52 protein-coding genes and 1 pseudogene (1 of these 53 only partly in view) are annotated in these 57450 nt (G+C 70.8%); 30 read left to right on the forward strand and 23 right to left on the reverse strand.

Going from position 1 to position 57450, the window contains the following annotated elements; genetic code table 11:
- The first annotated feature begins 210 nt into the window (after positions 1-210).
- From ACMTAK_RS05110 to ACMTAK_RS05130, 5 genes are all read left to right on the forward strand, one after another.
- Positions 211-414 carry a hypothetical protein gene (locus tag ACMTAK_RS05110; protein WP_413805026.1) on the forward strand — a complete coding sequence of 68 codons (204 nt, stop codon included), beginning with the start codon at positions 211-213 and terminating at the stop codon, positions 412-414.
- On the forward strand, positions 408-677 hold the full coding sequence (locus tag ACMTAK_RS05115) for a peptidoglycan-binding domain-containing protein (protein ID WP_413805027.1): 270 nt from the start codon (positions 408-410) through the stop codon (positions 675-677). The genes ACMTAK_RS05110 and ACMTAK_RS05115 overlap by 7 nt, the downstream gene beginning before the upstream one ends.
- Complete coding sequence (locus ACMTAK_RS05120; protein ID WP_413805028.1) at positions 674-1318, forward strand: DUF2690 domain-containing protein; 645 nt, start codon at positions 674-676, stop codon at positions 1316-1318. The genes ACMTAK_RS05115 and ACMTAK_RS05120 overlap by 4 nt, the downstream gene beginning before the upstream one ends.
- Before the next feature lie 141 nt (positions 1319-1459).
- Positions 1460-2077: an MPN domain-containing protein gene (locus tag ACMTAK_RS05125; RefSeq protein WP_413805029.1), complete on the forward strand. Its 618-nt coding sequence runs from the start codon at positions 1460-1462 to the stop codon at positions 2075-2077.
- 84 nt (positions 2078-2161) lie between these two features.
- Positions 2162-2572, forward strand: coding sequence for a VOC family protein (locus ACMTAK_RS05130; RefSeq protein ID WP_413805030.1), 411 nt, complete (start codon positions 2162-2164; stop codon positions 2570-2572).
- Between the two features lie 46 nt (positions 2573-2618).
- On the opposite strand, the gene ACMTAK_RS05135 is transcribed toward ACMTAK_RS05130, so the two are convergent.
- The gene (locus tag ACMTAK_RS05135) at positions 2619-3158 is read right to left on the reverse strand and encodes a GNAT family N-acetyltransferase (protein WP_413805031.1); all 540 of its coding nucleotides are present in this window, start codon (positions 3156-3158) and stop codon (positions 2619-2621) included.
- Positions 3159-3538: 380 nt separating this feature from the next.
- Here ACMTAK_RS05135 and ACMTAK_RS05140 point away from each other — a divergent pair, with 380 nt between their 5' ends.
- The 4 genes from ACMTAK_RS05140 to ACMTAK_RS05155 all read left to right on the forward strand — a co-directional run bounded on the left by ACMTAK_RS05140 (position 3539) and on the right by ACMTAK_RS05155 (position 8959).
- A complete protein-coding gene (locus ACMTAK_RS05140; protein ID WP_413805032.1) occupies positions 3539-6490 on the forward strand; it encodes an AfsR/SARP family transcriptional regulator in 2952 nt (983 codons plus the stop codon).
- Complete coding sequence (locus ACMTAK_RS05145; RefSeq protein ID WP_413805033.1) at positions 6478-6747, forward strand: BBE domain-containing protein; 270 nt, start codon at positions 6478-6480, stop codon at positions 6745-6747. The genes ACMTAK_RS05140 and ACMTAK_RS05145 overlap by 13 nt, the downstream gene beginning before the upstream one ends.
- A gap of 114 nt (positions 6748-6861) precedes the next feature.
- Positions 6862-7884: an MFS transporter gene (locus ACMTAK_RS05150; RefSeq protein WP_413805034.1), complete on the forward strand. Its 1023-nt coding sequence runs from the start codon at positions 6862-6864 to the stop codon at positions 7882-7884.
- A 64-nt stretch (positions 7885-7948) separates the two neighbouring features.
- On the forward strand, positions 7949-8959 hold the full coding sequence (locus ACMTAK_RS05155; protein ID WP_413805035.1) for a Glu/Leu/Phe/Val dehydrogenase family protein: 1011 nt from the start codon (positions 7949-7951) through the stop codon (positions 8957-8959).
- Between the two features lie 35 nt (positions 8960-8994).
- Here ACMTAK_RS05155 and ACMTAK_RS05160 read toward each other — a convergent pair whose 3' ends face one another.
- Together ACMTAK_RS05160 and ACMTAK_RS05165 are read right to left on the reverse strand one after the other, a co-directional pair.
- Positions 8995-9435 carry a DUF7919 family protein gene (locus tag ACMTAK_RS05160; protein WP_413805036.1) on the reverse strand — a complete coding sequence of 147 codons (441 nt, stop codon included), beginning with the start codon at positions 9433-9435 and terminating at the stop codon, positions 8995-8997.
- 88 nt (positions 9436-9523) lie between these two features.
- Positions 9524-9715 carry a hypothetical protein gene (locus ACMTAK_RS05165; protein ID WP_413805037.1) on the reverse strand — a complete coding sequence of 64 codons (192 nt, stop codon included), beginning with the start codon at positions 9713-9715 and terminating at the stop codon, positions 9524-9526.
- Between ACMTAK_RS05165 and ACMTAK_RS05170 the strand changes: the two genes are divergently transcribed.
- The 7 genes from ACMTAK_RS05170 to ACMTAK_RS05200 all read left to right on the forward strand — a co-directional run bounded on the left by ACMTAK_RS05170 (position 9714) and on the right by ACMTAK_RS05200 (position 16554).
- A complete protein-coding gene (locus ACMTAK_RS05170; protein ID WP_413805038.1) occupies positions 9714-10118 on the forward strand; it encodes a DUF6924 domain-containing protein in 405 nt (134 codons plus the stop codon). The two genes, ACMTAK_RS05165 and ACMTAK_RS05170, sit on opposite strands and share 2 nt — an antisense overlap.
- Before the next feature lie 356 nt (positions 10119-10474).
- Entirely contained in the window at positions 10475-11200 is a 726-nt protein-coding gene (locus ACMTAK_RS05175) for a GntR family transcriptional regulator (RefSeq protein WP_413805039.1), read from the forward strand.
- 171 nt (positions 11201-11371) lie between these two features.
- Positions 11372-12412, forward strand: a complete 1041-nt coding sequence (locus ACMTAK_RS05180) for an ABC transporter substrate-binding protein (protein WP_413805040.1) — start codon at positions 11372-11374, stop codon at positions 12410-12412.
- Positions 12409-13602, forward strand: coding sequence for an ABC transporter ATP-binding protein (locus tag ACMTAK_RS05185; RefSeq protein ID WP_413805041.1), 1194 nt, complete (start codon positions 12409-12411; stop codon positions 13600-13602). The genes ACMTAK_RS05180 and ACMTAK_RS05185 overlap by 4 nt, the downstream gene beginning before the upstream one ends.
- Positions 13563-14486 carry an ABC transporter permease gene (locus tag ACMTAK_RS05190; protein ID WP_413805042.1) on the forward strand — a complete coding sequence of 308 codons (924 nt, stop codon included), beginning with the start codon at positions 13563-13565 and terminating at the stop codon, positions 14484-14486. The genes ACMTAK_RS05185 and ACMTAK_RS05190 overlap by 40 nt, the downstream gene beginning before the upstream one ends.
- Entirely contained in the window at positions 14483-15373 is an 891-nt protein-coding gene (locus ACMTAK_RS05195; protein WP_413805043.1) for an ABC transporter permease, read from the forward strand. Before ACMTAK_RS05190 ends, ACMTAK_RS05195 begins: the two co-directional genes overlap by 4 nt.
- 23 nt (positions 15374-15396) lie before the next feature.
- Positions 15397-16554 carry an NAD(P)/FAD-dependent oxidoreductase gene (locus ACMTAK_RS05200; protein ID WP_413805044.1) on the forward strand — a complete coding sequence of 386 codons (1158 nt, stop codon included), beginning with the start codon at positions 15397-15399 and terminating at the stop codon, positions 16552-16554.
- Positions 16555-16641: 87 nt separating this feature from the next.
- Here the strand turns inward: ACMTAK_RS05200 and ACMTAK_RS05205 are convergent, their stop codons facing one another.
- The 4 genes from ACMTAK_RS05205 to ACMTAK_RS05220 form a co-directional block, all read right to left on the reverse strand.
- Positions 16642-17844: an SGNH/GDSL hydrolase family protein gene (locus ACMTAK_RS05205; RefSeq protein ID WP_413805045.1), complete on the reverse strand. Its 1203-nt coding sequence runs from the start codon at positions 17842-17844 to the stop codon at positions 16642-16644.
- A complete protein-coding gene (locus tag ACMTAK_RS05210; protein WP_413805046.1) occupies positions 17841-20264 on the reverse strand; it encodes a glycosyl hydrolase family 95 catalytic domain-containing protein in 2424 nt (807 codons plus the stop codon). Before ACMTAK_RS05210 ends, ACMTAK_RS05205 begins: the two co-directional genes overlap by 4 nt.
- Before the next feature lie 69 nt (positions 20265-20333).
- Positions 20334-22181 (reverse strand): alpha-galactosidase D, encoded by a 1848-nt coding sequence (locus tag ACMTAK_RS05215; RefSeq protein ID WP_413805047.1) that lies wholly within the window; start codon positions 22179-22181, stop codon positions 20334-20336.
- 132 nt (positions 22182-22313) lie between these two features.
- Entirely contained in the window at positions 22314-23489 is a 1176-nt protein-coding gene (locus ACMTAK_RS05220; RefSeq protein ID WP_413805048.1) for an ROK family transcriptional regulator, read from the reverse strand.
- Between the two features lie 246 nt (positions 23490-23735).
- Between ACMTAK_RS05220 and ACMTAK_RS05225 the strand changes: the two genes are divergently transcribed.
- On the forward strand, positions 23736-25871 hold the full coding sequence (locus tag ACMTAK_RS05225; protein ID WP_413805049.1) for an alpha-galactosidase: 2136 nt from the start codon (positions 23736-23738) through the stop codon (positions 25869-25871).
- On the opposite strand, the gene ACMTAK_RS05230 is transcribed toward ACMTAK_RS05225, so the two are convergent.
- Positions 25846-26730, reverse strand: a complete 885-nt coding sequence (locus tag ACMTAK_RS05230) for a LysR family transcriptional regulator (RefSeq protein WP_413805050.1) — start codon at positions 26728-26730, stop codon at positions 25846-25848. The genes ACMTAK_RS05225 and ACMTAK_RS05230 overlap by 26 nt on opposite strands.
- 172 nt (positions 26731-26902) lie before the next feature.
- Between ACMTAK_RS05230 and ACMTAK_RS05235 the strand changes: the two genes are divergently transcribed.
- The 3 genes from ACMTAK_RS05235 (at position 26903) to ACMTAK_RS05245 (ending at position 28942) form a co-directional block, all read left to right on the forward strand.
- Positions 26903-27265, forward strand: a complete 363-nt coding sequence (locus tag ACMTAK_RS05235) for a DoxX family protein (protein WP_413812806.1) — start codon at positions 26903-26905, stop codon at positions 27263-27265.
- An 87-nt stretch (positions 27266-27352) separates the two neighbouring features.
- Entirely contained in the window at positions 27353-28351 is a 999-nt protein-coding gene (locus ACMTAK_RS05240; RefSeq protein ID WP_413805051.1) for a hypothetical protein, read from the forward strand.
- A gap of 96 nt (positions 28352-28447) precedes the next feature.
- The gene (locus ACMTAK_RS05245) at positions 28448-28942 is read left to right on the forward strand and encodes a DUF5709 domain-containing protein (RefSeq protein WP_413805052.1); all 495 of its coding nucleotides are present in this window, start codon (positions 28448-28450) and stop codon (positions 28940-28942) included.
- A gap of 168 nt (positions 28943-29110) precedes the next feature.
- Here the strand turns inward: ACMTAK_RS05245 and ACMTAK_RS05250 are convergent, their stop codons facing one another.
- Entirely contained in the window at positions 29111-30478 is a 1368-nt protein-coding gene (locus ACMTAK_RS05250) for an MFS transporter (RefSeq protein WP_413805053.1), read from the reverse strand.
- Between the two features lie 103 nt (positions 30479-30581).
- On the opposite strand from ACMTAK_RS05250, the pseudogene ACMTAK_RS05255 reads away from it, so the two are divergent.
- The 5 genes and pseudogenes from ACMTAK_RS05255 to ACMTAK_RS05275 all read left to right on the forward strand — a co-directional run.
- Positions 30582-30896, forward strand: a pseudogene (locus ACMTAK_RS05255) (hypothetical protein); the annotation flags it as partial.
- Positions 30897-30899: 3 nt separating this feature from the next.
- The gene (locus ACMTAK_RS05260; RefSeq protein WP_413805054.1) at positions 30900-31709 is read left to right on the forward strand and encodes an IclR family transcriptional regulator; all 810 of its coding nucleotides are present in this window, start codon (positions 30900-30902) and stop codon (positions 31707-31709) included.
- A 197-nt stretch (positions 31710-31906) separates the two neighbouring features.
- Positions 31907-32905: an agmatinase gene (gene speB, locus ACMTAK_RS05265; protein WP_413805055.1), complete on the forward strand. Its 999-nt coding sequence runs from the start codon at positions 31907-31909 to the stop codon at positions 32903-32905.
- Between the two features lie 251 nt (positions 32906-33156).
- On the forward strand, positions 33157-33804 hold the full coding sequence (locus ACMTAK_RS05270; protein ID WP_413805056.1) for an HD domain-containing protein: 648 nt from the start codon (positions 33157-33159) through the stop codon (positions 33802-33804).
- 62 nt (positions 33805-33866) lie between these two features.
- Positions 33867-34820, forward strand: coding sequence for a GlxA family transcriptional regulator (locus ACMTAK_RS05275; protein WP_413812807.1), 954 nt, complete (start codon positions 33867-33869; stop codon positions 34818-34820).
- A gap of 481 nt (positions 34821-35301) precedes the next feature.
- On the opposite strand, the gene ACMTAK_RS05280 is transcribed toward ACMTAK_RS05275, so the two are convergent.
- From ACMTAK_RS05280 to ACMTAK_RS05290, 3 genes are all read right to left on the reverse strand, one after another.
- Positions 35302-36666 carry an MFS transporter gene (locus ACMTAK_RS05280; RefSeq protein WP_413805057.1) on the reverse strand — a complete coding sequence of 455 codons (1365 nt, stop codon included), beginning with the start codon at positions 36664-36666 and terminating at the stop codon, positions 35302-35304.
- 122 nt (positions 36667-36788) lie between these two features.
- The gene (locus ACMTAK_RS05285) at positions 36789-38267 is read right to left on the reverse strand and encodes an NAD-dependent succinate-semialdehyde dehydrogenase (protein ID WP_413805058.1); all 1479 of its coding nucleotides are present in this window, start codon (positions 38265-38267) and stop codon (positions 36789-36791) included.
- A 173-nt stretch (positions 38268-38440) separates the two neighbouring features.
- On the reverse strand, positions 38441-39313 hold the full coding sequence (locus ACMTAK_RS05290) for an IclR family transcriptional regulator (protein WP_413805059.1): 873 nt from the start codon (positions 39311-39313) through the stop codon (positions 38441-38443).
- A 210-nt stretch (positions 39314-39523) separates the two neighbouring features.
- Here ACMTAK_RS05290 and fae point away from each other — a divergent pair, with 210 nt between their 5' ends.
- From fae to ACMTAK_RS05315, 5 genes are all read left to right on the forward strand, one after another.
- Complete coding sequence (fae, locus tag ACMTAK_RS05295; RefSeq protein ID WP_413805060.1) at positions 39524-40063, forward strand: formaldehyde-activating enzyme; 540 nt, start codon at positions 39524-39526, stop codon at positions 40061-40063.
- Entirely contained in the window at positions 40060-41172 is a 1113-nt protein-coding gene (locus ACMTAK_RS05300) for a mandelate racemase/muconate lactonizing enzyme family protein (RefSeq protein WP_413805061.1), read from the forward strand. Before fae ends, ACMTAK_RS05300 begins: the two co-directional genes overlap by 4 nt.
- Positions 41169-42689, forward strand: coding sequence for an aldehyde dehydrogenase (locus tag ACMTAK_RS05305; protein ID WP_413805062.1), 1521 nt, complete (start codon positions 41169-41171; stop codon positions 42687-42689). Before ACMTAK_RS05300 ends, ACMTAK_RS05305 begins: the two co-directional genes overlap by 4 nt.
- A 76-nt stretch (positions 42690-42765) precedes the next feature.
- Positions 42766-43701 (forward strand): NAD(P)-dependent oxidoreductase, encoded by a 936-nt coding sequence (locus ACMTAK_RS05310; protein WP_413805063.1) that lies wholly within the window; start codon positions 42766-42768, stop codon positions 43699-43701.
- Between the two features lie 46 nt (positions 43702-43747).
- The gene (locus tag ACMTAK_RS05315) at positions 43748-44917 is read left to right on the forward strand and encodes an iron-containing alcohol dehydrogenase family protein (RefSeq protein WP_413805064.1); all 1170 of its coding nucleotides are present in this window, start codon (positions 43748-43750) and stop codon (positions 44915-44917) included.
- Between the two features lie 305 nt (positions 44918-45222).
- Here the strand turns inward: ACMTAK_RS05315 and ACMTAK_RS05320 are convergent, their stop codons facing one another.
- The 11 genes from ACMTAK_RS05320 to ACMTAK_RS05370 form a co-directional block, all read right to left on the reverse strand.
- Positions 45223-45681 (reverse strand): MarR family winged helix-turn-helix transcriptional regulator, encoded by a 459-nt coding sequence (locus tag ACMTAK_RS05320; RefSeq protein WP_413805065.1) that lies wholly within the window; start codon positions 45679-45681, stop codon positions 45223-45225.
- 102 nt (positions 45682-45783) lie between these two features.
- Positions 45784-46647 carry an SAM-dependent methyltransferase gene (locus ACMTAK_RS05325; protein ID WP_413805066.1) on the reverse strand — a complete coding sequence of 288 codons (864 nt, stop codon included), beginning with the start codon at positions 46645-46647 and terminating at the stop codon, positions 45784-45786.
- 88 nt (positions 46648-46735) lie between these two features.
- Positions 46736-48013 carry an amidohydrolase family protein gene (locus ACMTAK_RS05330; RefSeq protein WP_413805067.1) on the reverse strand — a complete coding sequence of 426 codons (1278 nt, stop codon included), beginning with the start codon at positions 48011-48013 and terminating at the stop codon, positions 46736-46738.
- A 5-nt stretch (positions 48014-48018) separates the two neighbouring features.
- Positions 48019-48927 carry a UbiA family prenyltransferase gene (locus ACMTAK_RS05335; protein WP_413805068.1) on the reverse strand — a complete coding sequence of 303 codons (909 nt, stop codon included), beginning with the start codon at positions 48925-48927 and terminating at the stop codon, positions 48019-48021.
- A 52-nt stretch (positions 48928-48979) separates the two neighbouring features.
- Complete coding sequence (locus ACMTAK_RS05340; RefSeq protein ID WP_413805069.1) at positions 48980-49969, reverse strand: ScbA/BarX family gamma-butyrolactone biosynthesis protein; 990 nt, start codon at positions 49967-49969, stop codon at positions 48980-48982.
- 15 nt (positions 49970-49984) lie between these two features.
- Entirely contained in the window at positions 49985-50989 is a 1005-nt protein-coding gene (locus ACMTAK_RS05345) for a nucleoside-diphosphate kinase (RefSeq protein ID WP_413805070.1), read from the reverse strand.
- Positions 50986-52140, reverse strand: coding sequence for an SDR family oxidoreductase (locus tag ACMTAK_RS05350; protein ID WP_413805071.1), 1155 nt, complete (start codon positions 52138-52140; stop codon positions 50986-50988). The genes ACMTAK_RS05345 and ACMTAK_RS05350 overlap by 4 nt, the downstream gene beginning before the upstream one ends.
- On the reverse strand, positions 52137-52460 hold the full coding sequence (locus tag ACMTAK_RS05355) for an acyl carrier protein (RefSeq protein ID WP_413805072.1): 324 nt from the start codon (positions 52458-52460) through the stop codon (positions 52137-52139). The genes ACMTAK_RS05350 and ACMTAK_RS05355 overlap by 4 nt, the downstream gene beginning before the upstream one ends.
- Before the next feature lie 16 nt (positions 52461-52476).
- Positions 52477-54132 carry a hypothetical protein gene (locus tag ACMTAK_RS05360; RefSeq protein WP_413805073.1) on the reverse strand — a complete coding sequence of 552 codons (1656 nt, stop codon included), beginning with the start codon at positions 54130-54132 and terminating at the stop codon, positions 52477-52479.
- Entirely contained in the window at positions 54129-55832 is a 1704-nt protein-coding gene (locus ACMTAK_RS05365) for an AMP-binding protein (RefSeq protein WP_413805074.1), read from the reverse strand. The genes ACMTAK_RS05360 and ACMTAK_RS05365 overlap by 4 nt, the downstream gene beginning before the upstream one ends.
- Positions 55825-57450: the 3' portion of a phosphoenolpyruvate synthase gene (locus tag ACMTAK_RS05370; protein ID WP_413805075.1), read on the reverse strand. Its footprint extends 1134 nt past the window's final position; only the last 1626 of its 2760 coding nucleotides appear in the window; its start codon lies off the right edge, out of view — the gene reads right to left on this strand; the stop codon is at positions 55825-55827. The genes ACMTAK_RS05365 and ACMTAK_RS05370 overlap by 8 nt, the downstream gene beginning before the upstream one ends.

The raw sequence follows: 57450 nt of genomic DNA on the forward strand, positions 1-57450 counted from the left end.
CGCCGTGGTGTGGTGCGGGCGGGTGGTGAGGGCGGCGCGGGGTGGACCGCGCCGCCCGACGTGCGGTACCGAGACTGCCGCCCCACCCCAGCCACTTGCCAGGGCTCGCGGCGCATTGCGGAGTTCGGGGGACGTCCCACGCGCTGACCTGCGCGGATACCGCCCGCAAGGACGCACCGCTGGGACGTGATGGGCCGGGGTCCGGGGTGCGTGCTGAGCGAAAGGCGCGCGGTGGCGCTGCCGCCACGGCAGGCGGTGGAGGAACTGGCCCGGGTGGGCGGCGTCGAGCCGACCCGCCTGCTGGTGCTCCACGAGGTGGCCGAGGCCGCGTGGCGGGAGAGAACGGCGGTGTGGGACGAGCGACCCATGCGGGCGGAGCACCGGAACCAGGGAGCGTACGCCCTCGGGTGCTGATCGGCGTCTGCGCGGCCGTGGCGCTCGGAGCGCTGCTCGTGGGACTGCTGATCGCGGCGCCCTGGGAGGACGGAGGGGACAGCGGGACGAACGCGGCCGAGACGAAGCGCGGCGCGGCGGCCGGGCCCGGCCCCTCCCATGGCACCTTCGCCTACCGGCCGGGCAAGACCTACCCCTGCGCCGTCAAACGACTGCAGAAGAAGTCCGGGCTGCCACCCGACGGCATCGTCGGCCCGCACACCTGGCAGGTGCTGCGACGATGAAGGACACCACTCCGCCCGCCACCGCATCCGCGTGCACACGCCTGGCCACCGGGCTGCGAACGGCGCCACCGGAGCCCGATGCCATGGGCGACCATGGCCGGTCGCCGCGTCCAGCCGAGCCGGAGCAACGACACGGCAGGCGCGCCGGGTTGCGCGGATGGGCCGCTGTCGGCGTGGCCGCGTGGGTGGTCGGGGCCACCGTGGCGGCGGCGTGGGTGGCAGTCCTGGCGATCACGGGATCGAGGGACTCCGCGGCGCACGAGCCCTCGTCCACCGCGCCACCGTCCCCCGCCTGCCGCGCCCACGGCTGTGTCGGCAAGGACCCGGGGCTGATGGGCTGCGGCACACCCTCACGGGTCCGAGCGCTCGGCTCGCCGGTCCGCACCTCCACCGGCGCACGGCTGGAGTTCAGATACAGCGCGGCGTGCTCCGCCGCATGGGCGCGGATCTGGCACTCGCACATCGGGAACGTCATCGAGGTGTCCGCCGACGGCGGCAGACCGCAGCGGGCCGAGGTCACCGACACGTACGACGCGGAGGACTACGTCTTCACACCCATGGTCGACGGCACGGATCCCAGCAGGCTACGGGTCTGTTTCGAACCGAGACTTCACAGCACCCGGGAGTGCTTCACCCGCTGACCATGCGGGCCCATGCGCGCAGGGCCCGGCCGGGGGAGAAGTCCATGGATGCCGTTTGAGCCCAAAAGAATACCGGGGTACAGTACGACGGCTCCGCTCCCCCACCGCATTCGACGTCCACACCCCCATAGGTGGTTTGACATGCGCGCGTCGCACTTAGGTGAATGTTGTACGGTCCTGGTAGAGGATCAGGCGCTCGATGAATTCCTCGAGGTGGCCGTCGGTGAGTACCGGCGCATCACCTCCGAGACACCACTGCCGTGCTTCGCTCTCCTCGTGGGTTCGGCGGACCAGGCGACCTTGACCGTCGAGCGCGTCGCGTTCGGCCGCAATGCCCGTGCCACCGACCCGGCCGCGCGCCGTGAGTTCACCGAGTCGATCGTGCCGCTCTTCGGCCCGGCGTACGAGAACGAGACACGTGGCTGGTGGATCGACTCCCACGACCTGCTGAGGGCCTCGCGCGAGGCCGAAGCCGACGGTCTGGAGATCCTGGGGTCCGTGCATATGCACCCGGACTGGCATCGCATCGGCCCACCGGAGGAGCGGCAGCTCATCCTCAGCGAGCGCCCGACCCCGATGGACCAGCACGTCTTCGGCAACACCGGCTGGCCCGTCAATCTCATCTGCTATCTGGAGCGTCGCGGCGACGTCATGTACCACGCCCTCGCCGCCTGGGCGCCGCCCCCACCCGAGAGCCCTCACCTTCCGTGCCCCGAACTCCCGCTGCGGATACGGACCCGGGCCGTGGCCGGGGTGTGAGGTCGGTGATCACCGCGTTCCCCACCATGATTCCCACTCCCGACCGGCCACCCCGCCGGTTTCCGACCGCTGGAGGAATTGCCCATGTCTGACGCGTCCACCCCGGACCGGCCCAAACTGCGGCATCTGGCCATTGTCGCCCGTGACCCCGAGAAGCTGGCCGAGTTCTACAGCGGAATCTTCGACATGGAGCTCTTCCACCGGGATCCCGATGGCAGTTGCTTCCTCTCCGACGGGTATCTCACCCTCGCACTGATCAAGCATCAGCTCGACGGCGAAACCCCGTTGGGCATGAACCACTTCGGTTTCCATGTCGCCGACACATCCGAGATATCCGCCGCTCTGGTCGCCTCGGGCGCCGATGAGCCCGCCGAGCGCTTCACCAACCGCCCGTTCGCCGAGTACCGGGCCATCGACCCGGAGGGCAACTGGTTCGACCTCTCCGCCCACGGCTTCGGCGGCCCCCGCCCGGCCGCCGAAACCGACGACGCGTAACGGAGCACGGGGCGCCGACCGCAGGGAGCGGCGCCCCGCACACACGTCAGTCGACCCGCCGCGCCAACACCTGCCCCGGCCACTCCCCGGACAGGAAGCGCTCGGTGGGAGTGAAACCGTTCCGCTCGTAGAACGCGACCAGTTCGCCCCCGCCCCCCGCCCAGCAGTCCACCCGCAGCAGCTCCACCCCGGCCCGCCGGGTCTCCTCCGCCGCATGGGCCAGCAGCGCCGCCCCGATACCCAGGCCGATGTGCCGTCGGTCGGAGACCAGCAGCCGGACGTATCGCTCGGGTTCGTCGGCCGGGGCGATCGGCATCTGCGAGCTGGGCCCGGAGTCCAGCACCAGGGCCCCGACAGGTGTCCCGCCGAACTCCGCCAACTCCGCGATGAACGGGGTGTTCTCGGTCAGATACCGCTCGACCCGCGCCACCCCTCCGGGCCGCCGCGAGTACGGCATCGTGCCCCACTGCTCGGTGTTGCCGCGATCGTTCATCCAGACCACCGCGGCGTCGAGCATGTCCAGCACCGCTGGCGCGTCGGCCGGATCGCCCGGTCTGATCCGTATGGTGTGCGTGGTGTCGTTCACGGCGGAAGTCTAGACAGAAAAATGCACGGAACGACCGGTCGATCGAATAGGCGTTCAAGCGGATTACGAAATTCCCCGGCTGAGCGGGAGTTTCGCATCAGACTTTCGGCTGGTTGTGTGCTGCGAGTGATTCGGCCTGGGACTACGGTGTTTCCGAGGGTCTGGCAGAACGAAATCGGCGGCACCGGGGCATGGCGGCATTGGGGAAAACCGTATTCGGGCGACAGTGCGAAGAGCGTCAGTGGAGTCACCCCGCGGTGTTTCTGGCGGTCTACGCCAATGTCGCCGCCCGTCTGGGAGAGCCGGAGCAGGTATCGGCCCGGCAATTCCACCGATGGCGTGAGCCTGATCCACCGTACCCGGGACCATCGAGCCAACGCGTGCTGGAGGACATGTTCGGCGCATCGCTGGAACACCTCGGTTTCCCCCTCCCCCAGCGGCACCGCGGCACATCGCCATCCGGTGACGCGGGCTCGGCGCTGCGGTTCGCCGTGCTGGGGCCCGTTCGCATCTGGCGTGGTGAGCAGGGGCTCCCGGTCCTCAGGCCGCTGGAGCGCGCCGTGTTGTGTGTGCTCCTGCTGCGCGGACGGACCGCCACCGCGAGCGAGCTGGTCGACGGGGTGTGGGGAGACACCCCGCCACCTCAGGCGATCGCCAGCTTACGCACCCACGCCTTCCGCCTTCGCCGAGCGCTGGGGCCCGGTGTACTGGTGTCGGAGGCGGGAGGGTACGCGCTGCGAATACGGCCCGGGGCGCTGGACCTCGCGGTGTGCGAGGACTACGAGGCACGAGCGAAACGTGCCCGGACGGAAGGGGAGTTGACCGGCGCGCGAAAGCTGCTGCACATGGCGGTGGAGCTGTGGGAGGGGCGGCCGTTGGCCGGAGTTCCCGGTCCGTACGCCGAGGCCCAGTGCGCCCGTCTGGAGCAGTGGCGGCTGTCCCTGCTGGAGGCGCGCCTCGAGCTCGACCTGGAACTGGGCCCGCACACCGACGCGGTCTCGGAGCTGACCGCGCTGACCGCGGAGCACCCGCTGCGGGAGCGGTTGCGCACGCTGCTGATGACGGCGCTCTACCGGAGCGGCCGGCAGGCGGAGGCGCTGGGTGTGTACACCGACACCCGCCGCGTCCTGTCCGAGGAACTCGGCGTGGCGCCCAGCGCGGAACTCGCCCGGCTCCATCAGCGCATCCTGCGCGCCGACCCCACACTCGCCGGGCCACGAAGGCTCCCGGCCGGGACCAAAGCCGCCCTCACCGCCACACCCGCGCCACGTCCGGCACAACTCCCGGCGAAAATCGCCGATTTCACCGGACGCACCGCCGTCATGGACACCTTGCGGAAGCGGCTGCGGCCCGCCCAGGGGACGGTGATGACGATCTCCGTGGTGCAGGGGCTCGGCGGGGTGGGCAAGACGGCCCTGGCCGTATGCGTCGCGCAGGCGGTCCGGGAGCGGTTCCCCGACGGGCAGCTGTTCGTCGATCTCATCGGCCACAACGCCCAGCCCGCCGACCCCGCGGCCGTACTGGGCACCTTCCTCCGTGCGCTGGGCACCCCGCCCGCGGAGATCCCTGAGGGGCTGCCCGAGCGGGCGGCGCTGTACCGCTCGGTCCTGGCCGACCGCCGGGTGCTGGTCCTGCTGGACAACGCCCACGACACGGCACAGGTGCGCCCGCTGCTGCCCGGCTCTCCGAACTGCGCCGCGCTGATCACCAGCCGCACCCCGATGGCCGGGCTCGACGGCGCCCGTGTGGTCGACCTCAGCATCATGGACCGGCCCGAGGCGCTGGCCCTGTTCACCCGCATCATCGGCGACGAGCGGGCCGCGGCCGAGCCCCACGCCTGCCGCAAGGCCGTGGCTGCCTGCGGCTATCTGCCCCTGGCCATCAGGATCGCCGCCGCCCGGCTGACGACCCGCCCCGCCTGGACCGTGCGCAACCTGACCGACCGCCTGGCCGACGCCCACCGCCGCCTGCACGAACTGCGGGCCGGGGACCTGGCCGTCAAGACGAGCTTCGAGTTCGGATACACGCAGTTGGGACCCCCGCAGGCACGGGCCTTCCGGCTGCTCGCGCTCACCTACGGACCGGACATCTCCCTGGCCGCGGCCGCGGCCATCCTCGGCGTCACCACGCAAGAGGCCGAGCGATTACTCGAGTCACTCGTCGACACCAGCCTGCTGCATTCGCCCGAGCCCGGCCGCTACCGCCACCACGACCTCGTGCGCATCTACGCGCGCGACCGCGCCGAACGGGATGAACCACCGGCAGGCCGCGCGGTCGCGATAGCGCGCATGCAGGACTTCTACGTGGCCTCGGCGGCACGCGTGTACGCCATGGGACGACCGGGAGACCGCCTCGTCGACCAGCTGATATCCACGGACCACCCCGGGCAGGACTTCCCCGACGCCCGCACCGCGCTGGACTGGCTCCTCAGCGAAGCGGACTGCCTCCTCACCTGCGCCCAGCAGGGCGCCAAGTCCCTGGAGAGAGGCGCCGTCCGCCGCGCGGCGGACCTCCTCCTGGTCACCCGGGACCTGGTCGAGTCCGGTACGCACTATCTCCAGTACGAGGCGGCGGCCCGTTCGGTGGGCAATGCCGCCCACATCGCCGGGGACACGGCCGCGGAGGGCCGGGCCCGCCTGGCGCTGGCGGGGATGTTCCCCGTCACCAGGGGCCAGCAGCAGGCCGACGACGAGGCCCGCCGCGCGGGCCTGCTCGCGACTGCCGCGGGAGATCCGACCGCCGCCTGCCACGCGTTGAACGTACGTGGCGTCGTGGCGATCTACCAGCAGCGCTACGAGGACGCGGAAGCACATCTCCGCGAGGCACTGCGTGGCTTCCGGGCCGACGACAACCTCGCCTGTGTGGCCAGTGTGTTGTCCAATCTCTCCCGGGTACACGCCGCCACGGGCCGGGCCGACAGCGCCGTCGACCTCGCCGCGCGGGGAGTCGACCTCCGGCGGAGCCTGGGCAGCACCTGGCGCATCGCCAATGGCCAACTCTCCCTGGGAGTCGCTCTGCACCGGGCAGGACGGCATGCCGCGGCAGTGGGCGAACTGCTGGAGGCGCTCAGCACCTTCCGCGACCACCGGCAACGGCTCTGGGAGGGATCCACCCACGCCCGGCTGGCCGAGGTGTACCTCGCGTCGAACCACCCGGCCGAGGCGGCCACACATGCCGAGCAGGCACTGGCTCTCGGCTCCATCGGCAACAAGTGGCGCCGCGGGTCGATCCTGAGCGTGCTGGGCCAGGCGTTGGAGCAACTGGGGCAGCCGGACAGGGCCCGCGCATGCCGCCGCAAGGCCGAGATGTCCTGGGTCTGGTGGAGCCCCTGATCGTGCGGCAGGCGGCCCCCGAGCGGCTGAGCTCTGTTTTGCGGGCAGGCACGGTCGGTGTCCTGGGCACGGAGATGGTGGCTTCGCAGTCACCGCCCGCCGCCGCCACGCCACCACCCGATGTGACGGAGTGCGAGGTCAACCAAGTGCCGCCCGACGCGACGGCGTTCGGTGCGAACTACGACCGGCTGGTCCGGGTGAACCGTGAGTACGACCCGACCAACTTCTTCAGCTACCCACAGGCGGTCGGCACCTGACGTCTCGCGGGGCTTGACAGCCGATCGGGGCCTTCATACGTTGCTCATCTTCCCCTTTTCGGGGCGGGGTCGCATGAACCGTGGTGCGGCTGGGACGTCCCGAAGGGTTTCGCGGTGCGCGCATGGCTCCCCGACGCTCGTGGCCACCGCCGACTGTTTTCCGCGCTGTCCATCGATGCCCTGGGCACCGGCCTCTTCCTGCCGTTCTCCATCCTCTACTTCACCGCGACGACCGACCTGACCCTCGGCAGGGTCGGACTGGCCTTGTCCATCGCGGCGTTGGTGCGCATTCCGGCGACACCTGGTGCCGGGATGTTCTGCGACCGGTTCGGCGCGCGGAACACGGTGGTGGTCTCCAACCTCACCCAGGCGGTCGGGTTCTTCAACTACCTCTTGGTGGACTCCTTCGGTCATCTGGACACCTCAGGCGACACTCACGCCGTGTCTGTCAACGCCACACCAGAACGCCACGCCCCCTCAGCACACGCATCCACGAGCGGCTGGGCGAGCGCCCTCCGCGACCGGCCCTTCCTCGGCTTCGTCGTGCTCAACTTCGGCCTCGCCCTGCTCTCACTCGCCTTCGGCCTCGGCGTTCCCGTCTTCCTGGTCGACACGGTGCACCTGCCGCCGTGGATGCCCGGCACCGTCCTCGCGGTCAACGCCGTACTCGGCGCGGCGGGCGCCACGCCCGTCGGCGCCGCCATCACGGGACGCAGCCGAAGCGGCAGCCTCATGGCCTCGCAGGCCATCGTCGGCTGTGCGTTCCTGGCGGTGCTCTGCTGCGCGTACGTGCCGTCGGCATTCGGCGTCGGCCTCGCTCTCGCCGCGGTCGTCCTGGTGACCCTCGGCGAACTCATCCAGAGCCTGATCATGTCCCCCATCGTCAACGACTGTGCCACGGCGGCGAGTCGCGGCCGATGCAACTCGCTCTCCCAAATGGCCTTCAGCATCGGCGACGTCGTCACACCCGCCCTCACGACCACACTTCTCGCCCATGGACCGGCCGCCGCCTGGATCCCGTTGGCAGCCCTCGCCACGGTCAACATGCTCGGCATCGCCCTGCTCACCAACCACCTCCCCGCGATGCGGCGACGCGTCAACCACCCGGCCCCCACCGAAGCCGACAGCCGCGGATAGACACCGACAGGCGAGGAGCCGGGACGTCGGCCGCCTGTCGGTGCCGCCGGTGAGAATGCCGGACATGATGACACCGATCCATGCCGATGGCTTCGATCAGGTCGCGGTCTGCCGCGATGAGGAAACCGGGCTCCAGTCGGTCGTCGTGATCCACGACACGACGCTCGGCCCGGCCCTGGGCGGAGTGCGGATGCATCCGTATCCCGGCGAAGGCGCCGCCGTGGCGGACGGCCTGCGCCTGGCAGAGGCCATGACGCTCAAGGCCGCGGCCGCCGGGCTGAGACTGGGCGGGGGCTGGAGCATCATGATCGGCGACCCGGCGCGCCACAAGAACGAGGGGCTGCTGCGGGCACACGGCCGTGCCCTCGCGGCCTTCGAGGGGCGGTTCATCCCGGTCAACGACATCGGCACCACGCAGGCCGACATCCGTGTGATCGGGCAGGAGACCTCGCCGGTGTGCGCGGCCGGGGATCCCTCTCCCCTGACGGCGCTGGGGGTGCTGGAGGGAATCCGTGCCTGTCTGCGCGCCTCCGGTGGTGACGGCGACCTGGCCGGGGTGCGGGTCTGCGTCCAGGGAGTGGGCAATGTGGGATCGGCCCTGGCCGATCTGCTGGCCGTGGAGGCCGCGGAGTTGATCGTGGCGGACACCGACCCCCGCCGGGCGGACGCCGTCGCGGCGCGGCACGGCGCTCGGGTCGTCGCACCGGAGGCGGCGCCGACCGTCGCATGCGATGTGCTGGCGCCCTGCGCGCTGGGCAGCGTCGTGACCGACGAGACGCTGCCGCGGCTGGACTGCCGCATCATCGCCGGTGGCGCCAACAACGTGCTGGCCACGCCCGCTCACGCCGCCATGCCTCAGGCGCGCGGAATCCTCTACGCACCCGATTTCTGCGTGAACGCCGGCGGCCTGATCCTCCTGGAGGAGCAGCTCCTCGGCCACGACAGCGCACACGCCGAGGCACGCGTCCGTCACATCGGTGTCCGCGTGGCCGAGGTGATCGACCGCTCCCGGCGCACGGGCGTAACCACCGCGGACGCCGCCACCGAACTCGCCCGGGCACGACTGCGCCCGTGACGCGCCGCGCGGACGGACCCGGCGGCCGGCGATGGCTAGAACCGCGGCATTCCGGAGGGCGGTTCCGGGATCGCCCGCCTTGCCGTCACCGCCTCGATGAACTCCTGTGGCGGGAGGTAGCCGTGGGCGGCCACATAGTGGAGGACGAGATTGGGGGCGATGAGCCATCGGCCGTCGCGGGCCAGGAGTCTGATCTCGGCGCTGCCGAGGGTGACCTCGGTGCCGTCGACGTTCACCACGACGGGGTAGGGCGGCTTTCCCTCCGGGTGCGGGAGGGTGCAGCTCTGCCAACCCCGCGTACGGTTGGTGGAGTTGTCCCGGCAGAGGACCGCGAGCGCGTGGACGAATTCCGTCGGCACCTCACCGCGGGGAAACTCCTCCTGCCGCTCCAGCCATCCGACATTGACCGCCTGGACCCCCTGGGGCACCCCGATACCGGGGGTGGAGGCATAAGGGGAGCCGTCCTCGTACCGCACCGCGTGTTCCTCTCGTACTCGTGGGGCACCGCTGATGGCCGCTGCCCCGGCGACTGTACGACGCGGCGCGCTCCACACACCGAGCGGGTCAGCGCGCCAGCCGTCCCAGCAGCGAGGAGGCCGCCGTGATACCGGCCGCCGCGGCCAGCACCAGGACCGCGTAGTCGAGTGCGAGGTGGTGCGGGGTGGTTGCCTGATTTAACTGTGAGTGATGCCGGGGAAGCACCGCGTGGGCCCGCTCGACGTGGGCACCGGTCAGCGAGCATATGGGACCCGGCATGCCGGTCCGCACGGACCATTCGGACGACGAAGCATGGCGGGCCGTCGTCGACCTGCTCAATCGGCCCGACCGCAACGGGTTCGCGGTGCGCACCTATCTGGTCGACAACCGTGCGTTCACCGGGGCGAGCCCGGATGACGTGCTCTCCGCTGCCGCCGCCGAACCAGCGCTCGAGGTCGTGTTCCTGGCCGATGCCGCCACCATGACGGGCGAGCACACCCTGCTCGCGGTGTCGACCAGAAGCCAGGAGTTGGAGGACGGAGACATGGAACTCGCGCGCGAGTTCCGGCTGTTGCCCCCGGAAGTCAATCTGATGCACGTGAACCTGGCCATCGGGCATATGAACTTCTGGGAATTCGCATATCACGCGTCACTCACCGCGGACGGCATTCTCCGCATGTGATCGCATATCGACAGTCGACTCCAGACTCGACAGAGGGCGGTAGCGGAACTCAAGAGGCTGCTGTCTGCCGATCGGGTCATCACCTGGGGTCCCGAGTACGCGGCGGGCACCGCGCTGTGGAACGGTGCGGTGGCCGCCATGACCGGGCCGGCACTGGCCCCCTACGTGTACGGCGGCAACACCGCCCGGCCACTCGCGATCAAGGAAACCGTCGACGCGGACGGCGTGTTCCGGGGCACTCCCCTGTTCGAAGGCGGCGCCCCACGCGCTGAGCCACAGATGACTCAGGACCGCGGCCGTGGGCCATATCCATCCAACGTATTGACATATCAATTGGGTGAGATCACTCTCTTCGCATGGCCGAACGTGACCTCCCGCTGTACGAGCAGATCCGCCGGGAGCTGGAGGGCAAGATCCGGGACGGCCGGTGGCAGCCCGGGACCCGGGTACCCACCGAGGCCGAGCTCGGAGAACAGTTCGGTGTCTCGCGGATCACCGTGCAGCGCGCCCTGCGCGAACTCGTGGACGCCGGGCTGGTCGTCCGGTACCGCAGGCACGGCACGTTCGTGGCGCAGACCACCGACGAGGAGAATCTGCTCCGCTCCGCGGGCGTGCTGACCAGCGGGCCCGAGGCCCACGGCGACCACCGGGTGATCAGCGCCAAGGTCCTGCCCGCGGGCGGCGCGGCCCTGCGGCTGCCCGGCCTGGACGACAACGACGCCGTCGTACAGCTCGATCGCCACAAGCTGAGCCCCGACGGCAGCCGCGTGACCGGCACGGAGCTCGCCGTCCTGCCCTTCCGATTCGCCCCCGACCTGCTCGACCAGGATCTGGTCACCATCACGAGCCATATGTATCTCCGCGACCGCGGCGTGCCACTGCAACGCTCGCGGCTCTATGTGGAGCCGTACAACCTGGACGAGGAGCACGCCGAGCTCTTCGGCCTGAAGCCGGGTACCGCGGTCTTCCGCTGGCTGCGCACTACCTGGGCGGAGAACGACGAGGTGGTCGAACACCTCGAAATGATCCTGCCGACCGACACATCCCGCTTCTACGTGGAGACCTCTCTCCAAGGCCGCTGACCCCTGTTCGCCTCCCCGCCGAACCGTTTCCCCGCGTCCTCTCTCCCTCCGGCCACCCCTCGTTTCGCCCTTCCCTCCCGCCTCCTCCGGTCGCGGGAACGGCACTTCCATCCCTCATCGCAGGAGGTAGCCATGCCATCCCCCCGATCAGCCCTGCCCGCCTTGTGTGCCGTGACCAGTGCCCTCACGCTCACCGTCGCCGTCACCGGCTGCGGCGCCCCCAAACCCTCCGCCGGTGGCGGCGAGGGGGGCGCCCTGGTGGTGGCCGGCTACGGCGGCTCGTTCGAGACGGCGTTCCGCGACTCGGTCCTGCCCGCGTTCGAGAAGAGCTGCGGCTGCGAGGTCACCTACATCCCCGGCTCCTCCACCGACACCGTCGCCAAGCTCAAGGCGCAGCGCGCCAATCCGCAGATCGACGTGGCGCTGGTGGACGACGGTCCCCAGGCGCAGGCGCTGGAGGCCGGGTTGCTCGCGTCGATCGACACCAAGGTGGTGCCGGTGGACGACGTGGTGAAGATCGCCCGGATGGAGAACGACTCGGGGGTGGGGTTCGGGCTGACGGCCACGGGCATCGCCTACAACCCCGAGTGGTTCGAGGATCATGGCATCCCCAAGCCCACCACCTGGGAGGATCTGGCCAATCCCAAGCTGAAGGACAAGGTGGTCCTCCCCTCGATCACCAACACCTACGGGGTGGGGCTGCTGGTCGGCGCGTCCAAGGCGAACGGCGGCTCGGAGAAGGATGTCGACCCTGGTCTCACGGCGGTCAAGAAGATCGCCAAGAACGCGGCGACGTTCGACACCACCGCCGATGTGTCCAACTACTTCCTCCAGGGCCAGGCCGCCGCCTCGGTGTGGGGGGTGTCGCGCACCTCGACGCTGGCGGAGAAGGACTTCCCCATCGAGTTCGTCTACCCCAAGGACGGTGCGATCGGCCTGGTGACGACGGCGAACGTGGTCAAGAAGGCACCGCATGAGGTGCTGGCCCAGAAGTTCGTGGCGCATCTGCTGGAGCCGTCCGTCCAGCGGGCGCTGGCCAAGGCGACCTACGACGGCTCGGTGGTCCAGGGCGTCAAGGAGGACCCCGCCCTGAAGAACAAGGTCGTCAGCACCGACAAGGTGGACTCCCTGCTGAAGCTCGACTGGAAGACCATCAACAAGAACCGCTCCGCCTGGACCGACAAGTGGAACAAGCAGGTGGAGAGCAAGTGACCGCGGGGACGGACACCGTGGGCAAGGAGAGCGCGCCGGCCGGGACGGACACCGCCACGCGGGCAGGGAGCACCCGCGGGCGGCTGGTCCTCAAGGGGATCCACAAGGCCCTCGGCGGCAAGGAGGTCGTCCGTGGCATCGACCTGACGATGGAGCCCGGGGAGTTCCTCACCCTGCTCGGTCCGTCGGGATGCGGCAAGAGCACCACGCTGAACATGGTGGCGGGCCATCTGCTGCCCGACTCCGGCGTGGTGGAGGTGGACGGCCGCGACATCACCCGGCTCCCGGCGAACCGGCGGGCCATGGGCATGGTGTTCCAGTCCTACGCCCTCTTCCCTCATATGACGGTGGCGGAGAACATCGCGTTCGGCCTGCGGATGCGCAAGGTCGGCGCCGCCCGGCGCAGGCGCAGGGCGGCCGAGGCCCTGGAGCTGGTGGGGCTCGACGGCATGGGCGAGCGCTATCCGCGCCAGCTCTCCGGCGGGCAGCGCCAGCGCACGGCCCTGGCCAGGGCGCTGATCGTGGAGCCCGATCTGCTGCTGCTCGACGAGCCGTTCTCCAACCTCGACGCCCAGCTCAGGGTGCGTCTGCGCGAGGAGGTCGCCGCCCTCCAGCGCCGGGTGGGCACCACCACGATCCTGGTCACCCACGATCAGGACGAGGCGCTCGCGGTGTCGGACCGGATCGCGGTGATGGCCGAGGGGGCGATCCATCAGCTGGACGTCCCCGAGACCGTGTATCTGCGTCCGGCCACGGACTTCGTGGCGCAGTTCGTCGGCGAGGTCAATGTGCTCGACGGGATCGCGGCGGGGGCGGCCGCCGAAGGGCACCGCTGCCGGATCGGTGACACCCACCTCGTCACGGCGACACCGGTGGGCACCGCGCCGGACGACGGCGAGGCGGTACGGCTCTATGTGCGGCCGGAGGCCGTACGGGTGCTGGCCGTACCCGAAGCCGTGTCCGGGAAGGGCCGCTCGGCGAGCACACCTGACAATACGGCGGCGGAGCCGGGGCTTCCCGGCACCGTCGAGGCCACCCGTTTCCTCGGCACCCGCGTCCGCTGCGTCGTGGCCACGGCCGCGGGACGCATCGAGGCCACGCTGCCGTTCGGTTCCGAGGTGCCCGGACTGGGCGAGGAGGTGATCTGCGCATGGCAGCCGCAGCACGCGTCGCTGACGGCACGGCCCTGAGGCCCGACGGCTCGGCGCCGACGCCGGGGGTTCCCAGGCCGGTCAAGAAGCGCGGCCCGTGGCGCACCGGTCTGCTGCTGGCCTCCCCCGCCATCGCGGTACTCGCCCTGCTCTTCGTCGCACCGCTGTTCATGCTGGTGTACAACAGCTTCCGCACCCAGACGGGCGATCCCACGCTGCACAACTACACGCGGTTTCTCGGGGACTCCTTCTACCGGGATGTGCTGTGGCACACCTTGTGGATCGGCGCGCTGACCACCCTCGGCTGCCTCGTGGTGGGCTACCCGTTCGCCGTCTATCTGCGCGGCCGCTCCCCCAGGGCACGCAACTACCTCTCCCTCGTACTGCTGTCGCCACTGCTCATCTCGATGGTGACCAGGGCGTACGGATGGCTGGTGCTGCTCGGTCCGAAGGGGCCGATCGCGGACGGGTTCCACGCCCTGGGCCTGGACGCGCCGAAGATGCTGTACAACGACACCGCGGTCGTGATCGGCATGGTGCATGTGATGCTCGCGTACATGGTGCTGCCACTGATGGGCAGCCTGGACCGGATCGACCCGGCCCTCACGCCGGCGGCCAAGGGCCTGGGGGCGAGCGGCTGGACGTGCTTCTGGCGGATCACCGTCCCGATGTCCTTGCCGGGGATGCTGGCCGGTTCGCTGATCGTGTTCAGCCTGACCGTCTCCAGCTTCGTCACCCCGGCGATCCTGGGCGGGCCCACGGTGAAGCTGATGCCGTACTTCGTCTACACCGAGGCGACGTCCAATCTGAACTGGCCGTATGCGGCGGCGATCGGCTTCGTCCTGATCGTGGTGACGACGATTCTGACGGCCGTGTACGCCCGGCTGCTGCGCGGGCGTGGCGGCAAGGAGGTGTTCGCGTGACCACGGCAGCGGAAACTGGAACGTCAACGGAAGCGGCGACGGCAACGAGCAAGGCCGCGGGCGAGCAGATCGCGGCGGGCGCGGGCGGGCGGGCGAGGCGCCTGCTCGGAGCCGTGTTCGCCGCGCTCGTCGGCCTGTTCCTGCTGGCGCCCGTGCTGGTGACCATCGCCTCCTCGCTCACCACGACCAGCTACGTCACCTTCCCGCCCGAGGGGCTGACCCTGCACTGGTACGCGGAGCTGCTGAACCGCCCCGAGTTCCTGGACTCGTTCCTGCTCAGCATCGGCGTGGCGGCGGGAGCGGCCGTGGTGTCCACGGCGCTCGGGCTCGCCGCCGGGCTGGCCATCCACCGCTATCCGTTCCCGGGGAAGTCGGTGCTGGACAGGCTGTTCTCGAGTGCGTTCGCCGTGCCGACGATCGTGCTCGGCATCGGGCTGCTCCAGTGGTACGCCCAGCTCGGCATGGCGTCCAGCCCGCTCACCCTGCTGCTGGCGCATCTGGTGCTGACCGTCCCGTACACCGTGCGCCTGGTGCTGGCCGGGCTCGCCGGGCTCGACCGGTCGGCGGAGCTGGCCGCCGCCGGGCTGGGTGCGAGGGCGCCGCAGGTGTTCTGGCATGTGACGCTGCCCGCCGTGCGCGGGCCGCTGATCGCGGGGGCGTTCTTCGCCCTGATCACGTCCTTCGACGACCTGACGATCGCGTTGTTCGTGGTGACCACGGACATGCAGACCCTGCCGGTGCGGATCTTCAACTACCTCCAGTACAACTACGACCCGACCGTGACCGCCGTCGGCACCGTGATGGTGCTCTTCGCCGCGGTGGCCGTCGTCATCATCGAGCGCGTCGTCGGTGTCGCGCATCTGTTCGGGGCCGACCCCGAGCACTGACCTTCGTGCCAAGGAGGATTCCCGTGCGAGTTGTGGTCATCGGAGCCGGAGTGGTGGGCGCGGCCGTGGCGGCGGAGCTGGCCGCGCGTGGCGCCCGGGTCACCGTGCTGGAGGCCGATCACCCCGGAGCGGGCACCACCGCGAACTCGTTCGCCTGGATCAACAGCGCGAACAAGGAGCCGGAGCCGTACTTCGCGCTCAACCACGCCGGTATCCGCGCACACTACGAGTTGGCCGGGGACGGGGCGCCGTGGTTCTTTCCCGCCGGAAACCTGGAGTGGGCGGTGACGGACCGGCACAAGGAGGTGCTGGCCGGGCGGGTGGAGCGGCTGAGGGCCAGGGACTATCCGGTGGAGTGGATCACCGCGGAACAGGCCCGGGAGCTGGAGCCGGACCTCGCGCCGGCACCGTCCCACGCTGTGTTCGCCTTCTTCCCCGAGGAGGCGTACACCCTGCCCGTGCTGCTGCTGTCCCGGCTGCTGGGCGCAGCCAGGGACCGTGGCGCGACGGTGGTCGGCGGCGCCAGGGTGACCGCGATCGAACACGGCCCGACCGGAGCCACGGTGATCTGCGCCGACGGAGACCGCCACCCGGCGGACACGGTGGTGAGCTGCGCGGGCCGGTGGACACAAGAGGTGGCCCAACTGGCCGGTGCGCACGTCCCCATGGCGGACCCGGATCTCGCGGGCTCGGCCACGGTGGGCTTCCTCGCCACCACCGCACCTGCGGTCGCGCGGCTGTCCCGCGTGTTGACCGGCCCACGGCTGAACGTCCGCCCGGACGGTGGCGGTCGGCTGCTGCTCCAGGCCCTGGACCTGGACGCGACGGCGGACCCCGCCAAGCCGTACGCGCCCGACGGCGAGATCGCCACCGCCATGCTGGCCCGCCTGCCCGAGGTGCTGAACGGCGCCGAGGGCACCGTGGTGGAGAAGGTCCGGGTCGGCCGGCGCGCCATGCCGGGCGACGGCTTCACGGTGGCGGGCTTCCCCGCCACCGGCGTTCCGTTCTATGTGGTGGTGACCCACAGCGGCATCACCCTGGCCCCGCTGCTCGGCCGCCTGGTCGCGGACGAGCTCCACGGCAATGAGTCCCCCCTGCTGAAGGACTTCCGGCCCGGCCGCTTCACCTCGGGCGCGGTCCTGCCCCCGCCACCTCCGGCCCGCCGCCCCGGCGAACAGTGAGACGGGCGCCCGGAGCAATGCTCCGGGTCATGAGGCGCCATCCGACCGCCGGGCCCGGCACACCGGACCCGGCGGGTCGAACGGGGCTCAGGGGCCGTCTGCGCAGTCGAGTGCCGTGAGGTCGATGGCGTCGGCCAGCGCCTGCATCCCCTTGTCGTTGGGGTGCAGATGGTCTCCGTTGTCGAAGAACGGCAGGATGCGCTCGGGGTCGTAGGGGCTGCGCAGGGCGCGGTCGAAGTCGGTCACCGCGTCGAACTCACCGCTGCTTCGGACGAAGGCGTTGACCTCCTGGCGCACCCCCTCCGCCGCCACGTCCCATTCGCTCCAGCCCTTGAAGGGCCCCACGGTGGCACCGACCACGCACATGCCGGCCGCGTGCGCCCGCTCGATGATCCGGCGGTATCCGGAGATCATGTCCGCTGCGGTGACGCCGGTGTGCGCCTTGATGTCGTTGACCCCCTCGAAGAGGAACACGGTCCGCACGCCCGGGAGGGACAGGACATCACGGTCGAGCCGGTTCAGGGCGCTCTGCCCGGCACCGTCGGCGAGGACCTTGTTGCCCGAGATCCCCTCGTTCGCCACTCCCTTGACGTCGGTGGCAGCCTGCCGCAGTCGGCGCGCGAGGTAGTCGGGCCAGCGGCGGTTGAGGTCGGTGGTGGACTGCCAGCCGTCGGTGATGGAGTCGCCGAGCGCGGCCACGGCACCGGTCGCGGCGGATGTCCGGACGGTGGCGGCGTCGAGGTAGAACCAGGAGCCGGTGGTATCCGTCCAGTGGGCGGCGCTCTCCTCCCCCGTGTGATCGCCCTGGGTCGTGTACGACGTCTGCATCGCCATCCCGTGGCCCGTCGCCGGACCGGCCGCGTCGGGGGTGTGGAGGCTGACGACCAGGTTGCTGGCGGCGGGCAGGCTGCCGGGCAGGGCATCGCTGAGCACCACCTCGCCCGCCGGGATGGTGACGGTGGGCCCGCCGCCGAAGGTCAACCGCCGGTTGCTGCCCCGCTTCAGCTCGGCGCCCGACTTCTGCACGCCGACGTAAGAGCTGTCGAGGGTCAGCGGCCGGTCGCCGAAGGCGTTGGAGAGGCGGATGCGCAGATCGCTTCCGCCGACACTGGTGTGCACGACCATCCGGTAGCCGCGGTCCGGTGTCCCGTCTCCTACGCGATCCGCGCTCGCCGCCCAGGTGACGACGTCATGTCGTCCGCCCGCCGCCGCGGCGGGTGTGGCGTGCAGCGCGACGGCCGCGAGCAGTACGACACCGAGGCCACCGATGGCGGCGCGGCGAGCCATCATCGGGCGAACCCCTTCAGCGTGACGGACCCGCCGGGCTCCAGGCGAACCGTGCGGGAGGTGGAGCCATGGGCCACCGTCGTCGTCCGGCCGCCGACGCTGCGGATCGTGACCGACGTCGGCACCCCTTGCCGCCAGCGCAGATCGACGACGAAGCCGCCTCGCGCGGCCAGTCCCGTGACCGAGCCGGACGCGGCCCAGGCGTCGGGCAGGGCGGGGAGCAGTTCCAGGTGGCCGGGTCGCGAGTACAACAGCATCTCGCTCATCGCCGCCGGGGTGCCGAAGTTGGCGTCGATCTGGAAGATGCCACGGCCCTTCTCCACCTCGTAGATGTCGAAGAGGTTGAACGCGGTGCCATTGCTGCCGTCGGTGGAGGGGCGGAGGTTGTTGGCCACGAGCTGGTATGCCGTGTCGGCGTCCTTCAGCCGCGCCCAGCACGCGGCCCGCCAGGCGTTGGCCCAGCCGAAGCTGTTCATGCCGCGCGCGGTGAGCAGGGCGGTGGCCCCGTCCACGAGCTCCTGGGGAGTGGAGCCGTCGGGGCGGATGCGGTCGCCGGGGAACAGGCCGATCAGCGGGGACAGATGGCGGTGGGTGGTCTCCCCGAGGTTCTCGGGGGACATCCACTCCTGGAGCCAGCCGGTCTTCGGGCTCACCTCCGGCAGGTACAGCTTCTTCCGCAGCGAGGCGATCGTGTCCGCGTAGGCGGTGTCCTTCCCCAGCTCGGCGGCCGCGGCGGCGAAGTTGCCGAACAGCGCCCACACCAGCTCCTGGGCGTAGGTGATGCCCTTGGCGTCCTGCGGGCCGTGTTCTGGCGACCAGTCCTTGTCGTCGATCAGCACCTCCCCGGAGGTGCCCGGGAGGGTCGTGGTGAGCAGCCGCGCCTCCCAGAACTCGCAGGCGCCCTTGAGCAGCGGGTAGATCTTCGCCAGATACGCCCGCGACTGGGTGTACTCGTAGTGCTCGTACAGGCTGTTGCTCAGCCAGGCGTTGCTCGCGGGATGCCACCACCAGCCGCTTCCGCCATGGATGTTGGTGGAGAAGGCGACGGTCCAGCCGGCGACCTTCTCTGTGGAGTTGCGGTAGCGGTTGCGCGGGTCGTTGAAGAGGTCGTGGGTGAGCTTGGCCCAGGACGGGAGCTGGGCCAGGCAGTAGTCGGCGAAGGCGTCGAAGCACGAGGACAGGCCCGCGCGGTCGGCCATCCAGTAGTTCATCTGGATGTTGATGTCGGTGTGGTAGTCGCCCATCCAGTCCGGGTCGTTGCCGTCCAGCCACAGGCCCTGGAGGTTCAGGGGGAGGCTGTCGCGCGAGCCGGAGATCATCAGATAGCGGCTGAACTGGAGGTAGGCCGACTCCAGTTCGGGGTCGGGCACACCGTCCCGGGCGCGTGCGACAAGGCGCTCCCAGGTGTCCAGGGAGCGCTGGGCGTCCGTGGAGGTGCCGAGCGAGAGGGTGAACCGCTCGTACAGGCGGCGGTAGTCGGCGATATGGGTGCGCCGCAGAGTGTCCGCCGACTGCCGGGCGGCGGCGAGCACCTTCGTACGGGCCAGCTTCTCGGGGTCGAGGGTGGGGTCGCGGTAGCCTCGGTCGGCGTCGGGCGCGTAGTTGGTGCCGCCGCTGACCACGACCGTGAGGTCCTTGCAGCCGGAGAAGTCGACGCGAGTGCCGTTGACACGGACCCGGCCGCCGCTGCCGTACGCCGTGACCGCCGCGCCGTATCGCAGGCCGTTGGGGAAGGACGCGCCGAACGACTCGGCACTCGCGGGCTTTTCGCCGTGGGTGCCCTCCAGTGTGACGCTGCCGGTGTAGCGGCCGCCACCGCTCTGTGTGAAGTGCAGGACGATCGCGTCATCGGGGTGGCTGGCGAAGATCTGGCGCCGGTAGGTGACGCCCGAGTGGACGTAGGAGCTGGTGACCAGCCCTTGCGTGAGGTCGAGGGTGCGGCGGTAGCCGTTGACGCCGGACAGGTCGTGGTCGGGGATGTCCACGGTGAGTCGGGCCAGCAGGGTGAACGAGCCGAAGTCGCCGCGTCCATAAGGGAATTGGCCATCGGCGTCGAGGGTGTCGTTGAGACCGCCGGTCCACATCGTGGCGTCGGTGATCAGCAGCAGTTCGCGGCCGGGGTCGTTGCTCGCGAGGGCGCCGAGGCGGCCGTTGCCGACCGGCAGGCCCTGCTCGATCAGCGACCCCTCGTCGCCGGGGGCCCGCCACCACAGCTCGTCATGTGAGGTGCCTGTGAGCGGCGGGGTGTCGGCCGGGCGCCGGGGCGCGGCGGAGGCGGTGAAGGCGGGCAGGGCGCCGAGGGTCAGGGTGAGTCCGGCCGTCGCCGCGAGGGACAGCGCCGTTCGTCTGTTGGGGTCCGTGCCGGAGTCTCCGCTGAGTTCTCCGTCGGGGTCTCTGCCGGTGTCGGTCGGGCGGGGGTTCATGGCGGCTCCAGGCGTCTGAGATCGGCAGATCGGCAAGGGGCCCGGCCGAGGGGCCGGGCCCCTTGGTGTTCAGGAGGACTTCGGCACGTCGATCCGGTCGATGTCCGGTGCGTAGCCGGAACCGCTGTCGAACGTGATGGTGTTGGAGCCGGCCTTGAGCGTCACCGGAACGTGGACACTATTGACGGTGGACCAGTCGCCTGTCGAGGGGAACTTGTGGCGAGTGGCGCCGCCGCCGTTGGCCGAGACATCGGCGGAGCGGGCGTCACCGCTGACGTAGGCCACCTTGATCTGGTAGGTGCCGGCCTTGTCCACGACGACGTCGTTGATGGTCAGCTTGGACCCGGTGTAGAGGTTGCCGACCTTGTGGCCGTCGGAACAGGCCGCGCAGTCGGCCACGGCGGCGTTGCCGCCGAGGGTGTTCGCGGAGGACTCGGCCTCGATACCGGTCCATGTGAGCGCGTCGCCGCGCGGGCTGACCGTGAGGAGGCGGGAGCCGTGGGCGGGCAGGGTTTGGGTGATCCCGTTCTTGTGAGTGCCGAGGTTCTCGTGGTTCCACAGATCACGGACCGCGGCCTTGCCGGTGAAGCCGAGCGTCGACCAGTCGGCGGTCACCGAGGCCGGCCTGTCGGCCAGGTTGAACAGGGCGACCGTGTAGCTGCCGTCGTGGTTCTTCGCGGCCCACACCTGCTGGGGGTCGGACGGTGTGACCGGCCGCGCGGGCGGGGTGTCGCCCTGGTTGACGGCGATGACCTCGCGGTTGGTCAGCAGCGACAGCCCGTAGGAGTCCAGCTTGGTCACATCGTCGCCGGTGTAGAGCGGGGACTTGGCGATCGCCCACAACGTGGCATAGCTCTGCCGCTCGGCCTTGGTCAGGCCGTCCATCTCGCCATTGCCCACATCGAGGGAGTCGAGGTCGTTCCAGCCGCCGGGGCCGGCGTGCCGGGTCCAGGCCGGGGTGTCGTCCCAGCGGTCGTCGACGGAGTTCTCCCAGCTGACGAGCGTGTTGCAGTAGCACTCCACGTCGGTGTCGACGCGCCAGCCGTTGGAGTGCTTCTTCCAGTCGTCGGCGTGCCCGATGTCCAGGGACCAGGACAGCTCCAGATGGATCGGGCGGCCGGTGGCGGAGATCGCCTTCTGCCAGGCGGCCACGTCGGCGACGTTGTCGTAGTTGTCGCCGCTCTTGAAGGAGCCGGGGCCCACACCGTCGAGCTTGAGGAAGTCATAGCCCCAGTCGGCGAACATCCGCGCCTGGGAGTCGATGTACTTCTGTGCGCAGGGATCGGAAAAGTCGATCTTGTACGCGCTGTCCCAGCCGTTGGTGGTGCGCAGGTCGTCGTAGACGATGTCGGCGGTGGTGCAGCCCTCGGCGTTCCAGATCGGCACCTTGCCCCCGCCGTACGCCTCCTTCTCCAGGCCGACGGGCAGATAGATACCGGCCTTGAGGCCCTTGGAGTGGATGCGGTCGGCGACCGACTTCATGCCGCTGGGGAAGCGCACCGGGTCGGCCTTCTGCCGCCCGTACTCGTCGAACTGGGGCGTCCACGCGTAGTCGCGCCACCAGCCGGCGTCGATGTTGACGTACTCGTAGCCGTACTTCTTGAGCTTGGTGGCGAGGGCGTCGGTCTGCTTGAGGACGTTCGCCTCGGTGAGGTAGCTGTAGTCGCCGTTCGGGTTGAGGCCCGGATACTTGGACGACTGCATGCTCCAACTGGACCAGCCCATATAGGGCTTGGTGGCGGTGGCGGTGGCGGCGGTGGCGGCGCCCGAGGACGCCGGGGTGGCCGTGGTGGCGTTGCCGTTGCCGGGCTGTGCCCGCGCCGCCGGGGCGGCCGTGGCGAGGCCCGCGGCGAGGGCCAGGACGACGAGGGATCTCAGACCGCGTACGGGCATGACGGGGTACGAGGGTGACCGCATGGGTCTGCCTCCTGGAGGTGTGGTTCGGGGAACGGGGTGGCGGGGAGATGCGGCGGGATCGGGGGTACGGCGGCGGAGGTCGCCCTTGTCTCAACCGACGGTGAGGGGCTGCGGCTCTCCTCCTCGTACGCGCTAGTTCGCGTCTGATCTGATGAAGGACTGGATGGCGGTGGCCGCGGCTCCACGGGCCCATTCGTCGAAGGGCAGTGGCCGGGTCTGTACGTCGCACCGCGCCGCGGAGCCGAAGGCCGCCGTGGCGAAGGCGTCGCGGATGTGGTCGGCGAACAGGTCGTAGGCGGCCAGCCCCTCGCCGGAGATGATCACGCGTTCGGGGCCGAGCAGATTGGCGACGGTGGCGATACCGCGGCCGATGGCGTCCCCTGCCCGTGCGTAGATCTCCCGTGCGCCGGCGACCCCGTCATGGGCCAGTCCGGCGGCCTCGACCGCGTCGGCCACCTGGACCCCGGTGGCCACGCGGACCTGGCGGACGATGGCGTCGTCGCTCGCGATGGCCTCCACACAGCCGCGGTTGCCGCAGTGGCAGCGGGGGCCCGCCGGGTCGACGGTGACATGTCCGATCTCGCCGGCCACGCCGTGGGCTCCGGCCACCACCCTGCCGTGGACCACGAGACCGCAGCCGATGCCCGCGCCGACCGTCACGACGGCGAAGCCGGACAGTCCCACGCCCGCCCCGAACCACTGCTCGGCCACGGTCAGCGCGCGCACGTCGTTGTCGACGGTCACCGGCAGCCCCGTGGTCATGGCGGCGAGTTCGGCGAGTGGCACATCGCGCCACTCCAGGAAGGGCGAGTAGCGCACCACGCCCTCGGCACGGTCCACATCGCCGGAGACGGCCACGCCCAGGCCCGCCACGCGCACGCCGAGGCCGTCCGCCTCGATGAGCAGCTCCCGGACGAGTTCCGCGGCCGTCCCCAGCACCGCCTTGGGGTCGCGGGCGGGGAGGGGGATGTGCCGGGCGACGAGGATCCGGCAGCACAGGTCGGTGAGCACACCGATGATCGTGTCCCCGGTCACCTTGACCCCGATGAACAGCGCGCGGCCGCCATCCACCCGCACCAGGTTCGCGGGGCGCCCGAGTGCCGGGCGCGCGTCCTCGTCCACGTCCTCCACCAGGTAGCCGGCCTCGATCAGGGGACGGACCGCCTTGGTGACGGCCGCGGCCGACAGCCCCGCCCGCCGCGCCACTTCCAGGCGGGTGAGGGGGCCCTGCGACAGGACCGTGGTGAAGATCTGCGAGGCGGCCGACGTGTGCGCCGGGAACGACTCGACAGCGGAGGGCGAGGACATGGCCGGGAACCTAGGCCCCTTATTTTTCGCTGTCAATGAAAGAAGCAAGAATCTCCTGAGGATTGCCTGTGAGCCCCGATGTCTCTTCCAAAGACCGATTCATGCGGGAGTGTTGACATGTGATCGAAGGTCTCGTTGGCTTATTGGGCCTGGCCGGACGTGCCACTTTCCTCTCTCGCTCGCCGAGCGCCCCGCATCCGTACGCCGCACCCGCCGCACCCCGCCGTCCTTCGAACGTGAGGCCCGATGCCGACGATCTCCCGTGCCCCGGACACCGGGGTCTGGCTGCTGACCACGCCCCGTACCTCGTACGCCGTGCACATCGACGAGACGGGCGCGCCCTGCCACCTCGCCTGGGGACCGCGGCTGACACCGCGGGAGGCGGAGCAGCTGGTCGTGCCCGCCGGGGAGGCGGCGAGCAGCTTCGAGGGACGGCCCGCGGTGGGCGAGGAACTGCCGGTCGACGGCGGGACGCGCTACGGCGCGCCGTCCCTCCAGGTCCGCTACGCGGACGGCTCACGCGGCTTCGAGTGGCAGCCGACCGGACACCGCGTCCTCACACCATCCGATGGCCTCAGCGAACTCCGTCTGGAATTCCGCGACCGCCACTACCCGCTGCACGTCGCCCTCCACTACCGGGTGCGGGACGACACGGATGTCATCGAGCGCTGGACGGTGCTGCGCAACGACGGTGAGCAGCGGCTCAGCCTGCTGCGCGCCGACTCGGCGGCCTGGTCCCTGCCCCCGCTGGCCGACTACCGGCTCAGTCATGTCACCGGCCAGTGGTCCGCGGAGAGTCAGCTGCGCCGCGAGCGCCTACCGCACGGGGAGACCGTGCTGACCAGCAGGCGTGGCATCCCCAGCCACCACGCCAGTCCCTGGGTGATGGTGGACGAGGGCGACGCCGGCGAGGAGCACGGCCGGGTGTTCGGCGCGGCCCTTGCCTGGAGCGGGAGTTGGCGCATCACCACGCAGCGCACACCGGACGGACGCGCGGGTTTCACCGGTGGCGTCGGCCACGAGGGCACATGCGTACCGCTCGCGCCGGGCGAGGAATTCACCACCCCGGTGTTCGCCGGGCTGTTCACGGACGGCGGGTTCGGCGCGGCGAGCCGGGCCTGGCACGCGTACGTACTGCGCCACGTCCTGCCACACGGGCGGGAGGTGGCGCCCGTGCTCTACAACTCCTGGGAGGCCACCGGCTTCGACGTGGACGAGGCGAACCAGACGGCGCTGGCCGAGCGGGCCGCCGCCCTGGGCGTGGAGCTGTATGTGGTCGACGACGGCTGGTTCGGGGCCCGGCGAAGCGACCACGCGGGGTTGGGCGACTGGACCCCGGCCCGGGAGCGCTTCCCGCGGGGCCTCGGCCCGCTGGCCGACACGGTGCACCGCCTGGGCATGCGCTTCGGCATCTGGGTGGAGCCGGAGATGGTCAACCCCGACAGCGACCTCTACCGCGAGCACCCCGACTGGGTCCTGCACACCCCCGGGCGGGCCCGCAGTGAGCTGCGCAACCAACTCGTTCTGAACTTCGCGCGCGACGACGTGGCCGACTGGGCCTACGGCTGGCTGACCCGGCTGGTCGCCGACCACGGCATCGACTTCCTCAAATGGGACATGAACCGCGCCTTCAGCGAGGCCGGGTGGCCCGGCACTCCGGACGGCCACGACCGGCTGTGGACGCGCTACGTGGCCAATCTGTACGGCGTCCTCGACCGGCTCCGGGCCGACCACACCGGGCTGCGCATCGAGACGTGCAGTGGCGGTGGCGGACGCGTGGATCTGGGCATCCTCACCCGTACGGACCAGGCGTGGGTGTCGGACAACACCGACGCCGTCGACCGTCTGGTCATCCAGCACGGCTTCGGTCAGCTCCACCCGGCGCGCACGATGTCCGCGTGGGTGACCGATGTGCCCAATCAACTCACCGCCCGCACCGTGCCGTTGAGGTTCCGCTTCCATGTGGCGATGTGCGGGCTGCTGGGCATCGGCGGGGATCTCGCCCGCTGGTCCGAGCAGGAACTCGCCGAGGGCGCCGACCTGGTGGCCGAGTACAAACGGGTGCGCCACGTCGTCCAGCACGGCGCCCTGTACCGGCTGTCCGGGCCGCACGGCGAGGTGCCGACCGTGGTGCAGTACGCCGCCGAGGAGGGCACCGAGACCCTGGTGCTGGCCTGGCAGCGCGGCCCGCGCCACGGAGTCCCGCGGCTGCCGGTACGGCTGCGCGGGCTCACCCCCGGCGCCCGCTACCGCGACACCCGCACCGGTGAGGTGCACCACGCCACCGTGCTGGCCGAGTACGGATTCCGCCCGGACCTCCCGTCCGGTGACTGGGCGAGCACGGCCGTACACCTGGTCAGGATGGGGCAGGACGAGACGTGACACCGCCACTGCCGCGGTAGGCGGCGGTGGCGATTCCGACGAACGAGCGGATCAGGGGGTTCGTGTCGGCCTCGTTCCACGCCACCACCACGCGGCTCGGCTCCATGTCGGTCAGCGGCACCACGGTGAGCCCGTCCGGCGGCTCGTGGTCCACGAGCGTCATGCCGACCGTGCCGTTCCACAGCACGGCTTGGCGGCATTCCTGGACGCCACGCACCACCGGGCCCTCGCGAGGTTCCCCGCCGTTCCAGTACGACTGCCAGGCGGGGTCGGTGCCCTCCGGGAACAGGAACCAGCGGCGGTCCGCCAGGTCGGCCAGTTTCACGCTGTCGCGGCCGGCCAGCGGATCGTCGGCCCGCAGCAGTGCGCCCACCGGGTCGGCGCGCAGTTCGTGCACGGTCAGGCCGGTCTCGTCGAACGGCCCGCGGGTCAGGGCGATGTCCACCAGCCCGGCGCGCAGCCCGCAGGTGGGATCGGTCAGGTCGGTCTCGCGGATATGGACCTCGACGCCCGGGTGCCGCCGGTAGTAGGCGCCGGCCAGCCGGGTGGCGTCCGGATCGGTGCTGTCCCCCAGGATGCCCACGGTGAGGCTCGCGGTGCCGGCCGCCGCGGCCACGCGTACGCGTACCCGGTCGGCGTGGTCGAGCAGGGCGCGCGCCTCATCGAGCAGTACGGCCCCCACCGGAGTGAGCGTGACACCGGCGGACGATCGGCGGAACAGCGCGGCGCCCAGCTCGGTCTCCAGCTGCTTGATCGCCCGGCTCAGTGGCGGCTGGCTCATATGCAGCCGGACGGCGGCCCGGCCGAAGTGGAGTTCCTCGGCGACCGCCACGAAATAGCGCAGCGTGCGTAGCTCCATGGTGCAACGATACCCATCCGGTATCGGCACCACAGAAGAAGTCCTGGACGGTCACGGCGGCCCGGCAGTGGAATCGCGGTGTGACGGAAGAACCGGAAACAAGTGTCCAGGTGAAGAGCCGCTACGCCACCGAGCCCGCCACCGGCGCCGCCAGGAAGACGGGATGGGAATCGTGAACGTGGCGTATTGGATCGTCGCCGGTCTACTCGCCCTCTTCTACCTCTACGGGGGCGGGGTGAAGGTGGTCCGGAGCCGTGAGCGCCTCCGGCCGATGATGGCCTGGGTGGACACCACGCCGATGGCGGCTGTCAGGGCCATCGGCGTGATCGAGGTGCTCGGCGCGACCGGGCTGATCCTCCCGCCGCTGACCGGCATCGCGCCCTGGCTGGCCGTGGCCGCGGCCGTTGGGTTCGTGGTCCTGCAGATCGGCGCCACGAGGGTGCACCTGCGCCGGGGAGACCGCCAGGTGGCGCTCAACATCACGCTCCTTCTCGCCGCGGCCGTGACCATCTGGCCGGCCACGGCATGGCTGTGACATCGGGCGGGGCCACTCATGGGCCCGCCCAGCCAAAAGGTGACAAAATAATCCCAGGAGGTTGATCCACGCCGGGCAGGAGGGCTGGTGGACCTGGACGCCGTCGCCGATGAGCTGTACGCCCTGCCACCTGCGGACTTCACCGCCGCCCGCGATGAGCGCGCCAAGGACGCCCGCACCGCGGGAGACCGGAAGCTGGCCGAGCGGATCCGCCGCTTGCGCCGCCCCACCAAGGCGGCGTGGGCGAGCAACCTGCTGGTACGGCGGCAGCCGGACGAGGCCGAGCAGGTCCTTCGGCTCGGAGAGGCCCTGCGGCAAGCACACCAGGATCTGGACGGCGGGCAACTGCGGAAGCTGTCCGCACAGCAGCGTCAGGTCATCGCGGCGCTCGCCCGCCAGGCGAGGGATCTGACCACGCGGGCCGGGCAACCGATCGGCGAGGGCGCCCAGCGCGAGGTGGAGGAGACACTACGAGCTGTGCTGGCCGACCCGGACGCGGGTCAGGAGTGGGTGCGGGGGCGACTGACCAAGCCGCTCACGGCACCGACCGGATTCGCGCCCGTCGCCGGCGCCGCCCGGTCCGCGCCACCCGCCTCGCGCCGCGGCGAGCGGGCCTCCGGCGGCCGGGTGGCCGATTTGGACGCCGCCCGTTCGCGGCGCCGCGAACGGCAAGAGCGGGAGCGGCGCCGGGAAGAAGAGCAAGAGCGGCGCCGCGCGGAACAGGAGAAGCGCCGCGCGGAACAGGAGAAGCTTCGCGAACAGCGAGAGCGGCAGGCCCGCGCGCAGCGGGAGGCCGAGGACGCCGAGCGCCAGCTGCGCGCCCGCGAGGCGGAGTTCACCGCGGCCGAGGAGGAGCAAGGCAGGACTGACCAGCGAAAACACCAGGCACAGCAGCGTCTGGCGGACCTGAGCAAGCAGCTGAAAGAGGCCGAGGGCGAGCAGCGGGAGGCCGATGGCGCCGTCCGGGAGGCCCGCACGCGGGTGCGAAAGGCGGAGCGGGCGGTCCATGAGGCGAGGCGGCGGGCCACGGACGCGGCAGCACAAGCGGAACAACTCGCCGATCAAGGAAATCCGCCGACGGTGTGAGGAACAGGCAAGACAGGAAACCCGGCCACATGAGTTCGCGCTGGACGGCCCAGTCCGGTCGAAGGCCGAACAAAGCACCATGCGAGGGAGGCAGCGATGATGAGCGACGACAGGGCAGACGACGTCTATCAGCCGACCGGCACCAACGAGGAGCAGGAGGACGCGGCCGCCCTGGACGCCCAGGACTCCCTGGACGAGCGCGACTACGACGAGATGCTCGACGAGGGCTACTCGCCACCGGAGAAGCCACTGGGTGTCACCAAGAACGGCACGACGGCGGCCGAACAGCGCGAGCGCGAGACGCTCGACGAACGGCTGGCCGAAGAGACCCCCGACGTCGAAGCCCCGGCGGGCGACGAGGTGGGAGATGTGCAGGAGGGTGAGGGCGAACCGATCGACCCCGAGGCGGGAACGGACCGCACGGGCCGACTCGTCGCCCCCGACGAGGGAGCGCACACCGACACCACCAAGGAAGCCATCGCCAGGGACGAAGGCATCGACGCGGGCGCCGCCGGTGCCGAGGAAGCCGCCGTGCACACCGTCCCGGATGAACAACTCGAAGAGGAAGGCGACGCGGAACCGGATCGTTGATCCTGCCACAGCACGGCGGATCGGCCGGAAGGCCCGGTCGATCGGCCCGAGTTCGGAGACCTGCCCGTGCTCGGTGAGGTCCGGTGCCGGACTGCGGTCCGCAATCGCCACGCCGGTGGGTGGGCGCAACCGCCACGTTGTCCGCACCTCCGCGTCCACGGACGCGGTTCAGTGGTGCAGATCCTCGGCGGTGAGGGTGTCCCGGGTCTCCGGCGCCCAGGCCAGGCTGACGGCCGTACCGAGCAGCAGCACCAGCGCCATCCATCCCATCGACCAGCCCGCGCCGAAGTGGCTCAGGCTGACCGGCAGGACGAAGGTGCCGATGGCGGACGCCACCCTGCTGGTGCCGTTGAGCAAGCCGACCCCGGAGCCGCGCAGCGCGGTGGGGAAGAGTTCCGCCGGATAGACCTGGGTGATGGTGGAGGCACCGGCCATGACGAAGGTGTAGATCAGGAAGGGGACCATCAGCGCCCCGCTGGAGCCTTCGCTGAGCACGGCCATGGCCCCCAGACACAGTGTGAGGATCGCGAAGGTGCCGATGGTGAACGGCCTGCGGCCCAGGCGCTGCACCGGCCACAGCCCGATCACCCCGCCCAGCAGCAGGGCCAGGTTGAGCACCAGGTTCTGGGTGTCGGCCCCGGAGATGTTCAGGGTGGCCAGGATCTGCGGCATGAAGGTGTAGATGGCGAAGTAGGGCAGCACCTGGGCGCTGTAGAAGATGACACCGAACCAGGTCTTGGTCGCCTGGCCGCGGGCGAAGAGCTCGCGGTAGCGCGCCGCGGGCGGCTGCGCGGCGGCCGCGGCCTCAGCGTCGGCGGCGGTGGCCTCGGACTGCCCCAGGTAGGTGCGGCGGATCCGGGCGGCCTCGGTGGCGCGGCCACGGGCGGCCAGCCAACTCGGGGATTCGGGGATGCCGATCCGCAGCAGCAGCACCAGCAGGGCGGGCAGGGCTCCGCTGGCGAGCAGCCAGTACGCGGTGGTGCCGTTGATCGGGATGTACGTGCCCAGGATGTTGGCCAGTACGTAGCCGACGGTCCACAGCACGGTGAGCGAGCCCAGGAGGACACCGCGCAGCCGGGCGGGGACGAACTCGGAGAGCAGGGTCGGGCCGACGGCGTAGTCCGCGCCCAGACCGAAGCCGATCGCCAGCCGGAGCAGGAAGAGGACCAGCGGACTGTGCGCCCAGAACTGGGCGGCGGAGGCGACCGCGATCAGCACGAAGTTGTAGAGGTACAGCTTCTGGCGTCCGATCACGTCCGCCACCCGCCCCAGCAGGATGCTGCCGAAGAACAGGCCGATCAGGGCGGACGCGCCGAGCAGACCCTGCCAGACGCCGGACAGGTGCATGGTCTCGCCGAGCGCGGGCAGCACCGCGCCGATGACACCGAGGGCATAGCCGTCGGAGAAGTTCGCCCCGAAGGTGGTGGCCGTCACCCGGATGTGGAAACCGGTGAGTGGCTCGGCCGGGGCGGAGCCCGGCGCCGCCTCCCGCTCCCCCGCCGTCCGTGCGTCCGCCGCCTCCGTGTCCACTGCCACGCCTTGCCTCCCGACCGACCGTTCACCGTCTGGACGGCCCAGCATGCATGAATTCATACAGTCAAACAATAGGTTGACTGTAGATTCTCATTCACTAACGATGCTCCACGACTTCAACCGGCGGGTGGCGCGCCGCGGGGGCGTCAGGCTGCCGGACCCCGTCAACGAGGGGGTGTTCGCACGCGGCTGCGCCGTCACGTACTACGCCGAAACCGACGTCCTGGTGCCGCTCGACAGCGTGGCCGAGATCAACGACCAACCGACGTCGAGGGGGTGGCCGAGTGGGAGGGCTTCGGCACCCGGTTCTACGATCGGACACGACCAAGGTACGTGCACGGGCCAGCGGTTGCCCGGCCGGCTGCGTCGTGCCACGCGGAAGGGCGGCCGCCTGTGGCGGCGGGGGACCACAAGGATGTGAGACGTGAGTGAACGCCGGACGGCATCAAGTGCCTCACCGGCCGTGGGGCGGGCGCTGGATGTCCTGCTGCACCTCGCCGGCCGCTCGGGGCCGGTTCGGGCATCGGCACTGGCCAGAGACCTGGAGATGCCCCGCTCGTCGCTCTACCACATCCTCGCGGTCCTGGTTGATCGCGGGTTTGTCACCTACGTCCCGGAGGAGCAGGCTTACGGTCTGGGCGTCACGTCCTTCGAAATCGGCTCCGCCTACTTGCGGCACGAGCCCCTGAAGCGACTCGCCCGCCCCATTCTGCGCAACCTGTCGAACCGGCTCGGCCAGTCGGTGCACCTGGGCATCCTCTACGGCGCCGAGACGGTCTACCTACTCAAGGAGCGGCCGCCAAGGGGCCATTCGAGGTACACCGACGCCACTCCCGTCACCGACGTCGGCGTCCGGCTGCCGGCCCACCTCACGGCCAACGGCCGTGCGATCCTGGCCCACTCCAGCGAGGCGCACCTCCGGGCGGTCTTCCCCCGGCCGGGGGATCTCTGCACCCGTACCGGCAGAGGTCCCCGGTCGCTGGCGGAGCTACGGAACCTGCTGGCGCGGGACCGTGAGCGCGGGTGGTCGGAGGAGGTCGAGCTGGTCTCCGATGGGCTCCGGTCGATAGGGGTGCCGGCGTTCGATCACAACGAGCGGCCCATAGCGGCCGTCAGCAGCACATGGCGGCGCCACCACCACCGGCATGAAGCGGATCATGTGCGGGACATCCTGCAACAGGGCGCGGCGCGGCTGACGGCGGCGGTCGCCGGCCACGCTCCCCACGCCCGATGAAGGGCCACTGACCAAGGCGTTCACGGAACGGGTTTCTCGGATCCGAGAAACCCCGACCGCATGGCTGGCTCCCGGCGTATGCGCCGCGTGTCATGGGCACGGAACTCCCCTGATCGTCCAGGCACCACGGCCTCCCACAGGCCGACAGTCCCCCCACGGATGCACTCCCCCCACAGATGAAGGATCCAGCGCCGACCATGACCGCGAACTGTCCCGACGCGACCAGGCCCGTCCCGCCTCAGGAGACCGACGCCACCCTGCACTTCACGGGCCCAGCCACCTTCGGCCGCGTCCCCCGCCTGGACCAGGTCGGCATCGCGGACATCGCCGTGGTCGGGGTGCCGTTCGACGCCGGTGTCTCCTACCGGCCCGGGGCCCGCTTCGGGGCGAACGCCGTCCGCGAGGCGTCGCGCCAGCTGCGCCCCTACAACCCAGCCCTGGACGTGTATCCGTTTCACTACGCCCAGGTCGCCGACGCCGGTGACATCACCGCCAATCCCCACAACATCGACCAGGCCGTCGAGAGCGTCGAGGCGGGCGCGGACGCTCTGCTGTCCACGGGCGCGCAGCTGATGACGCTGGGCGGCGACCACACCATCGCGCTTCCGCTCCTGCGCTCGGTGGCCCGCCGCCACGGCCCGGTGGCACTGCTGCACTTCGACGCGCACCTGGACACCTGGGACTCCCACTTCGGCGCCCAGTACACCCATGGGACTCCGTTCCGCCGCGCGGTCGAGGAGGGCCTCCTCGACACCTCCGCGCTCTCCCACGTCGGCACCCGCGGCTCGCTGTACAGCAAGGAAGACCTGGACGAGGACACCAAGCTGGGCTTCGGGATCGTCACCGCTGCCGATGTGATGCGACGCGGGGTGGACGAGGTGGTCCAGCAGCTCAAGGAGCGCATCGGCAAACGGCCGCTGTACATCTCCGTGGACATCGATGTACTGGATCCCGCACACGCCCCGGGCACCGGCACCCCCGAGGCGGGTGGCCTCACCTCGCGGGAACTGCTGGAGATCGTGCGCGGGCTCGCCGATTGCTATGTGGTCTCCGCCGACCTGGTCGAGGTCGCCCCGGCGTACGACCACGCCGAGATCACCGCCGTGGCCGCCTCGCACATCGCGTATGAGCTGATCACCCTCATGTCCCGGCAGATCGCCTTCTTCCGCTGGGTGGAGGAGAACAAGCCGTCGTAGCCGGGCGACCGCGGGAACGGGTCTTGGGGAGCGCACGCCCGACGGAGACGAGGACGGTTCCCTCACCCTGAACGTGTGGTCCCCGCGGACGGCGCTGGAGCAGAACACCTCCGGTGACCGGCACGGCGTTTCCTGTCGCAATCTGTGGGATACAGGGCGCTATCGTCATGGCAGCGGTCCGGCCGCCGCGCGAGGCTGTGAACAACGTCCCAGCGCCGGGGCGTACCGCTACGGACACGGAGACCGAATACATGACGACTGACCTTGATATCGCGGCGGGGGTGAAGGTGCCGGCGACGACGCTGGCGCGCGAGGCGACGGAGCTGATCCGTGACACGACGAGCGAGCTCATCTACCACCACTCACGTCGGGTGTACTTCTTCGGCAGTCTGCGGGGTCGCGGACGCGATCTGAGCTTCGACCCGGAGCTGCTGTATCTGGGGGCGATGTTCCACGACGTGGGCCTGAACGAGGCGTTCCATGCCAGCGGCCACCGTTTCGAGGTGGACAGCGCGAACGAGGCGAGGCGGTTCCTGCAGGCTCATGGTGTCCCCGAGGACGGCGTCCGCCGGGTCTGGACGGCGATCGCCCTGCACACCACTCCCGGCATCCCCGAGTTCATGGAACCGGAAGTGGCCCTGGTGACGGCCGGTGTCGAGTACGACGTGCTCGGCATCGGATATGGGGACCTCTCCGCCGAGGACCGGGAGGCGGTCGTGGCGCTGCATCCACGCCCCGACTTCAAGAACAGGATTCTGCGGGCGTTCACCGACGGCGTCCGTCCCAAGCCGGAGACGACGTTCGGCAACGTCAAGGCGGATGTCCTGGAGCACTTCGTACCCGGCTTCGAGCGGGGGGACTTCGTCCGGACGATCCTGGATTCCCGGTGGGCGGAATAGCCCGGCGGGCGGCGGGACCATCGCGGGCATCACGGGCATCCGGTGGCGGAGGCACCGTCGCGATCGTCGCGTTCGACGGGGTGCAGCTGCTGGATGTCACCGGGCCGGTGGAGGTCTTCACCACGGCCAACCACTACGGTGCCGACTACGACGTACGGGTCGTCTCCCTCTCCGGTGACGCCGTCAGCACCTCTTCGGGGCTGGTGATCAGCGCTGAGGGCGCGCCTGGCACACTGCCGCAACGCCTGGGCACCCTGCTGGTCCCCGGCAGAAGGGACTGGCGCTCGGCAGTGGCCGACACCGACCTGATCGGGCTGGTGACCGAGCTGTCGACGCGGGCGAAGCGCGTGGCGTCCGTGTGCGCGGGGGCCTTCGTACTGGCCGAGGCCGGCATCCTGGACGGCCGCCGTGCCGCCACGCACTGGGAACTGGCCTCCCAGCTGGCCGCCGCCTATCCGCGGGTGCGGGTGGACGGCCATCCCATCTTCGTCCGGGACGGCCATGTGGCCACATCGGCCGGTATCACCGCGGGGATCGATCTTTCGCTGGCCCTGGTCGAGGAGGACTGGGGAGCGGAGGTGGCACGCGATGTGGCCAGGCAGCTGGTGGTCTTCATGGCCCGCCCGGGCGGGCAGGCGCAGTTCAGCGCGCGGCTGGTCCCGCGGGAACCCCGGCGCCCGGCGGTGCGCCGGGTGATGGACCGCGTCACCGCGGACCCCGCGGGGAGCCATACGCTCGCCACGCTGGCCGACTCGGGCGGTGTGAGCGTCCGTCACCTCGAGCGGCTGTTCCGCACCGAGGTCGGCATGACCCCGGGCCAGTACGTCGAATCCGTCCGCGTGGAGGCCGCCCGGACTCTGCTCGCCGATGGCACCGGCACGGTCGAGGAGGTGGCGCGACAGGCGGGGTTCGGTTCCTCGGAGTCGCTGCGCCGGGTCTTTCAGCACACCCTCGGGGTGTCACCGACGGTCTACCGCGCCCGCTTCCGCAGCACCCTCGGCGACCGGACACGCTGAGGGACGTCGGCCGACGGTGGGCCGACAGCAAACGGCCCTCACCGACGGGGGAACGGCGAGGGCCTACATTCAGTGTGGCACGAATCAGCGCGGAAGAATCCGTTCCGAGCGACAAACATTGCATATATCTGCCGCCCGGCTCCCCGCCGGTGCGGCCGGTGCCCCTCCGGCACGCCTCGGTCGCGGCGGTGAGCTGTGGTACGGCCACGGGCAACTCCTCACGCTCATCGCCGCGCCGCCGGGGAACGAGAAGGCGCCCGAACACCGCAAGCGGTTCGTCTCCCGGAAGTACCGCACCGGCCCACCCGGTCGTGCGCGTCCACCCCGAGAGCGGCGAACGCGGTCTGTTCATCGGTGGTTTCGCCCGGAGTTTCATCGGCCTCGCCCCGTCCGAGTCGCGCGATCTGCCGCGGATCTTCCGCCATGACAGTGCCCGCCCGGTGTGCGCGATCCGCACACCGGGCGGGCCCGGCGTGTGCCGCTACGCCCCTTCGCGGGCCGTGCGCGCCGCGCGGGCCAGGTCCAGGTCGGTGGTCTCCGGCGCCAGGAACTGTGACACGACGGCGCCGACCACCAGCACTCCGGCGCCGACCAGCAGCACGAACTCCGCTCCGAAGTGGTCGAGCCCCATCGGCAGCAGGAACGTACCGATCGCGGCGCCCACCCGGCTCATGGCCGTGGCGAAGCCGACGCCCGTGGTGCGCAGGGACGTGGGGAACACCTCCAGCGGATAGACCGCGGTCAGCGCGGAGGAGGCGGCGTTGAGGAAGATGAAGAACAGGAAGCCGACGACGATGACGGGGGTGGAGGACGGCCACACCGCCACCAGGGCCAGACACGCGGCCGTGATCCAGAACGGCGGGATCAGCAGCTTGCGGCGGCCGATCCGCTCCACGACCAGGCACCCCGCGGTGACACCGGCCACGGCGGTGAAGGAGTAGACGAGCAGCGCCGCCACCGCGTTGTCCCCCATGTGCAGAGCCTCGAAGACGTCCGTCCAGAAGGTGCCGATGGCGAAGTACGGCAGCACGAGGGCGGCCCAGAAGACGCTGGCGAACACCGTGGAACGCAGATGCTGCCGGCTGAAGAGCGCACGGAACCCGTCCTGCCGCACCTCGTCGCGCTCGTCGAGTTCCGCGGCGACATCCACCTCGATGCCGTACTTCTCGATCAGCGCCTCCGCCTCGTCCCGGCGCCCCTGGCTCAGCAGCCAGCGCGCGGACTCCGGGATGCCACCGCGCAGGGCCACACACACCAGCGCGATCACCGCACTGCTCGCCAGGGACCAGCGCCAGCCGCCGTCAACGGAGGTGAACAGCGCCCCCACGACCGTGGCCAGCGCGTACCCCAGGTACCAGCTGATCTCCAGGCTCGCCAGCAGCCGTCCGCGGCCACGTCGGCCCGCGTACTCCGACAGCAGCGGCGCGCCAATCGCGTACTCACCGCCGATCGCCACCCCCATCACCAGCCGGATGAGGAAGAGCTGTGGTCCGTCCACGACGAAGAACTGGAGCACCGAGCCGACCAGGAAGATCAACATGTCGATGAGGAACACCGGCCGGCGTCCGAACCGGTCGGCCAGCCGACCGAAGAGCGGCCCTCCGACGAAGATGCCGATCAGCGGTGCGGCGCCGACCATCCCCTGTTCCACGGAGGTCAGCTGGAGGTCGTCGGTGATCGCCCCCATCGCCAGGCCGATGCCACCGATGATGTAGCCGTCGATCCCCTGGCCGATCTGGGTGGCCAGCTTCAGCTTGGTGTGCAGCCGCTTCCGTTCGCGTTCGGTGGCGGGTGCGCCCGGCGGTGTGCTGGGCTCGTTGTGCTCGGTCACAGGCGTCGTTGCCATGCGCGGGTCCTTACCTAGAGGGGGAGAACGCCGCCCCGGGCAGAGCGGCCCCGGGAGGAGCGGGGGCCCGGGGGGAAGTGGCGGAGAGAGGGGGAATGAGCCGGTGGCGGGGAGCGGGTGCGTCAGCCGGTCGGCCAGTCGAGGGCGATGTACTGCGTTTCCAGGAACGCCTCGATGCCCTCGCGGCCGCCCTCCCGGCCCAGACCCGACTGCTTGACGCCGCCGAAGGGCGCCGCCGGGTCGGAGAGCAGGCCGCGGTTGAGGCCGACCATGCCGCTCTCCAGGCGTTCGGCGATGCGCAGGGCCCGGGCCACGTCGCGCGAGTAGACGTACGAGGCGAGACCGTGCACCGTCGCGTTGGCGCGGGCCACCAGTTCGTCCTCGTCGGCGAAGGTGGCGAGGGGCGCGACCGGCCCGAAGACCTCCTCGTTCATGATCCGGGCGTCCTCGGGGACGTCCACCAGGACGGTCGCCGGGTGGTAGCAGCCGGGACCCTCGGGCACGCTGCCCCGCGCGGCGACCTTCGCGCCACGCCCGACCGCGTCGTCGACCAGGAAGCGGATGGACTCCACGGCGGTCCGGTTGATCATCGGGCCGAGGGTGACGCCCTCCTCCAGACCCGCTCCGGCACGTACCGCGGTCATGGCCGCCGCGAACTTCCCGGTGAACTCGGCGGCCACCGACTGGTGGACGTAGAACCGGTTGGCGGCGACGCAGACCTCGCCACCGCCCCGCATCTTGGCGTCCATCGCACCGCGCACCGCGGCGTCGACGTCGGCGTCCCCGCAGACGACGAAGGGGGCGTTGCCGCCCAGTTCCATGGTCACGTTGACGACGTTCGCCGCCGCCTGCTCCAGGAGTTTCCGGCCGGTGGCGGTGGAGCCGGTGAAGGAGAACTTGCGGACCCGCTCGTCATGGAGCCAGACCGGGACCACCTCGGGCGCGCGGTCGGTGGGCAGCACGTTCAGCAGCCCGTCGGGCAGACCCGCCTCGCTCATCAGGGCGGCGATCGCGAGGGCGGTGAGCGGGGTGTCCGGGGCCGGTTTGAGGAGCACCGGGCAGCCGGCGGCGAGCGCCGGGGCGATCTTCCGGGTGGCCATCGCGGCCGGGAAGTTCCAGGGGGTGACGAAGGCGGTGACGCCCACCGGATGCCTGCGTACGACGTGGCGGAAGCCGCCACCGGGCGCGTCGCCGAACGAGGAGCCGATCCGCACCGCCTCCTCGGCGAACCAGCGGAAGAACTCCGCCGCGTAACCGACCTCGGCCACCGCGTCGCGGTACGCCTTGCCGTTTTCCAGGACGATCAGGCGGGCGAGCGTGTCGGTGTGCTCGCGCATCAGCGCGAAGGCGGTGTGCAGCACCTCCGAGCGACGGCGCGGTGGCGTCGCCCGCCACCCGGTGGCGGCCTCTTGGGCCGCGTCGACCGCCGCCATGGCGTCGTCCGGGCCCGCCGCGGACACCTCGCGGATCAGCTCCGCGGTGGCCGGGTCGTGCACGGGAAACGTCCGTCCGTCCCCGGCCGCGCACCAGCGGCCGGCGATGAACACATCGCCTTCGGCGAACGGCGCCTTGGCGAGGGCTTCTATGCCGGGGAGGTTCATGAGCTGCTCATTTCTCCGTTCCGAACGAGGGCTGGTCCGGTTCGCGGTGAATTTACGAGCGCGTCATACGGCCGACAAGTCCGCTTCTCGGATCGCAATGGTGGTTGCTGTCAGGGCAACTCACCGCATACGACAGGGAGGGGACGGGGCGGAGCCACCCGGCGCGGGCGCCCTCAGGTGAGCCGTGCCCGGGGGAACGGGGTGTGCCGCGGCTCCCAGCCCAGCAGGGCGGAGACGCGTGCCGCCGCCTTGGCGGTGGTGCGGCCCGCCTGGTCCAGGCGGTCGCCGAGCCGGGACTTGGGCGCCGAGATGTTGATCGCCGCCACGACCCGTCCCCGGAAGTCGCGCACGGGCGCCGAGACTCCGACCAGACCGGCCTCGAACTCCTCGCTGACCCTCGCGTAGCCCTGGCGCGACGCCTTCTGGATCAGCGCCCACAGCTCGGGGATCGGCGGGGTGGAGGTGGCGCCGAAGCGGACGTACAGCTCATCGGGCGTGGCATCGGCCAGCAGCACCCGCCCGGCCGAGGTCTGCCACGCGGGCACTCCGCGCCCCTCCCAGCCGTGGACGCGGAAGGAGTGTCCGGAGACCGAGAGCAGGGTGAGCACCTCGCGGTCGCTCAGGACACACAGATGGCTGGTCTCCTCCACGTCCGCCGACAGCGCGTGCATCACCGGCTCGGCCATGCGCACCAGCCGGTTCTGCGAGGTCCGCGCGACGAGCGAGAAGAGCCGCCAGCCCAGCCGGTACTCCAGGGTGTCGGGGTCCCGCTCCACGATCCCGGCGGCGGCCAGGGCCTTGAGGGCCCGCGAGACCTGGGTCTTCTCCCGGCCCACCAGCTGCGCCAGGCGTACGACTCCGAGTCCGCCGGCGTTCTGGGCCTCGTCGGAGGCGAGCGCCTCCAGCAGGTCGATGTCACGGCGCAGCCCGTGGCCGCGCGGGGCGGTGGTGTCCCCGGGGCCGGAGGAGTCGGCTCGGGAGCCCGCGCCGTGCGGATCGGCGGGGTCCTCGGGGCCGTCGGTGCCGCGAGCGGGGAGGTTCGTCACGCGCGCCATCCTAAGGGCGCGCCCCTGGGAAGCCCCAGGTCAGCCGCCGGGTTGTCGGGAGAGCAACCGGCATTTCGATTCCGGCGGGTGCCTTGCGAGGGGGTGGCGGCGGTTCTAGATTCGCCGCATCGGACCGGATGAACTGCGATGAATGCGAGGTTCATCCCGTCGGTCCGCCGATTCCCCGCTCCCGGAGATCCAGGAGATCCCATGCCATCGCCTTTTGCCCCGACCGCCCTGATCGGCGAGTCCTTCGTCGGGGAGGGTGCCAACGCCGCGCACACGAACGTCGTGATCGGACGCAAGGGCGGACCCGTCGAGACGGCCTGGGCCACGGCGCTGGCCACGCCCAGCGCCGGACACGTCCCCTTCCTGACCATCGTGCGGCCCTCGGTCCCGGTGAAGCCGCTGACGCTGTTCGTGTCGAAGGCCGCCGCGGAAGGTGAGCTGCACCAGCGCGCCACGTGGGGCTCCGCCCAGGCCGGTCTGGCCCAGGGCGTCACGGACGCGGTCCGGGACGGTCTGCTGCCCGCCGAGGAGGCCGACGACCTGCTGATCATCGCCGCGATCTGGGTGAACCCGGCGGTCGACGACCTGGACGTGTCCTTCCGCAACCAGCGCTCCGCCGCTTACGACGCGGTGCGGGCCGCGGTGAACGCCACCCCGACCGTGGCCGATGTCCTCGCGACCGCCGGGGAAGGCCCGGCCAACCCGTTCTACGCCCCCACCCCCGAGGCGCTCGTCCGATGAAGATCACGGACATCACCCTGGACCGGCTGCGGCTGGAGCTGGACCCGCCGTTCCGGGCCGCCTGGGACCCCGAGCCGCGGCGCCACTTCGACGCGACGATCGTCCGCGTCCACACCGACGAGGGGATCACCGGCATCGGCTCCGGTGACCTCATGGACGGCTTCGACACCTACAAACACCTGTTCGTCGGTGAGGACCCGCTCGACATCACCCGGCATGTCAAAGCCATCGAGACCGCGAACTTCCACGGTGCCCACTACTGGCCGCTGGAGGCGGCACTGTGGGACATCATCGGCAAGGTCCACGGCCGCCCGGTGGCGGAGCTGTTCGGCAACGCGGCCAAGAGGCTGCCCGCCTACGCCTCCTGCGGTGAGCTCAAATCGCCCGAGGAGCGCGTGGCCACCGCGCTGAGGGTCCGCGAAGCGGGCTTCCGCGCGATGAAGATCCGCATCGACCGCAACCGGGTGGACGAGGGGATCGCCGCGGTCCGCGCGGTGCGCGAGGAGCTGGGCGCGGATTTCGAGATCATGGTGGATCTGAACCAGTCGTGGCGCATGGCGGGCGACACCGCGGGCGCCACCGACCTCGCCCGGACCCGCAGGATCATCGCGCGGCTTGCCGAACTCGACGTGTTCTGGGTCGAGGAGCCGCTGCCCTACTGCGACGTGGCGGGCTTCAAGCGTCTGCGGGCCGAGAACCCCGGGGTGCGGATCGCCGCGGGCGAGATGCACCACTCCCCCACCGAGCTGCTGCGCTACCTCGAAGAGGACGCCCTCGACATCTACCAGATGGACGTGGTGCTCGCGATCGGCATGCACCGCGCCCGCACCCTGGCGGAACTGGCACAGCTCAAGCACCGCCACTTCACCCCGCACAGCTGGACCAACGGCATCGGTGTGCTCGCCAATCTGCACGTGGCGGCGGGAGTCGGCGGCGGCCCGTACTTCGAGTTCCCCTACGACCCGCCCGGGTGGACCCCGGAGCGCCGGGACTTCATGCTCGCCGACCCGGTGCGGGTGGGCGGCGACGGCGGTCTCGAGGTGCCCGCGAGGCCGGGCCTCGGCATCGAGCTGGACGAAGACGCGATCGACCGGTGGAGGATCACATGACGCACGGCATCGACGCCCTGCTCTCCCGTACGCACGACCAGTGGCTGGCCGCGGCCGACCAGCTGACCTTCGAGACAAGGCCGTTCATCGACGGCCACTTCACCGACGCCCTCTCCGGCGACACCTTCACCAGCCACTCGCCGCGCGACGGCGCGGTGCTCGCCAAGGTGCAGGCGGCCGGCGCCGAGGACGTGGACCGTGCCGTACGCGGCGCGCGCGGCGCCTTCGAGGACGGACGCTGGCGTGACCTGCCGCCCAAGGAGCGCAAGGCCGTCCTGCTGCGCTGGGCCGACCTGATCCGGGGACACGCGGCGGAGCTGGCCCTCCTCGACACCCTGGAGATGGGCAAGCCCATCACCGAGTCCGTGCGGATCGACGTGGACAAGGCCGCCGAGACCATCGCCTGGTACGCCGAGGCCATCGACAAGACCTACGACGAGGTGGCACCGACCCCCGGGGACGCGCTCGCCCTGATCACCCGGGAGCCCCTGGGCGTCGTCGGCGCCGTCATCCCGTGGAACTACGCGCTGCTCATCGCCAGTTGGAAGCTGGGCCCGGCCCTCGCCACCGGGAACAGCGTCGTGCTCAAGCCCGCCGAGCAGACGTCCCTGGCCGCCCTGCGCCTGGCCGCGCTCGCCACCGAGGCGGGCCTGCCGGACGGGGTGTTCAACGTCGTCCCCGGGCGCGGCGAGGTCGCCGGACAGGCGCTGGGCCGCCACCCCGAGGTCGACAAGATCGCCTTCACGGGCTCGGTGGAGGTGGCCCGGCTCTTCCAGGTGTACGCGGGCGAGTCCAACGGCAAGCAGGTGGCCGTCGAGGCGGGTGGCAAGTCGCCCCAGCTCGTGCTGGCGGACGCCGATATCGAGGCCGCCGCGTCGGCCGTGGCATGGGGCATCTTCTACAACGCCGGGCAGACCTGCAACGCCGGTTCCCGCGTCGTGGTCCACGCCTCCGTCAAGGACCGGCTCCTGGACGCCGTGCGCCGGATCACCGACGACACCTTCCGGATGGGTGACCCGCTCGACCCGGCCACCGTCATGGGTCCCCTGGTGGACGAGAACCAGCTGGCCTCGGTCCTCGGCCATATCGAGCGTGGCGTGGCGGACGGGGCGACCGTGGTGTTCGGCGGTGGCCGCACCCTCACCGAGTCGGGCGGCAGCTATGTCGAACCGACCGTTCTGGACGGGGTGGTGAACACCTCCGCCGTCGCCCAGCGGGAGATCTTCGGCCCGGTCCTGGCCATCGTCTCCTACGACGGCGACGCCGACGAGGGGATCCGGCTGGCCAACGAGAGCGACTACGGGCTCGTCGCCTCCGTATGGACCCGTGATGTGGCCGTCGCCCACCGCGCCGCCAAACGGCTGCGGGCCGGAACGGTCTGGATCAACACCTTCGACGCCAGCGATGTCATCACCCCGTTCGGCGGCTTCAAGGCCACCGGCGCGGGCCGTGACAAGTCCCTGCACGCTCTGGACGCGTACACCGCTCTGAAGACCACCTGGATCAGCCTGGCCTGACCGGGGCACGGTTCCCGGCCACCTCCATAACGCCCCTCTCCCCTTACTTTCTCTTCTCACCACAGCGAGGACAACGATGAGGATCGGTTTCATCGGCCTGGGCAACATGGGTCGCCACATGGCCCGCCACCTGATCCGGGCAGGTCACCAGATCACCGTGCACGACGTCCGCCCCGAGGCCGCCGCGGAGCATCTCGCGCTCGGCGCCGCATGGGCCGACACGCCCGCCGCCTGCGCGGACGGCGTGGAACTCCTGATCACCAGCCTGCCGACGCCGCGTGTCGTCGAGGACGTCCTGCTGCGCGGTGGCGCCGCCGCGGCCCTGGCGCCGGGAGCCCTGTGGATCGACATGTCGACCTCGACCCCGGCGGCCGCCGAGCGGATCGCCGCCGAGGTGCTGGACGCCCGGCAGGTGCGCCGGCTCGACGCGCCCGTCTGCGGGATGTCGCACGGTGCCGATTCCGGCACCCTGCAGGTCTTCGTCGGCGGCGCCGAGGACGACTTCCGGGCCGCGCTGCCCGCGCTGGAGGCGATGGGCGACCCGAAGCGGATCCTGCACGTCGGCCCGCTCGGCGCCGGTTACACGGTCAAGCTGCTGCTCAACCTGTTGTGGTTCAGCAAGCTCGTGGCCACGTCGGAGGTGTTCGCGATGGGCGCCAAGGCGGGCGTCGACCTCGGGCTGCTGCGTGATTCCCTGCTCAAGAGCTCCGCCGCGTCCTACTTCCTGGAATACGACTTCCTCCGCGTCCTCACCGAGGGCGACTACGACGACTCCTTCGCCATGGTCCTCGCCTGCAAGGATCTCGGCCTGGCCATCGACCTCGGCCGCGACCTGGGCGTGCCCACCGAGTTGTCGGCGGTGGTCGAGCAGATCTTCCGCCGCTCCAGGACCGAGCACGGCGATCTCGCGGGCGAGATGAGCCCCGTCCGCCTCTACGAGGCCCTCGCCGGGCAGGAGTTCCGGCTGGCCGTCCAGGCCACCGCGCCGGTGGGCGCGACCGTCGCGGGCTGACGACGAGCGAACGCCACCCCGCACCACGACGTCAGGAGCCGCACCCATGACCTCTTCCGGGCCCGGCGGACCCACACCGCTGAGCATCGACCCCACCTGCCGCATCGAGTTCGGCCCCGGCCGCATCGGCAGGCTCCCCGCCCTGATCGCGGCAACCGGCCACGATCGCGCCTTCGTCGTCACCGACCACGGTCTGCGCGCCGCGGGTGTCCTCGAGCCGGTCCTCAAGGCCCTCGAAGCCGCCGGGCTGGAGTACGCCGTCTACGACGAAGTGGCGCCCAACCCGTCCACCGCCAACGTCGACGCGGGTGCCGCACGGGCCCGTACGTTCGGCACCGCCGCGGTCGTCGCCCTCGGCGGTGGCTCCGTACTCGACGCGGCGAAGGGCATCGCCCTGCTGGTCGGCAACCCGAGCGCCACGGCCGCCGACGCCGACGACCTCTGGGAGGCGGGCGACGGGCTACCGCTCGTCGCGATCCCCACCACCTCCGGCACCGGCGCCGAGACCAACGGCTTCGGGGTCATCGAGGACACCGCCGCCTGCCGCAAGGTGTACATCGGCCACCCTTCGGTGAAGCCGCGCGTCGCGCTGCTCGACCCGGAGCTCACCCTGGGCCTGCCCGCGCCCGCCACCGCCGCCACCGGCATCGACGCCCTCGTGCACGGCATCGAGTCGCTCGCCTCGCGCGGCGCGAACCCGATCTCCACCGCCTATGCCACGCAGGCCGTCGCCATGGTCAGCCGCGCCCTGCCCGCCGCGTACCGGAACGGCTCGGACCTCGACGCCCGCGCCGAGCTGATGCTGGGTGCCCATCTCGCGGGCCAGGCACTCACCCTCTCCGGGCTCGGGCTCGTCCACGGCATCGGCCATGTGCTGACCGCGCACACCGGCACGCCCCACGGCGTCGCCCTCGCGGCCGTCCTCGAGGAGGTGATGGAATTCAACGCTCCCGCCGCGCAGGGCGCCTATGAACAGGTGGCGCGGGCCATGCGCCTCGCACCGCCCGCCGACGGGGACTGGGCGCGGGCGGCCGTCGAAGGAGTACGCGAGATCGCGGGCGCCGTCGAGGTGAAACGCCCCCTGAGGGCGCTCGGCGCCGACCGCGCCATGCTGCCCTCCATCGCCGCCGGGGCGGTGGCGGACGCGGTGACGAAGAACAATCCGCTGTCGCCCGATCCGGCGCAGGTCCTGAACATCCTCACGACCACGTACTGATCGCCACCACGCACTGATCGGTAGTGGCCGAGGCCATGATCAACACGCCGCCGACCGTCACCGACGAGCTCGCCTTCGCCAATTTCGCGGGCCGGTCCAACACGCGGCCCGCTGTTCACGGTCGCCTACGAGTTGCCCGGGTCGGCCGCCGACGCGGATGACGTACCGGCCGAGCTCTCCCGGTGAACCACGCTGCCGCGGCTCTGGGGTCATGGGTGTTCCGGACGGTGAGAACCGTCCGGAACACCCATGACCACGCGGGACGCGCTAGGGTCCTTCCTCCACGGAGATCCGTCAGAAGGACCCTAGTGGTGCCAGCCATGCCCGCCCGTGTTGTGGATGAAGCGCTGCAGCACCTTCAAGGTCGTCAGGTACTCCTCGTCGGAGATGCCCGCGTGCCGTTCCGCCCACAGCTCGTCCTGGAGGGCCGCGGCCCTGTCGTACAAGGCCCGGCCCTCCTCCGTGATGCCCAGGCGTCCCTCGGCGTCCTCGGTGATCCAGCCCAGGGCGACGACCCGGTCGATCTCCGCCTCCATGACCTCCGGACCGACGTCGAGATAGTTGCGGAGCAGGCCGGACACCTCTCCGCGGGTCTTGACGGTGTCGGCGCGTGCGACCTGGGCGATGACCCACCACTGTGGCTGGGTGACGCCGACCCCGGCGAGAGCGGCCTGGATGCGGCTGACCACGGCCTTGTAGGCCGCCCAACTCCAGTACCCGATCGGCTGCTTGAGCAGTTCGGCGTCGCTGTGGGAGTACTCCATGGCCGGTCCCTCCGTCGTTGCGTGAACTCGATTGGCGAGGGGATCGACGGTAGAAGTTCAACCTAAGTTGAAGTCAAGTGACCACCTGGCGGTGGCGGCCGGTCAGCGGTCGGCCGTCAGCAGACGGACGCGGCCCGTGCCGGGAACGGCCGGGTCGAACGCCGGAGGGACGGGCCGGGCGTGGCGCTCCGCCAGGTCGGTGAGGGCCTCTTCCGCGGCGCTCCAGCCGTGGTCCGCGAGCCAATTGGCGGGAGGCCGCGTCATCTCGTTCTTCCACAGGGAGGACAGCATGCCCATGATCCCCTCCGGTGAGGCGGACGCCGCCTCCTGGGCCTGGTCGGTGTTCACCATCGACCGGGTGACATGTTCCACCCCGAGGTGGCTGCCCGGCGCGGACAGCGCGGTGATCCGGTCGAGCAGATGGTCCGCGTCGCGCTCGGGCAGGTAGACCAGTATCCCCTCGACCAGCCAGGCCGTCGGCACGTCCTCACGGAAGCCCTGCTTCGCCAGGAGCGAGGGCCAGTCCTCGCGCAGATCGGCGGCGATCACCTCGCGCTCACAGCGCGGCTCCTCGCCCTGGAGGACGTGTTCCTTGAAGTCGAGCACATCGGGCTGGTCCAGTTCGAAGAGTCGTGTCCCGTCCGGCCAGTGCAGACGGAAGGCACGGGTGTCCAGGCCCGCCGCGAGCAGGACCGCCTGACGGCAGCCCGCGGCGCAGGCCTGGATGACGTAGTCGTCGAAGTACCGGGTGCGCAGGGCGAAGTAGTCGCCCATGGCCTCGGTGAACAGCTTTCCCTGCCCCTCGGTCCAGACCGCCTGCTGCTCGGGACCCGCGGCGTCGACGAAACGCGTGGCCAGGGTGTCCTCGAACAGCCGGTCCGGGCGCCGGCTCTCGTCCGCGCGGGTGATGCCCACGAACAGCGCGGTGCTGCTGACCCCCGCCAGGCGCTCGTGTCCGTCGGTCATGTGGTCCTCCGCTTCATGTGGTTGTCTCTCATGTCCTCTCCCCCGTTCATGAGCGTGTCGTTCCCGCTCACGCGCGTGTCGCGCGTGCTCATGAGGCGGTGCGCTCGCGGTACGCCTCGCGGTCGAAGCGGATGCCGCCACGCCAGATCGCCTCGATCGACCGGGTGCGAGTGATGTCCCGCGTGGGATCGCCCTCGACGAGGACGAGGTCCGCGCGCCGACCCGGCGCGATCACCCCGCGGTCGGAGAGGCCGAAGTGCGTGGCGGGCGCCGAGGTCGCCGCCGTGAGCGCCTCCGCCGGAGTCAGACCGGCCTCCACGAGGAGGGCCAGTTCGGTGTGGAGACTGGCGCCGTGGACGACCGGGCAGGCGCGGTCCGGCCGGTAGTTGGTGTCGGTCCCCGCCAGCACGGGCACACCTGCCCGGTGCAGACGGGCCACGCTCGCCAGGGCGTGGGGGAAGTGGTGCTCGGAGGACTCCTTCTCCACGCAGAGGCCCTCGCGGCCTTCCGCGATCGCGGTACGGGCGTGGTCCGGGAGGTAGGCGACGATGCGCGGGTCGTGCGCCAGTAATCGTCCCGTACGGGGCCGGGAGGAGGTCTCCGGGGCGGACGCCTCCAGCATGGCCAGAGTGGGAATGGCGACCCGCTTCTCGTCCGCGGTCCGACTGACGAACGCGTCGTCCAGCGCCGCTTCCAGCGGAAGGTGCGTCAGCATGTCCACACCGCCGGCCAGGGCGAGTCGCGCGGACCACCCGGCGGACACATGGGCCACGGTGAGCAGGCCACGGCGGCGCGCGGCGTCGGCGAGCGACGTCACGGTCGCCCGGTCCAGGGCGGGCAGCGACATCCCGTGGTTCGCGCCGTCATCCACGATGATCTTGATGAAGTGTGCTCCCTCCGCCTGTCGCGCGGCCACGAAGGCGTCGGCCTCATCGGGCCCGGCCACCGTCGGCAGCAGCGGCATGGCGTGTCCGGGGTGCCCTCCGGGCGCGCTTGCCACCAGCCCCGAGCTGCGCATATCGGCGAGGTCGGCACGCTCGCCCGCCGCCGCGCACAGGGCCTGGGTGAGCTCCGGCGGGCCCATGAACATGTCCAGCTCGGTGGTCACACCGAAGGCCAGCGCCAGTTCGAGATTGCTCTCGGCGCCGAACACATGCGTATGCGCGTCGATCAGCCCCGGCAGCAGCGTCAGGCCCGTTCCGTCGATCACATCGGCCGACGCCGACGCCGACACCGACACATCCGAAGCCGCGGCGGGCTCCGTCAGGACGCGTGTGATGAGCCCGTCCGCGAACTCCACCGCCCCGCGGCCCAGCATCGCTGTCCCGTCGAAGATCCGCACCTTGTCGATGATCACCGGCCACATCTCTCTCACCGTCCGATCGCGATCGCTGTGGAGCCGTAGAAACACAGCAGGTTGAAGAAGAGCACAAAGCCCATCGCCGGGAGCATCAGCCCGGATGGCTGTCTGCGTACGAGGAAGCGCCAGGCGCCGAACGCGGGGAAGACGATGCTCAGCGCCGGCAGCAGGCCCCGCGTTCCGAAGAGCAGGAGCCCGAGTGCCACCGCGCCCGCGGCGAGGGCGAGAGACACCGCCGCGCTGCCGCGCGGGCCGAGCACCTCCGAGTACAGCCGTGCCTCCGGGTCCCGCCGCCACTCGGTCTTGCGGGCGAATTCGAACTGGAGGAAGGCGCAGGCGAACATGGCCATCAGCGGGACGGCCCGCCCGTCACCGTCGATCGCGTCGCCGCTCAGCAGCGAGACATAGAGGTAGACGGAGAGCAGCAGCTGCACCGGGTAACTGACGAGGAGATTGGCGATGAGGGCCGCGCCGATCCGCGGCGACCAGCGCTCCAGCGCGACCAGGAACAGCGTGTATCCGAGGGCGAGCAGGATCAGCAGCACGGAGAGGGCCGATACGAGTGCGTTCAGCACGACGACGACCACCGTGATCAGCGCCATCGCGCCGCGCAGCTCCGCCACCGTGATGGCGCCCGTCACCAGGGGCCGGTCCGGGTTGTGCCGGCGGTCGTACTCCAGGTCCTTCTGCTCATCGACCATGCGGGCGAACAGCAGGGCCAGCACCACACTCACCGCGCGCACGACGGTCGCCCCGGAGGGCGTCCAGTGCGAGGAGGGCCCGGAGAGTGCCTCGGCCGAGCCTTCCAGGGTCAGGGTCCACAGCACGCCGTAGGTGACGTAGATCTGAGGGCGGAACATCCGCAGCACGAAACGGCCCAGCCGGGCCGGCACGCGGGAAGCGGTCAGGACATCGCTCAACGCCGCCACCGTCTCCCGGGCAGGGGACGGTTGGGCGTGCCGGGGGCGGCGGTCATAGCGGCCGCGCTTCCGTGGGTGCCGCGGTGAGGCGCAGCTCGCCGTCGGCGATGGTGTGCCCGGCCTGCTTCATGACGCAGCGCAGAACGGCGCTCGTCCCGTCGCCCTCCACCCGGACGCTCTCGCAGGTGATCGGCAGATCCAGCTCGCCGAAGCCGGTGAAGCGCGCCTTCAGCCCCGTGAGGACGGCCGACGCCGACGGCAGCGCCCCGGTTTCCACGGCGGTGGCGAGGCTCAGCTGCCGGAACGCCTCAAGGGTCAGCATGCCGGGGACATGGTCCAGGGGGTGGTCGAACAGCACGGGGTGGCCGGTGTCCACGAGCAGCCGCGCGGTCCCCATCTCGGCGCCGTCGGAGGTGAGTTGGAGCTCCAGCGGGGAGATGACCACGTTCGCCGCGTCCCTGCGGTCGACCAGCGCCTCCCCGATCCGCTCCCCCGGCTCACAGGCCGTGAACGTGGCCTGGACGGGCAGCCCCAGCGTGGCACGCACGTCCTCACGCGTCGCTTGCCACTGGGCGGGCGTCAGCCAGGACATGGAGCCCTCCAGCGTGGCCACGACGCGGTCACCGATCAGCGCGGTGTAGGACAGCCGCGCCCCCTTCAGGCCCTCGCGGCCACGGAAGCGGCGCACGATACGGCAGCGCAGCACCACCTCGGTGGGGACGTCGCCCACCACGAGCGCGGTGATGTCCGCGTCGCGCAGGGTGATGTCCCGCAGGATGAACTTGGTGCCGAACGGGTTCTCGAACAGATCGTGGCCCAGCATGAGAAGCGACTGCCGGACGGCCTCCACCAGGACCATCGGGTCGTAGACATGGCGGCAGCCCGCCGTGTCCCGGTAGAAGGCGTGTGAGCGGGGTATCTGCACCCCGATGTCGAGGGTGTCCTCGTCCCGGGCGAGCACGCCGGTCAGGAACACCTCGGCCAGGCTCAGCCGGTGGACGAGCTCACGCGGCACCGTCTGGCTGAATTCCACCGTGTCCATGATTCCCCCTCTGTGTTACCGAGCCGCCGACCGCGCCAGGTGGTGCTGCCAGTCGGACACGCTGACTCCACCGAGCACGGGGGCCAGCCCCTTGCGCTTCATCGGCAGGACATGGGAGCCGACGATCACCATGTCCCAGGCGTCGAGCGGCAGCCCGGCCCGCCAGACGGCTTCGATCAGCCGCCGGTGGCCCTCCTGGTCCCGGGCGGCGAGCCGGGCCGCGCGCAGCTCGTCCCGGACGGCGCCGGGGGCCAGGGACTCCTCCGCCTCCTCCACTGCCCGCTTGAGCCGTTCCGCGGCCGGTTCGAAGGAGAGATCCCGCTCGGGCACCTCGGCGTGCAACCGCTCGCCGAGCTCACGCGCGCGGGCCGACTGGTCCTCGCCCGCCAGCGCGGAGGCGTAGACCAGCTGCCGGAGCGCCGCGCCGAAGTAGATGCCCAACTCCCGTGCCACGTCGGCGGGTTCGTCGGGGGTGTGGACGAGGTTCAGCAGATAGCTGTAGCGGCCGGTCGCGTAGCGGAGCTGGCCGGGAACCCGGGCCAGCGGGTCGGTCGGGCCCTTCCGCTCGGTCAGGACGACCGACGCGGGTACGCTCGGCGGCGCCTCGGCCCCGTCGGCGTCCTGGCGCACCACGAGCACCACCGCGTCGCAGGTGTCGGTGAACAGATCGGCGAGACGGCGGCGCTCCGGTGTGGCCAGGTTCCACTGGAAGTACCACAGCGCCCGCACGGTGTTGGGGGTGAGCCGGGTGCGTTCCGCGGCCACGATCCGGAAGCCCTCCCGGGCCAGCCAGTCGACGGTCGTCGGCAACTGCCTGCTGACCACGGCGTCGGGCTTGAGCAGCAGCGCGGCGTGCCGGTTGAGGAAGCCGTCGACGTCGGCGGTGAGGGTGGCGAGCTGTTCGACGCTCTCCAGGAAGTAGGTGTCCGAGCCGAACAGGACGCGCTTGCGCGGATCGCAGCTGAGGGCCGGGGATATGTCGTCGCCGAAGGGCCGGCCGTTCGTCGTGTCGTCGGTCATCGGCCGGCCCCGTTCACATCGCTCGCGGTCGGGCTGACCCCGTTGGCCGCGGGGGCCGCGTCCGGACCCGTTATGTTCAGCCGGGCGAGCACCTCGGTGGCATCGGCGGGCGGTGCGCCCAGGTAGCCCGTCTCCAGGCAGTGGTCGATCAGCGCGCGCAGGAAGTCCTGTCCGTCCGCCGGTGGCCTGCGAGTGGCCAGGCCCGCCGTGTGGGAGTCGTCGAAGCGCATCCGGCGCCGGAAGTAGCTCTCGTAGAGCGTCATGACGCGCTCGTAGTACGCCCGCTCCCGCCGGGGCAGCCGCTGGGCGTCGAAGCTCGTCGGCGGGACGAACCTCGGCACGTGGAACGGCGGGTACTCGGCCATCACATCGGAGAAGTCCCGCAGCGTCAGCGGTGCGCCCACCGCGTGGAAGGTCCGGCCCGCCGCCTCCTCGAACCGGTGGGTGACCTCGGTGATGATGTCCGCCACATAGTCCACGGGCACCAGGTCGAGGCGCGCCTCGTACTGGCCGGGGATGGAGCGGACCTTGCCCTCGGTGGCCAGCTTGAGGACGACGTAGATGTTCTTGTAGTCGCGCACCACGCCGGTGTGCTCGTCACCGACGACGATGCTGGGGCGGACGATCGCGGCCCGCAACCCGTCGGCCTGGGCCTTGTGCACCAGGGTCTCGGCCCGGAACTTGCTGTCCTCGTAGGCGTTGGCGAGGCGCTGGCCCTCGTCCAGCTCCGTCTCGCGGATCAGCCCGTCGCGCTCACCGCACACATAGGCGGTTCCCACGTGGACGAGAGGCACGCCCCCGGCGCGGGCCAGCTCCAGGACGTGGGCGGTGCCGTCGACGTTGACCGCCTGGTAGACCTCGTCGGGGAGGCCGAAGTCGGTGATCGCGGCGCAGTGCACGATCCGGTCGAGACCGTCCGTGACCAGCGCCTGGTACGCGGCCTCGGGCAGGCCGAGCCGGGGCCTGGTCACATCGCCCGGCAGGCGGGTGACGGCGTCCGGCTCCAGCGGGGTGCCGTCGTTGCGTATGACCGCCGGCTGGTTGTGGACCAGGGCGATGACCTGGTGCCCGGCCGCCGCCAGCCGGGCGGTGACCTCCGCGCCGACCAGCCCGGCCGCGCCGGTCACCAGAATCCTCAAGCGCCCCGTCATCGGCCCGCCTCCGCCTGCCGTGCTTCGGTCTCCCGCCGTGCCCCGGTCTCTTGCCGTGCCTCTGTCACCAGGCGGACGACGTCGCCGAGCGTGGTGACCGTGGCGGTCCTCTCCTGAGCGAGCTCCCCGAGCCCGAAGCCCTCCTCCAGCGCCAGCGTCAGTTCGATGAGCCGGAGCGAGTCATAGGCCAGATCCGCGACGAGCGCGGTGTCGTCGGCCAGGGTGGCGCCCCCCGCGGGCGCCATCGTGCCGACGATCGCGTACACCTTGCTCCGCGTCTCGTCCTCGTTCAGCGATGGTGTGCTGGTGCTTGACGTCAACGTTCCTCCCTCAGCGTCAGGTGGTGGCGAGATGCGGCTGCGCGCCACCGCTGGACAGCAGATCGCCGGCCTCGTCGATGGGCAGGTCCGCGTCGAGGTGGGCGCCGAGGCGCAGCCAGTCGTAGCCGATCTCCAGGGTCTGCCGCCATCCGTCCGAGGAGTCGAAGGAGGACGGGAAGCTGTGCGCCCCGATCGTGTGCCGGGCCAGGGCGACGAAGTCGTCCAGCGCGGTGAGCGCCGCGCTGCCCTGGGCCGTGGACGCGATCGTGAGCGTCGCCAGGTGCCGGGCTTTCGCCCGGATCTCATCGGTGTCCGCCCCCGCCGGAAGGAGGGACAGCCTGCGGACGACCTCGGAGTCCGGGGGCAGCGGGTTGACTCCGTAGGCGCTGAGCACGCCGCGCAGCGCGGCCCGCAGTATCCTCCGGGCGCTGAGTTCGGCGACGCTCCACTGCTCGCGGTCCAGGGCGCCGGTGAGGTCCTCGCGGGCGTTCTCCACCAGCACGTTGGACCATACGAGGGTCATCGCGGCGGCGCTGAACCGGCGGGCGGGCATGGGTACGAGATCGATGCCCTCCTCGCCGCCGACCGCCGCCCCGCCCACGGTGACGATGGGCCGCGCGACACTCGGTGGCGGTGTGACGGGGCCGGACGGGGCGGCCAGCGGCATGGCGGGGACGATCGGGCCCTCGCCCTTCCACGCCACCTTCACCAGGCCGAAGCGGAGGAACTGGGCGATCTGCGGGCCCGCCTGTGGTGCTCCTGACGCGTCCGCCACCGCCACTACGCTCCCCAGGGGCCGGCCGAAGACGACCGAACGCCAGGCCCGCGCCGCGCGGTCGCCGAGGACGAACACATCCTGCTTGTCGCGTACGACATGCACACGGTCGCCGGTCTGCCAGGTGGTCACCCCGGTGGCCCTGGCCACGGTGATCCGCTCGGCGTCGGGTTCGGCGCCCGCCACCCCCAGATCGGCCGTGAGCCGGACGCCCGCGGTGATGTACGCGGCGGGGTCGAGGCCCGACGCGTCCAGCGAGGCGAGCGTCCGGTACCGGTCACACAGCGGCTGGTCTCCGAGGCGGTCCAGCTGCATGGGCAGCCACTTCGGCTCCAGATAGGTCTCTCCCCGTCCCGCCGCCCAGGACTTCACCGCCTGCAGCAGTCCGGCCTCGGTCCATGCCGCGGCCTCCTCTTCCTGGCCGAGCTCCCGCAGGGCGAGCGCGTAGCGGATCGACTGGCGCGCGTGGTGTGCCCACCACTCCCGCATCGTGTCCTGGAAGTCGTCGAAGGACATCAGCCCCTTGGCCTTCGCCACCAGGTCCGGATTGCGCAGCGGGAAGCTGCGCAGCAGGCGCTGACAGCGGTTCAGCAGATCCTCCGGGACGGCGCCCATGTGGTCGCGCGTGTCGGTCGTGATCGCGGAGAACTGCTCGGCGAGCTGCCGCACGGAGCGGGTCCTGACCTCGACCCGCCGCCCGTCCAGGAACAGGAGCGAGGGCATGGTGGGCAGATCGGCGTCACTGTCCGCGATGAGCAGGAAGTCGATGTCCGACGAGGAATTGCCGAAGCCCTCGGCGATCGAACCCTCCAGGACCACGGCGCAGTTGGCGACGGAGTGGATCTGCGGAATGGTCTTGTCGAGCAGGTTCTGCAGATAGTCCTCGCTGAGGATCACACGGGCCTCCCGGTCGTGACATGAGCCGTCTCCAGGACGCGCGCGTCCTGGAGACGGCCCGCTCGCAGCTCTTCCCACATGTGGCGACGTCTCGGCTTGCCGCTGGACGTCTTTCTGATCAGGCCGCTGCGGCCGGTGACGACGGTGATGGCGACGTCGTCACCGAGTGCGCTGCGCAGAACGAGCGTGGCATCCTCCACCCACGTGCCCTCGGCCTTCTCCGCGAACAGCGTCACCGAGGTGCCGCCGGTGCCCTCGACGCCGACGACCGCGCACTTCTCCCGGGCGATCCCGGTCGCGGAGACCACCTTCGCCTCCAGGTCCTCCATGTAGACACTGCGTCCGCGCGCCTTGAGGCTGTCGCCCATGCGGCCGAGCACGAACAGCTCGCCGCGGTGGAAGAACCCGGCGTCCCCGGTCCTGATGCCGCCGTCGACGAACCGTGTGGAGCCGGTGCGCCCGGCGTGGTATCCGCTCGTCACCGAGGGGCCCGTCACCTCGATCTCGCCGAGGTGGCCGTCGGGGAGGGGCCGTCCCCCGTCGTCGACCACCGTGGCGCCCACCCCGTCGCCGGGGCCGCCGCAGCCGATCAGCCAGCCGTCCCCGACGTCGGAGGGCGTCTTCGCGGAGCTTGCGAACTCGCCCTCCTCGTCGATGGTGACGGGGCCTCCGAAGTGCAGCGTGCCGGTGTCCACGCGCACGGTCGGCGCGGGAGCACCGGAGGTGCGGACGGTCACCGCGAGCGTCGCCTCGGCGAGCCCGTACGACGGCAGGTAGACGGAGGGGGAGAATCCGGCGGGTGCGGCGAGCCTGGCGAAGTGCTCCAGCGTACGGGGGTTGATGGGTTCGGCACCGACGATGGCGTTGCGCCAGGCGGACAGGTCCAGGTCCGCGAGCCGGTCACCGAGCCGCCGGGCCGCGTACTCGAACGCGAAGGGCGGGGCGGCGGTGTGCGCGGCGACGGCGAAGCACCGCAGCCAGCGGGCCGGATCGCGGATGAACTGTTCGGGGCGCATGAGCCACAGATCGTCCCTCACGCTCACGGGGGTGAGCAGACAGCCGATGAGTCCCATGTCGTGGTGGAGCGGCAGCCAGGAGGCCCCGGCGTCGCCCGCGCGCCAGCCGAGTGTGCTCCGGATCAGCGCGAGGTTGGCCTCCAGGTTCGCCCAGGTGACCCGGACCCCTCGGGGCCGGCTGCTGGAGCCCGAGGTGAACTGGAGGAGGGCGAGTTCGCCGGGTTCGCGGGGCTGGATCTCATCGCCGTCATCGCGCCAGATCCACGGCTCGCGGTCGGAGCCCGCGGCGGTCAGTACCCGGCCGGCCAGGGGGGCGAGGCCCTCGGCGGTGATGGTGACGGCGGCCTCGGTCTGCCGCAGGATCCCGGCCGCGTGCTCCACGTACTCGGCCTCGGCGGCGAACGACGGCGGGGGGATGAGGCAGACCGTGGCGCCCGCGGCCCAGACGCCGAAGAGCGAGGACAGACACGGGAAACCGGTGGGCAGGAGGACACACACCACGTCGCCGGGGCGTACCCCTTGGGCCGCCAGCGTTCCGGCCACCCGCCGTGCGGAGGCGGCGAGTTCGGGGTATCCGTGGAACTCCCAGCCGTCTCGGTCGTCGGCGAGGTGGATGCCTCGGCCGTGGAGGTCTCCGGCCGTCCGAGGAGGATCCGTCAGCCAGGAGAGCAGCGCGTCACTCACTCTTCGCGTCCTTCGCCTTCTCGGACTCGGCCCCGCTGTCCGTCCCGGCCCCGGTGCCGGTTTCGGCCGGGGTGTCGTCGTCCAGGAACGTGATCGCCCCCGTACCTCCGTCCACCCTCAGCCGCATACCGGTCTCCATCTCCCTGACCGCGCCCTTGACCTGGACGACCGTCGGAATGCCGAGCTCACGGGCGACGATCGCCACATGCGTCAGCGGGCTGCCCCGCTCGATGATGAGCGCCGAGGCGGACGGCAGCGCCGCGACCCAGCCCGGATCCGTGCGGTAGGTCACCAGGACTCCGCCGTTCACATCCACCGGAGTGTCCGTGACGACGGCGCGGGCCTCGACCACACCGGGGCAGGACGGGGTGCCGCGCAACTCGCGGACGCCGGTTCGCGCCACGCCGCCCTTCACAAAGCCGGCCCGCTCCAGATTGCCCCGCCAGTAGGCGGCCCCACGGGTGGTGAACCGGGACGGCGCGGACAACTGCTCGTCCTCGGCCTGCCGGCGCTTGCGCAGTTCCACGAGGCCGCGCAGATCGGTGTGCGCCGTCGTGCCCTCGTAGGCGCCCCGCAGCTCCTCGAGACGCAGGAAGAAGACATCGTTCCAGTGGTCGATCGCCCGCATCCTGGCGAGATCGCGGCCCATGGCGCGCAGCATCCGCTTCGCGGAGCCGAAGGCGCGGGTGCGGCAGAATCTCAGCCGCTCCCGGTTGTAGAGGGAGGTTTGCGCCTTGCGGCGGACGACGTTGTAGAGCATCCGGCGCGGTCCGCGCAGGTGCTCGTCCAGATAGGCGTCGGCCTGCTCGCCGGAATTGGTGTCCACCTCGGGCAGGGCGGCACGCACCATGGCGAACAGGGTCGACGGGTCCTCCCGCAGATCGGGCACTTCGAGCTTGAGTTCGTCGAGGCTGCGGTAGCCGTACGCGGCGACGTACTCGTCCACCGAGGCCAGGAACCCGGTGTGGCCGCCGTCACGCAGCGCCTGATAGGTGTCCGCGGCCGGGGTCTCCTGGATGACACGGCTCAGTTCGGCGTCGTCACGGACGGTGGCGGCGAGGGCCGACAGCGCACGGGCGGGTTCGATGGACTCCACCCGGGAGCCGGGGCTGGCGGCACTCCAGGTGAGCCACTCGGGGGCGTCGGGCAGCCAGCCTCTGTTCAGCAGGGCGAGTGCGCCGATGGACCAGAGAATCGTCGCGTCCAGGGTCTGCATCGGACCCCACTTCTCCAGCAGATCCTTCTCCAGGGCGCGGAATCGCCGGTAGACCTCCTGGCCCTCCATCGCGTCGTAGTCGACGTTGTCGAACTCCTCGTACGCCTTGTAGAAGTAGGCCATGAATCGTTCGACAGAACGGTTCATGGTGAGGAAGCGGCGTACGAAAGCGGCCACTGTCCTCGCGCGGGACAGCCGGCCGCGCAAGGAAGAAGAGAAGGTGTACGGGTAGATGGTCTCGGCCATTTCGTCGTCGAGTGGCTCCTCGACGCCGATCGCGACCTCAAGTACTTTCCTGTTGAGTTTGTACAGTGGCGCGATGCGTACCATCCGGTACCAGTGGAGCAGGTTGTAGTACACCCGGCCATGGAAATAGCCGAGCATATGGGGAGCCCATTCCTC

Origin of the sequence: Streptomyces lacaronensis, from assembly GCF_047337785.1 — a bacterium.
Taxonomy (GTDB): Bacteria; Actinomycetota; Actinomycetes; order Streptomycetales; family Streptomycetaceae; genus Streptomyces; species Streptomyces lycopersici.

Coding starts and splice junctions, on each gene's coding strand:
- ACMTAK_RS05120 (WP_413805028.1), top strand. CDS start 674: ATGAAGGACACCACTCCGCCCGCCACCGCATCCGCGTGCACACGCCTG.
- ACMTAK_RS05125 (WP_413805029.1), top strand. CDS start 1,460: ATGCGCGCGTCGCACTTAGGTGAATGTTGTACGGTCCTGGTAGAGGAT.
- ACMTAK_RS05130 (WP_413805030.1), top strand. CDS start 2,162: ATGTCTGACGCGTCCACCCCGGACCGGCCCAAACTGCGGCATCTGGCC.
- ACMTAK_RS05155 (WP_413805035.1), top strand. CDS start 7,949: ATGATGACACCGATCCATGCCGATGGCTTCGATCAGGTCGCGGTCTGC.
- ACMTAK_RS05170 (WP_413805038.1), top strand. CDS start 9,714: ATGCCGGTCCGCACGGACCATTCGGACGACGAAGCATGGCGGGCCGTC.
- ACMTAK_RS05165 (WP_413805037.1), bottom strand. CDS start 9,715: ATGCCGGGTCCCATATGCTCGCTGACCGGTGCCCACGTCGAGCGGGCC.
- ACMTAK_RS05175 (WP_413805039.1), top strand. CDS start 10,475: ATGGCCGAACGTGACCTCCCGCTGTACGAGCAGATCCGCCGGGAGCTG.
- ACMTAK_RS05190 (WP_413805042.1), top strand. CDS start 13,563: ATGGCAGCCGCAGCACGCGTCGCTGACGGCACGGCCCTGAGGCCCGAC.
- ACMTAK_RS05205 (WP_413805045.1), bottom strand. CDS start 17,844: ATGATGGCTCGCCGCGCCGCCATCGGTGGCCTCGGTGTCGTACTGCTC.
- ACMTAK_RS05210 (WP_413805046.1), bottom strand. CDS start 20,264: ATGAACCCCCGCCCGACCGACACCGGCAGAGACCCCGACGGAGAACTC.
- ACMTAK_RS05215 (WP_413805047.1), bottom strand. CDS start 22,181: ATGCGGTCACCCTCGTACCCCGTCATGCCCGTACGCGGTCTGAGATCC.
- ACMTAK_RS05220 (WP_413805048.1), bottom strand. CDS start 23,489: ATGTCCTCGCCCTCCGCTGTCGAGTCGTTCCCGGCGCACACGTCGGCC.
- ACMTAK_RS05225 (WP_413805049.1), top strand. CDS start 23,736: ATGCCGACGATCTCCCGTGCCCCGGACACCGGGGTCTGGCTGCTGACC.
- ACMTAK_RS05230 (WP_413805050.1), bottom strand. CDS start 26,730: ATGGAGCTACGCACGCTGCGCTATTTCGTGGCGGTCGCCGAGGAACTC.
- ACMTAK_RS05245 (WP_413805052.1), top strand. CDS start 28,448: ATGATGAGCGACGACAGGGCAGACGACGTCTATCAGCCGACCGGCACC.
- speB (WP_413805055.1), top strand. CDS start 31,907: ATGACCGCGAACTGTCCCGACGCGACCAGGCCCGTCCCGCCTCAGGAG.
- ACMTAK_RS05270 (WP_413805056.1), top strand. CDS start 33,157: ATGACGACTGACCTTGATATCGCGGCGGGGGTGAAGGTGCCGGCGACG.
- ACMTAK_RS05280 (WP_413805057.1), bottom strand. CDS start 36,666: ATGGCAACGACGCCTGTGACCGAGCACAACGAGCCCAGCACACCGCCG.
- ACMTAK_RS05285 (WP_413805058.1), bottom strand. CDS start 38,267: ATGAACCTCCCCGGCATAGAAGCCCTCGCCAAGGCGCCGTTCGCCGAA.
- fae (WP_413805060.1), top strand. CDS start 39,524: ATGCCATCGCCTTTTGCCCCGACCGCCCTGATCGGCGAGTCCTTCGTC.
- ACMTAK_RS05300 (WP_413805061.1), top strand. CDS start 40,060: ATGAAGATCACGGACATCACCCTGGACCGGCTGCGGCTGGAGCTGGAC.
- ACMTAK_RS05305 (WP_413805062.1), top strand. CDS start 41,169: ATGACGCACGGCATCGACGCCCTGCTCTCCCGTACGCACGACCAGTGG.
- ACMTAK_RS05310 (WP_413805063.1), top strand. CDS start 42,766: ATGAGGATCGGTTTCATCGGCCTGGGCAACATGGGTCGCCACATGGCC.
- ACMTAK_RS05315 (WP_413805064.1), top strand. CDS start 43,748: ATGACCTCTTCCGGGCCCGGCGGACCCACACCGCTGAGCATCGACCCC.
- ACMTAK_RS05320 (WP_413805065.1), bottom strand. CDS start 45,681: ATGGAGTACTCCCACAGCGACGCCGAACTGCTCAAGCAGCCGATCGGG.
- ACMTAK_RS05325 (WP_413805066.1), bottom strand. CDS start 46,647: ATGACCGACGGACACGAGCGCCTGGCGGGGGTCAGCAGCACCGCGCTG.
- ACMTAK_RS05330 (WP_413805067.1), bottom strand. CDS start 48,013: ATGTGGCCGGTGATCATCGACAAGGTGCGGATCTTCGACGGGACAGCG.
- ACMTAK_RS05340 (WP_413805069.1), bottom strand. CDS start 49,969: ATGGACACGGTGGAATTCAGCCAGACGGTGCCGCGTGAGCTCGTCCAC.
- ACMTAK_RS05345 (WP_413805070.1), bottom strand. CDS start 50,989: ATGACCGACGACACGACGAACGGCCGGCCCTTCGGCGACGACATATCC.
- ACMTAK_RS05350 (WP_413805071.1), bottom strand. CDS start 52,140: ATGACGGGGCGCTTGAGGATTCTGGTGACCGGCGCGGCCGGGCTGGTC.